This is a genomic window from Deltaproteobacteria bacterium (assembly GCA_035063765.1).
GTDB lineage: Bacteria > Myxococcota_A > UBA9160 > UBA9160 > PR03 > CAADGG01.
This window is the reverse complement of sequence record JAPSFT010000025.1, coordinates 1-53293: the sequence shown is the minus strand read 5'-3', so window position 1 is coordinate 53293 and position 53293 is coordinate 1. Positions and strand designations below refer to the sequence as shown.

48 protein-coding genes and 1 pseudogene are annotated in these 53293 nt (G+C 73.7%); 28 read left to right on the top strand and 21 right to left on the bottom strand.

What is annotated here, in order from left to right; genetic code table 11:
* Positions 1-116: 116 nt before the first annotated feature.
* The 6 genes from OZ948_16755 to nth form a co-directional block, all read right to left on the bottom strand.
* Entirely contained in the window at positions 117-1049 is a 933-nt protein-coding gene (locus OZ948_16755) for a DUF4097 family beta strand repeat-containing protein (GenBank protein MEB2346378.1), read from the bottom strand.
* Positions 1046-1876 (bottom strand): NAD-dependent deacylase, encoded by an 831-nt coding sequence (locus OZ948_16750; GenBank protein MEB2346377.1) that lies wholly within the window; start codon positions 1874-1876, stop codon positions 1046-1048. Before OZ948_16750 ends, OZ948_16755 begins: the two co-directional genes overlap by 4 nt.
* A gap of 10 nt (positions 1877-1886) precedes the next feature.
* Positions 1887-2657: a rhomboid family intramembrane serine protease gene (locus OZ948_16745; GenBank protein ID MEB2346376.1), complete on the bottom strand. Its 771-nt coding sequence runs from the start codon at positions 2655-2657 to the stop codon at positions 1887-1889.
* Between the two features lie 214 nt (positions 2658-2871).
* A complete protein-coding gene (locus tag OZ948_16740) occupies positions 2872-3801 on the bottom strand; it encodes an LLM class flavin-dependent oxidoreductase (GenBank protein ID MEB2346375.1) in 930 nt (309 codons plus the stop codon).
* Positions 3798-4316, bottom strand: a complete 519-nt coding sequence (locus OZ948_16735; GenBank protein MEB2346374.1) for an NUDIX hydrolase — start codon at positions 4314-4316, stop codon at positions 3798-3800. Before OZ948_16735 ends, OZ948_16740 begins: the two co-directional genes overlap by 4 nt.
* Positions 4313-4999: an endonuclease III gene (gene nth / locus OZ948_16730; protein ID MEB2346373.1), complete on the bottom strand. Its 687-nt coding sequence runs from the start codon at positions 4997-4999 to the stop codon at positions 4313-4315. The genes OZ948_16735 and nth overlap by 4 nt, the downstream gene beginning before the upstream one ends.
* A gap of 27 nt (positions 5000-5026) precedes the next feature.
* Here nth and OZ948_16725 point away from each other — a divergent pair, with 27 nt between their 5' ends.
* Positions 5027-5668, top strand: coding sequence for an alpha/beta fold hydrolase (locus OZ948_16725; GenBank protein MEB2346372.1), 642 nt, complete (start codon positions 5027-5029; stop codon positions 5666-5668).
* Positions 5669-5708: 40 nt separating this feature from the next.
* On the opposite strand, the gene OZ948_16720 is transcribed toward OZ948_16725, so the two are convergent.
* Positions 5709-6488 carry an ATP-binding protein gene (locus OZ948_16720; GenBank protein MEB2346371.1) on the bottom strand — a complete coding sequence of 260 codons (780 nt, stop codon included), beginning with the start codon at positions 6486-6488 and terminating at the stop codon, positions 5709-5711.
* Positions 6489-6490: 2 nt separating this feature from the next.
* A complete protein-coding gene (locus tag OZ948_16715) occupies positions 6491-9073 on the bottom strand; it encodes a PBP1A family penicillin-binding protein (GenBank protein ID MEB2346370.1) in 2583 nt (860 codons plus the stop codon).
* Positions 9074-9191: 118 nt separating this feature from the next.
* Between OZ948_16715 and gshB the strand changes: the two genes are divergently transcribed.
* From gshB to OZ948_16700, 3 genes are all read left to right on the top strand, one after another.
* Positions 9192-10184, top strand: a complete 993-nt coding sequence (gene gshB / locus OZ948_16710) for a glutathione synthase (GenBank protein MEB2346369.1) — start codon at positions 9192-9194, stop codon at positions 10182-10184.
* Between the two features lie 227 nt (positions 10185-10411).
* Positions 10412-10750 (top strand): hypothetical protein, encoded by a 339-nt coding sequence (locus OZ948_16705; protein ID MEB2346368.1) that lies wholly within the window; start codon positions 10412-10414, stop codon positions 10748-10750.
* A 150-nt stretch (positions 10751-10900) separates the two neighbouring features.
* A complete protein-coding gene (locus tag OZ948_16700) occupies positions 10901-12364 on the top strand; it encodes a sigma-54 dependent transcriptional regulator (GenBank protein ID MEB2346367.1) in 1464 nt (487 codons plus the stop codon).
* Positions 12365-12420: 56 nt separating this feature from the next.
* Here OZ948_16700 and OZ948_16695 read toward each other — a convergent pair whose 3' ends face one another.
* Positions 12421-13665 (bottom strand): D-alanyl-D-alanine carboxypeptidase, encoded by a 1245-nt coding sequence (locus tag OZ948_16695; protein MEB2346366.1) that lies wholly within the window; start codon positions 13663-13665, stop codon positions 12421-12423.
* Positions 13666-13844: 179 nt separating this feature from the next.
* Positions 13845-14831, bottom strand: coding sequence for a UDP-glucose 4-epimerase GalE (gene galE, locus OZ948_16690; GenBank protein MEB2346365.1), 987 nt, complete (start codon positions 14829-14831; stop codon positions 13845-13847).
* 41 nt (positions 14832-14872) lie between these two features.
* Here galE and OZ948_16685 point away from each other — a divergent pair, with 41 nt between their 5' ends.
* Positions 14873-15427, top strand: a complete 555-nt coding sequence (locus tag OZ948_16685) for a methylated-DNA--[protein]-cysteine S-methyltransferase (protein MEB2346364.1) — start codon at positions 14873-14875, stop codon at positions 15425-15427.
* Between the two features lie 125 nt (positions 15428-15552).
* On the opposite strand, the gene OZ948_16680 is transcribed toward OZ948_16685, so the two are convergent.
* Positions 15553-16773 (bottom strand): aminotransferase class I/II-fold pyridoxal phosphate-dependent enzyme, encoded by a 1221-nt coding sequence (locus OZ948_16680; protein MEB2346363.1) that lies wholly within the window; start codon positions 16771-16773, stop codon positions 15553-15555.
* Positions 16774-17001: 228 nt separating this feature from the next.
* Between OZ948_16680 and OZ948_16675 the strand changes: the two genes are divergently transcribed.
* Genes OZ948_16675 through OZ948_16650 form a run of 6 tightly spaced genes read left to right on the top strand, consistent with a single transcriptional unit; the run spans position 17002 to position 23265 of the window.
* The gene (locus OZ948_16675) at positions 17002-17787 is read left to right on the top strand and encodes a CerR family C-terminal domain-containing protein (protein MEB2346362.1); all 786 of its coding nucleotides are present in this window, start codon (positions 17002-17004) and stop codon (positions 17785-17787) included.
* Positions 17784-19004: an HlyD family efflux transporter periplasmic adaptor subunit gene (locus OZ948_16670; GenBank protein MEB2346361.1), complete on the top strand. Its 1221-nt coding sequence runs from the start codon at positions 17784-17786 to the stop codon at positions 19002-19004. The genes OZ948_16675 and OZ948_16670 overlap by 4 nt, the downstream gene beginning before the upstream one ends.
* A 25-nt stretch (positions 19005-19029) precedes the next feature.
* A complete protein-coding gene (locus tag OZ948_16665; GenBank protein ID MEB2346360.1) occupies positions 19030-19992 on the top strand; it encodes an ABC transporter ATP-binding protein in 963 nt (320 codons plus the stop codon).
* Positions 19989-20912 carry an ABC transporter ATP-binding protein gene (locus OZ948_16660; protein ID MEB2346359.1) on the top strand — a complete coding sequence of 308 codons (924 nt, stop codon included), beginning with the start codon at positions 19989-19991 and terminating at the stop codon, positions 20910-20912. The genes OZ948_16665 and OZ948_16660 overlap by 4 nt, the downstream gene beginning before the upstream one ends.
* Complete coding sequence (locus tag OZ948_16655) at positions 20909-22099, top strand: ABC transporter permease (GenBank protein ID MEB2346358.1); 1191 nt, start codon at positions 20909-20911, stop codon at positions 22097-22099. Before OZ948_16660 ends, OZ948_16655 begins: the two co-directional genes overlap by 4 nt.
* Positions 22096-23265 carry an ABC transporter permease gene (locus tag OZ948_16650; protein ID MEB2346357.1) on the top strand — a complete coding sequence of 390 codons (1170 nt, stop codon included), beginning with the start codon at positions 22096-22098 and terminating at the stop codon, positions 23263-23265. The genes OZ948_16655 and OZ948_16650 overlap by 4 nt, the downstream gene beginning before the upstream one ends.
* 30 nt (positions 23266-23295) lie before the next feature.
* Here OZ948_16650 and OZ948_16645 read toward each other — a convergent pair whose 3' ends face one another.
* The 4 genes from OZ948_16645 to OZ948_16630 all read right to left on the bottom strand — a co-directional run bounded on the left by OZ948_16645 (position 23296) and on the right by OZ948_16630 (position 30618).
* A complete protein-coding gene (locus tag OZ948_16645) occupies positions 23296-26427 on the bottom strand; it encodes a sulfatase-like hydrolase/transferase (GenBank protein ID MEB2346356.1) in 3132 nt (1043 codons plus the stop codon).
* Positions 26428-26629: 202 nt separating this feature from the next.
* Complete coding sequence (locus tag OZ948_16640; protein ID MEB2346355.1) at positions 26630-27493, bottom strand: hypothetical protein; 864 nt, start codon at positions 27491-27493, stop codon at positions 26630-26632.
* Positions 27490-29430: an FTR1 family protein gene (locus tag OZ948_16635; GenBank protein MEB2346354.1), complete on the bottom strand. Its 1941-nt coding sequence runs from the start codon at positions 29428-29430 to the stop codon at positions 27490-27492. The genes OZ948_16640 and OZ948_16635 overlap by 4 nt, the downstream gene beginning before the upstream one ends.
* A 162-nt stretch (positions 29431-29592) precedes the next feature.
* Positions 29593-30618 (bottom strand): NAD(P)-dependent glycerol-3-phosphate dehydrogenase, encoded by a 1026-nt coding sequence (locus OZ948_16630; protein ID MEB2346353.1) that lies wholly within the window; start codon positions 30616-30618, stop codon positions 29593-29595.
* A gap of 164 nt (positions 30619-30782) precedes the next feature.
* On the opposite strand from OZ948_16630, the gene ndhC reads away from it, so the two are divergent.
* Genes ndhC through OZ948_16575 form a run of 11 tightly spaced genes read left to right on the top strand, consistent with a single transcriptional unit; the run spans position 30783 to position 41920 of the window.
* Positions 30783-31136, top strand: coding sequence for an NADH-quinone oxidoreductase subunit A (ndhC, locus tag OZ948_16625; GenBank protein ID MEB2346352.1), 354 nt, complete (start codon positions 30783-30785; stop codon positions 31134-31136).
* Positions 31130-31597 carry an NAD(P)H-dependent oxidoreductase subunit E gene (locus tag OZ948_16620; protein ID MEB2346351.1) on the top strand — a complete coding sequence of 156 codons (468 nt, stop codon included), beginning with the start codon at positions 31130-31132 and terminating at the stop codon, positions 31595-31597. The genes ndhC and OZ948_16620 overlap by 7 nt, the downstream gene beginning before the upstream one ends.
* A 34-nt stretch (positions 31598-31631) precedes the next feature.
* Positions 31632-32897, top strand: a complete 1266-nt coding sequence (gene nuoF, locus OZ948_16615; protein ID MEB2346350.1) for an NADH-quinone oxidoreductase subunit NuoF — start codon at positions 31632-31634, stop codon at positions 32895-32897.
* Positions 32894-34483 (top strand): 2Fe-2S iron-sulfur cluster-binding protein, encoded by a 1590-nt coding sequence (locus OZ948_16610; protein MEB2346349.1) that lies wholly within the window; start codon positions 32894-32896, stop codon positions 34481-34483. Before nuoF ends, OZ948_16610 begins: the two co-directional genes overlap by 4 nt.
* Positions 34483-35652: an NADH-quinone oxidoreductase subunit H gene (locus OZ948_16605; GenBank protein MEB2346348.1), complete on the top strand. Its 1170-nt coding sequence runs from the start codon at positions 34483-34485 to the stop codon at positions 35650-35652. Before OZ948_16610 ends, OZ948_16605 begins: the two co-directional genes overlap by 1 nt.
* A complete protein-coding gene (locus tag OZ948_16600) occupies positions 35649-36152 on the top strand; it encodes an NADH-quinone oxidoreductase subunit J (GenBank protein MEB2346347.1) in 504 nt (167 codons plus the stop codon). Before OZ948_16605 ends, OZ948_16600 begins: the two co-directional genes overlap by 4 nt.
* 4 nt (positions 36153-36156) lie before the next feature.
* A complete protein-coding gene (nuoK, locus tag OZ948_16595; protein MEB2346346.1) occupies positions 36157-36459 on the top strand; it encodes an NADH-quinone oxidoreductase subunit NuoK in 303 nt (100 codons plus the stop codon).
* Positions 36453-38480: an NADH-quinone oxidoreductase subunit L gene (gene nuoL, locus OZ948_16590; GenBank protein MEB2346345.1), complete on the top strand. Its 2028-nt coding sequence runs from the start codon at positions 36453-36455 to the stop codon at positions 38478-38480. Before nuoK ends, nuoL begins: the two co-directional genes overlap by 7 nt.
* A gap of 9 nt (positions 38481-38489) precedes the next feature.
* Positions 38490-40091 (top strand): NADH-quinone oxidoreductase subunit M, encoded by a 1602-nt coding sequence (locus OZ948_16585; GenBank protein ID MEB2346344.1) that lies wholly within the window; start codon positions 38490-38492, stop codon positions 40089-40091.
* Positions 40088-41602, top strand: a complete 1515-nt coding sequence (locus OZ948_16580) for an NADH-quinone oxidoreductase subunit N (protein MEB2346343.1) — start codon at positions 40088-40090, stop codon at positions 41600-41602. Before OZ948_16585 ends, OZ948_16580 begins: the two co-directional genes overlap by 4 nt.
* 54 nt (positions 41603-41656) lie before the next feature.
* On the top strand, positions 41657-41920 hold the full coding sequence (locus tag OZ948_16575; protein MEB2346342.1) for a hypothetical protein: 264 nt from the start codon (positions 41657-41659) through the stop codon (positions 41918-41920).
* A 35-nt stretch (positions 41921-41955) separates the two neighbouring features.
* Here OZ948_16575 and OZ948_16570 read toward each other — a convergent pair whose 3' ends face one another.
* A complete protein-coding gene (locus OZ948_16570; protein ID MEB2346341.1) occupies positions 41956-42534 on the bottom strand; it encodes a TMEM175 family protein in 579 nt (192 codons plus the stop codon).
* A gap of 27 nt (positions 42535-42561) precedes the next feature.
* Positions 42562-43581, bottom strand: a complete 1020-nt coding sequence (locus tag OZ948_16565) for a PAS domain-containing protein (GenBank protein MEB2346340.1) — start codon at positions 43579-43581, stop codon at positions 42562-42564.
* A 93-nt stretch (positions 43582-43674) separates the two neighbouring features.
* Between OZ948_16565 and OZ948_16560 the strand changes: the two genes are divergently transcribed.
* Together OZ948_16560 and OZ948_16555 are read left to right on the top strand one after the other, a co-directional pair.
* A complete protein-coding gene (locus OZ948_16560; GenBank protein ID MEB2346339.1) occupies positions 43675-43797 on the top strand; it encodes a hypothetical protein in 123 nt (40 codons plus the stop codon).
* Between the two features lie 678 nt (positions 43798-44475).
* A pseudogene (locus OZ948_16555) lies at positions 44476-45429 on the top strand (alkaline phosphatase D family protein).
* Here OZ948_16555 and OZ948_16550 read toward each other — a convergent pair.
* Both OZ948_16550 and OZ948_16545 read right to left on the bottom strand, forming a co-directional pair.
* A complete protein-coding gene (locus OZ948_16550; GenBank protein MEB2346338.1) occupies positions 45360-46550 on the bottom strand; it encodes an alpha/beta hydrolase in 1191 nt (396 codons plus the stop codon). The pseudogene OZ948_16555 and the gene OZ948_16550 sit on opposite strands and share 70 nt — an antisense overlap.
* Before the next feature lie 31 nt (positions 46551-46581).
* Positions 46582-47418: a VWA domain-containing protein gene (locus tag OZ948_16545; GenBank protein ID MEB2346337.1), complete on the bottom strand. Its 837-nt coding sequence runs from the start codon at positions 47416-47418 to the stop codon at positions 46582-46584.
* Between the two features lie 148 nt (positions 47419-47566).
* Here OZ948_16545 and OZ948_16540 point away from each other — a divergent pair, with 148 nt between their 5' ends.
* The 3 genes from OZ948_16540 (at position 47567) to OZ948_16530 (ending at position 51076) form a co-directional block, all read left to right on the top strand.
* A complete protein-coding gene (locus tag OZ948_16540; GenBank protein MEB2346336.1) occupies positions 47567-48715 on the top strand; it encodes a phosphoserine transaminase in 1149 nt (382 codons plus the stop codon).
* Positions 48716-49031: 316 nt separating this feature from the next.
* Positions 49032-50063: a lytic murein transglycosylase gene (locus OZ948_16535; GenBank protein ID MEB2346335.1), complete on the top strand. Its 1032-nt coding sequence runs from the start codon at positions 49032-49034 to the stop codon at positions 50061-50063.
* A gap of 23 nt (positions 50064-50086) precedes the next feature.
* Positions 50087-51076 (top strand): aldo/keto reductase, encoded by a 990-nt coding sequence (locus tag OZ948_16530; protein ID MEB2346334.1) that lies wholly within the window; start codon positions 50087-50089, stop codon positions 51074-51076.
* Here OZ948_16530 and OZ948_16525 read toward each other — a convergent pair.
* Positions 51066-51515: a VOC family protein gene (locus tag OZ948_16525; GenBank protein ID MEB2346333.1), complete on the bottom strand. Its 450-nt coding sequence runs from the start codon at positions 51513-51515 to the stop codon at positions 51066-51068. The genes OZ948_16530 and OZ948_16525 overlap by 11 nt on opposite strands.
* Positions 51516-51534: 19 nt before the next feature.
* On the bottom strand, positions 51535-52815 hold the full coding sequence (gene serS, locus OZ948_16520; GenBank protein ID MEB2346332.1) for a serine--tRNA ligase: 1281 nt from the start codon (positions 52813-52815) through the stop codon (positions 51535-51537).
* An 87-nt stretch (positions 52816-52902) separates the two neighbouring features.
* Between serS and OZ948_16515 the strand changes: the two genes are divergently transcribed.
* A partial coding sequence (locus tag OZ948_16515; GenBank protein MEB2346331.1) for an ABC transporter substrate-binding protein occupies positions 52903-53293 on the top strand: 391 nt, incomplete at its 3' end.

The following is a 53293-nucleotide window of genomic DNA, read 5'->3' as shown; positions in this document are numbered from 1 at the left end:
GCGACGGCCATGGCTCGGTCGCGCGCCTTGCGAGCGGCCCGTAGCCGCGATCTCGGTGCACACCCAGCCGCCCGCGACGGCTCGAGACTTCGACGGCGAACTTCCGACACAGGACACTAGCGCAGCGAGATCGAGCCGTTCGAGGTGCGCAGCTTGATCGGGGTACCGCCCTTGCCGAGCTGGCCGGTGAGGCGGCCGCCGCTCGAGCGGGTGCAGCGGCACAGCGAGCGCTGGTTGCGGATCACGCCGTTGTCGACGCGCAGGTTCACGTCGGCGTCGACCTCGTCGGGCAGCTCGAGGGCGATCTTGCCGTTGCTCGTCGCGAGCACCACCGGGCCGCCGAGCTCCTCGATGGCGGCGTGGATCAGGCCGTTCGAGGAGGAGGCGTCGAGCGCGCCGCGATGGCGCTCGACCTCGATCTTGCCGTTGCTGGTCCGCGCCAGCAGGCGCCCGCACACCCCCGCGCACAGGAGCCGCGCGTTCGAGGCGTGGATCTCGACGTCGCCGCTCACGTCCTCGACGCGCACGGCGACGTTGCTCGAGCGGACCCGCAGGCCGTTGCCGAGGCCGGCGACGCAGACCTTCCCGTTCGAGGCCGAGACCTCGACGCGGGTTCCGCGCGGGACGCGCAGCTCGAGGTTCGCGTGCCCGCGCCGGTTCCAGCGCCGCGGCGCCTCCACCTCGAGCTCGGTGCCGGAGTCGGTGTCGTGGCGCACGAGGCGGATCTCCTGCGCCATCGCCTCCGCGGCCGCCGTGCTCTCGGCGCGCGCCACCTTCTGCATCTTCACCTCGACGTCGCTCCGGTCCTCGCCGAGGATGCGGGTCATGCCGTTGGCGTTGTCGAGGCGCAGCGCGCCCGAGCGCGGCGCCGGCAGGGTCCGTGTCTCGAGAACCTCGACCCGCTCGCTCCACGGGATGCCCGCGAGCAGCGAACGCAGGAACCCGCCGAGCCCGCCGCGGCCGTCGCCCTCCGCGCACGGGCCCTCGTGCTCGTGGACGTGCTCGTGGCCGTGACCGGCCCAGTCGGAGTGCGGGGAGCGCGAGCTCATGTCGCCTCCGCCGGTGCGAGCCGGGCGGCGTGCTCGAGCAGCCGCGAGAGCACCGGACCGCCCGGGCCGCGCAGCGAGATCGTCGCCGCCCCGCTGAGCTCGCTCTCGTCGGGGTTCACCTCGATCACGACGCCGCCGGCGCGCAGCACCTCGTAGGGGAACTCGGCCGCCGGGTAGACCGTCGCCGAGGTGCCGGCGACGAGCATGCAGTCGGCGCGCTCGACCGCGCGGAAGCAGGCGGCCAGCACGTCGGCCGGGATCGGCTCGCCGAAGACCACGATGTCGCCCTTCACGATCCCGGAGCAGCGCGGGCAACGCGGCGGCAGGTCGTCGGGGTCGATCGCGAGGGTGTCCGGCTCGAAGCGCGCGTTGCAGGCGAGGCAGCGCAGCAGGCGGTGGTTGCCGTGGATCTCGAGCACCTGCGCGTGCCCCGCCTGGCGGTGGAGGTCGTCGATGTTCTGCGTGATCAGCGCGGCGAGCAGGCCGCGGCGTTCGAGCTCGGCGAGGGCGAGGTGGCCGGGGTTCGGCTTGGCCTGGCGCACCGCCTCGCCGAGGGCCCGCATCCAGTCCTCGCGCGGTGCGAGCCGCTCGCGCCAGGCCCCGGCGGGGTCGCGCAGGAAGCGCTGGTAGCCGTCCATCGGGGGCTCGCCGTACCTCGTCCAGATCCCGCCCGGGCCGCGGAAGGGCGGGATCCCGCTCTCGACCGAGAGCCCGGCACCGGTCAGCGCCACCGCGTGGCGCGCGCCCACCAGGGCCTCGGCGGCGCGGCGGATCCCGGCGTCGAGGGTGGGGGTGAGCGCGAAGGTCGTGTCGGGGAGGTCCGTCATCGCGCGGGTCCTAGTGCAGCCGCGGGCCGGAGCGGTCGTCGTTCCGGGCGCGGCTGCGCCAGTCGTCGGTCTGCACGGCACGCAGCCGACGCCTCATCCGCCAGCGCCGCCAGCGGTACTTGAGCTGCGCGAGCGAGGGCACCGGCAGGCGCAGGGTCTCGCCGTGCGCACGCAGCAGGAGCCAGCCGACCAGCACGCCACCCAGGTGGCCGAGATGGCTGACGTTCGGCGGGCTGAGGATGGCCTCCATCACGAACAGGATCGGGATCAGCCAGATCGCGCGGAAGGCGACCGGCGGGAAGATGAACATGATCGTGCGATCGGGCCAGGTGAGCGAGTAGGCGAGCAGCACGCCCATCACCGCGCCCGAGGCGCCGAGCGTCGGGACCGAGAGCGTCGCCGGCGAGGCGATCCCGAGCCACACCGCGACCCACGGGTAGCTGACGATCAGGAAGCCCGCGCCGACACCGCAGAGCAGGTAGAAGCGCAGGAAGCGCTGCGCGCCCCATGCCATCGCGAGCGGCGAGCCGAACATCCACAGCCCGAACATGTTCGCGGCGATGTGGCCGAGCCCCCCGTGCAGCCACATGTAGGTGAAGGGCTGCCAGAGGTAGAAGCGCGTCCAGAAGTCGATGGGTGTGGCCGCGAACATCCCGGGCAGGATGTCGACCGCCTGCGCGAGGAAGACCGCGAGGTTGGCGATCAGGAGCTGCTTGATGACCGGCGGTGTCATCGGCGGCCCGAAGCCGACGCCGCCCGGCGGAACCCCGCGTCCGTACAAATCCGCTCCTCGTCGCGATCGCCGTGCCCATGGGGGACTCGCTCGATCGGGCTCGGGCCGGGCGTGCCGGCCGGTCGTGTCGCTCCGGTCGCTCCGGTCGCGATCGGTTTCGTTCGCTCGCCTCGCGGGTCGGGCGCGGCCCCGCGATGGCTCCGAGCGTAAGTTCCCGTGAATGCTCGGTCAACGAGCTTGACGGCCGATCACCGGCCGGGCTTCAGGCCCCGGCGAGATCGGTCATGACGCGCTCCGCCGTCGGGCGGTCGAGGCCCGCGAGGTCGAGCAGCGGCAGGTCGATGCCGAGCCGGCGGCGGATCCAGGCCAGGCGGGCGCGGCACTCCCGGACCGGGCCGGCGAGCACGGCCTCCCGCAGCTCTGCATCGGGAACCTCCGAGAACCAAGGGTTCCAGCGCCGGAACGCCGCGTGGACCCCGGGGTCGTCGGGGTCCTCGCCAGGGCGCGCGAAGACCCACATCGAGCGCGCGATCCGGGCCGGGTCGCGCCCCCGCCGCCCGCAGGCCCCGGCGAGACGCCGCGCTGCGTCATCGACCCGTGCGGCGATCGGCGGGAGGTTCACGTCCCAGCGGTCGGCGTGGGCGGCCACGACCTCGAGCATCCGGGGGCCGCGGCCGGCCACGGCGATCGGAAGCCTCCCGCCGCGCGGGAGCGGGCGCACGCGGGCGGCTTCGAGGCGGACGAAGCGGCCCCGGGCGCTCACCGTCTCGCCGGCCCACAGGCGGCGGAGCACGGGCAGGGTCTCCTCGAGCCAGGCGATGCGATCCGCCGCGGGCGGGAACGGGAGGCCGAAGCCGGCGTCGGCCGGGTGCGCGCCGATCGCGATCTGGAAGCGCAGGCGGCCCGGCGCGATCCGCTCGGCGGTCGCCACCGCCTGGGCCAGCTTCGCGGCGTTCCAGTGGTGCACGAGCCGCAGCGAGCCGATCTCGATCCGCTCGGTCGCGGCGAGCAGCGCCACGGTCGCCGTCCAGCCGTCGAGCACGTCGCCCTCGCCGCGCGAGGGCAGCATCGAGACGTCGCCGTCGACGAACGCGCAGCGGTAGCCGAGCGCCTCGGCCTGGCGCACCAGCGCGAGCAGGTCCGGCCACGCCCAGCAGTGCCAGCCGAGCGCGACGCCGAGCGCGCCGCTCAGCGCAGGCGCCCGAGCCGGCGGGCCGCGTGGACCAGCGCCAGCGCGCTCTTCGCGTCGGCGAGCTCGCCGCTCCAGACGAGCGCGAGCGCCGCGTCGAGCGCCATCGGCACCACCTCGATCACCTCGTGCTCCTCGCGCGCGGGCGGCACCTCGACGAGGTCGAAGGCGGCGAACAGGTGGATCCGCTCGTCGGTGAAGCCCGGCGTGGTCCAGATCTCGCCGAGCCGCTCGAGCCGCCCGGCGCGGCGGCCGGCCTCCTCCTCGAGCTCCTTGCGGGCGCACTGCTCGGGCGTGTCGCCGTCGAGCTTGCCGGCGGGCACCTCCCAGATCGTGCCGCCCGCGGCGTGGCGGTACTGCCGGATCAGCAGCACGCGCCCGTCGTCCTCGATCGGCACCACGCACGAGGCGCCCGGGTGGCGCACGATGTCGAGCTTCGCGACCGCTCCGTTCGGGAGCGTCACCTCCTCCTGCCACACGGTGATCGAGCGGCCCTGGTAGGCGAGGCGCCGGCTCATCGGCGCGCCTTGGGGACGGCGCGGAGCACGCCGGCATGCCGGCGCGGCCAGGGGCAGTCGGCGGCGAGCGGGCAGGCCTCGCAGTGCGGGCGGCGCGCCACGCAGCACACCCGCCCGTGGTGGATCACGCGGTGCGAGTAGAGCGTCCACTCCGGCTCGGGGATCAGCCCCATGAGATCGCGCTCGATCTTCACGGGATCCTCGTGCCGGGTGAGCTCGAGCCGCGCGTGGACCCGCTTCATGTGGGTGTCGACCGTGAGCCCCGGGACGCCGAAGGCGTTGCCGAGCACCACGTTGGCGGTCTTGCGCGCGACGCCGTGGAGCGAGAGCAGCTCCTCCATGGTGCCGGGCACGCGCCCGGCGAAGCGCTCCACGATGTCGCGGGCCGAGGACTGGATCGCGCGGGTCTTCTGGCGGTAGAAGCCGGTCGGGCGGATCATCGCCTCGACCTCGGCGGGCTTCGCATCGGCCAGCGCCGCGGGGGTCGGGTAGCGGGCGAAGAGCGCCGGGGTGACCTCGTTCACCTTCTTGTCCGTGCACTGGGCCGAGAGGATCGTGGCGACCAGCAGCTCGAAGGGACTGCGGAAGTCGAGGGCGCAGCGCGCGTCGGGGTAGGCGGCGGCGAGCCGGCGCACGATGCGCAGCGCGCGGCGTCGGCGCTCGGCGTCGGTCTCGCGAGCCATCGGCGCGCAGGGTAGCAGGAGGAAGGGGTGGCAAAGCGCGAGGAGCGGAGCACGGCGATCCCGTGGCTCGGCGAGGCGGGGGAGCGCGGCGAGGCGCTCGAAGGGCTCTACGTCGCGGGCGACGCCGGGCGGGGCGGGGCCGTGATCGCGCCTCCACATCCGCTCTACGGCGGCAGCATGGAATCGCCGGTCGTGACGGAGCTGGCGTGGGCGTGCACGAAGGCGGGGCTCGCGTCGCTGCGCTTCAACTGGCGCGGCGTCGGCGGGAGCACGGGCGCGCCGAGCGGCGCGCTCGCCGACGGCGCCGGGGACTTCGCCGCGGCGCTCCTCCAGCTCGGGCGCGGCGAGCCGGGGCCGCTGGTCGCCGCCGGCTACTCGTTCGGCGCCGCGGCCGCGCTCCTCGCCGCTGCCGATCAGCCGCGCGTCACGCACCTCGTCCTGGTCGCGCCGCCGCCGGCGCTGCTCGCTGCCGAGCGGCTCGGTGCCGGCGAGCGCCAGGTCCTGCTGCTCGCGGGCCGCCACGACGCGATCGCGCCGCCCGCGGCGCTCGAGGCGATCGCGAAGGAGCGGCCGGCTGTCCGCTTCGTCCTGCTCGAGGACGCCGACCACTTCTTCGCGGCAGGCCTGGCAGCGCTCGGCAACGAGGTCACGCGCTGGCTCGGTCGCTGAGCCCGCCCCGAGAATCGCCGGATCGCCGGGACTGTCCCCCTCAGAGGGCGGGCAGGCGGACGCGGATGCGGGCGCCGCCTCCGGCGCGGTCGCCGATCGAGATCGTGCCGCCGGCCTCGTCGACGAGGCGGCGCGCGATCGAGAGTCCGAGCCCGCCCGGGCGTCCGGCGTGGGTCGAGTACCAGGGCTCGAAGACGCGGCGGCGCAGGGCGGCCGGAATGCCCGGGCCGCGGTCCTCGACCGCCAGCTCGAGCGCGCGGCCGAGCGCGCGGCCGCCGATCCGCACGTCGCCACCGGCGGGTGTCGCCTCGAGCGCGTTGAGCGCGAGGTTCAGCAGCACCTGGCGCAGCGCGTCGGCGGCGATCGCCGGCTCCGGCAGCTCCGGGGCCAGCTCCACCGCGAGGTGCAGGCCACGTTCCGCCGCGCGCCGGGCGACGAGCTGCGCCACGGCGCTGACGGCCGCCGCCGCATCGCAGCGCCGCACCGCGTCGCCGCCCGCACTCGCCGCCCCGCGCGCCTGCTCGAGCAGCGCGTCGAGCAGCCGCTCCATGCGGGCGACCTCCTCGCCGGCCAGGGCGAGGAAGGGCCCGCGCAGCTCCGGGTCGTCGCCGCGCGCCGGGAGCAGCTGCAGGAAGGTCTTCACGGCGGTGAGCGCGTTGCGCACCTCGTGGGCGGTCTCGGCGGCGAGCAGGCCCACGCCCGCGAGCCGGTCGAGGCGCCGCAGCTCGCCGTCGGCCGGCTGCGCCTCGCTGCGGAGGGGCGCACGCCGCCCGGCCCGCGCCTGCGCGCCGGCCGGCAGCTCGCGCACATCGCGCTCCACGCCTAGAAGTCCATCCGCAGCATGCGCCGCGACTGCTCGGCCTCCTCCGCGCTACCCGCCGTCTCGGTGGGCTCGTTGCCGGAGAGGAACGCCTGGAAGTTCCCGCCGCCCTGTTCACCGGCGAGCTTGCCGGTGGAGGGGTCGATCCGTGCGTAGGACACGCCCTCGGGCACCGGGAAGTCGCGCACCGGCCGGCCCTCGTGGGCGGCCTTCATGAACTCGACCCAGATCGGGAGCGCGGCGCGCCCGCCGGTCTCCTTGGCACCGAGCACCTGGCGCACGTCGAAGCCCACCCAGACCCCGGCGACGACGTCGGGCGTGAAGCCCACGAACCACGCGTCGCCCTGGTCGTTGGTGGTGCCGGTCTTGCCGGCGGCGGGCCGGCCGAGCGCCCGCGCCTTCACCGACGTGCCGCCCGGGTGCTCGATCGGCGCGCGCAGCAGGTCCGCGACCAGGAAGGCGTGGGGTGGGTCGAGCGCGAGGCCGCTCGCAGCGGCTTCGGGCGCGGGCTCGGCGAAGGGCTGGCGCGCACCGGGATCGGAGGCTGCTGCGTGCCGCTGCTCGCGCTCGGTGCGCGGCGCGCTCGCCTGCGCGCCGGGTTCCGCGGCCGCCTCGCCCGGCTGCGGCGAGCGGAGCTGCACGTTCTCGAGCAGGACCTGGCCGTCACGGTCGAGGACGCGGCGGATGAAGACCGGCTCGACGCGCTGGCCGCCCGCGGCGAAGACACCGTAGGCGCTGGTCAGCTCGAGCAGCGTCACCGGGCTCGTGCCGAGCGCGAGGGAGGGATAGGGCGCGATCGGCGAGCGGATCCCGCAGCGGCGCACGATGTCGATCACCGGCCGGATGCCGACGTCGAGCAGGATCCGCACCGCGGCGTTGTTGAGCGAGCGGGCGAGCGCCTCGCGCATCGGGATGGGCCCGCGGAAGCGGTGGTCGTAGTTGGCGGGCTTCCAGACCTCGCCGGTGGTCGGGTCGGTGTACACGACCTGGGTGTCGTAGACGGTGGTGACCGCGGTGTAGCCGTGCTGGATCGCCGCCGCGTAGATGAAGGGCTTGAACGCCGAGCCGGGCTGGCGCTGCGCCTGCACCGCGCGGTCGAACTGGCTGCGCGCGTAGTCGTAGCCGCCGACCAGGGCGATGACCTCCTCGCCGTCCACGTCGAGTGCGACCAGCGCGCCCTCGACCTCGGGGGTCTGGGCCAGCACGAGGCGCAGCGGCTCGCCGGCGGGCGCCGCGGGCCGGGCCGCCGCGGCTTCACCGCCCTCGGCGCCACCGGCGGGCGGGTCGGGAGGCTTCGGGGCGAAGCGCGCGACGTCGCCCTTCGTGAAGACCTGCGAGATCTTCGTGCGTGGCACCGACACGCGCTCGAAGTCGCGCCGGCGCGCCCACGCGACGTCCTCGAGCGCGACCTGGCCGGTCACCCCGGACGCGAGCGCGACCCGCGCGCGGCCGGCGCCGTCGTCGACGTCGGTGACGACGCCGAGCAGCGTCCGGCCGGGCGCGAGGGGGGCGGCGCCCGCCGGATCGAGCCGGTTCTCGCGGCCGAGCCGCGCGGCCTCGCCCGCGAGGTCCGTCGTGTGGCGCAGCGGGCCCTTCCAGCCCTGGCGCCGGTCGAGCGCCACCAGACCCTCGCGCAGCGCCTGCTCGGCGACGCGCTGGAGCGGCAGGTCGAGGCTCGTCTCGATGCGCAGCCCGCCGTGCAGGACGCTGTCGCCGCCGAGCCGCTCGAAGAGCGTGCGGCGCACCTCCTCGGTGAACCAGGCGGCGGTCGCGGCGTCCGCGCGGCCCGGCGGGCCGGTGACGGCGGGCGGATGCTCGACGGCGTCGCGCCAGGCGGCCTCGTCGATGTGGCCGAGCTCGCGCATGCGGCCGAGCACGTAGCGGCGCCGCTCCTCGGCGCGCTCGGGGTTCACGTTCGGCGAGAAACGGGAGGGTGCCTTCGGCAGGCCTGCGAGCAGGGCGCCCTCCCCGATCGTGAGCGCGCCCACCGGCTTGCCGAAGTAGGTGCGCGCGGCCTCCCCGATCCCGTAGGCGCCCGAGCCGAAGTAGATCTGGTTCAGGTAGAGCGAGAGGATCTCGTCCTTGTCGAAGCGCTGCTCGAGGCGCCGGGCGAGGAACATCTCCTTGAGCTTGCGGTCGTAGCTGCGCTCGGGCGTCAGCAGCATGCTCTTCACGAGCTGCTGGGTGATGGTGCTGGCGCCCTGCTCGATCTCGCCGGCGGTGAAGTTCACCCAGGCGGCGCGCGCGATCGAGCGGATGTCGACCCCGCTGTGCTGGAAGAAGGAGTCGTCCTCGCCGGCGACGAAGGCGAGGATCACGTGGCGCGGGATCTCGTCGAGCCGCACGAGCCGGCGCCGCTCCTCGAAGAACTCGCCGATCGGCGTGCCGTCGCGCGCGTACACCTCGCTCGCGAGCGGCGGGTGGTACTCGTCGAGGCTCTCGAAGTCGGGAAGGTCGCGGACGATCACCTGGTAGAGCAGGAAGGCCGCTCCGGCCGCGGCCGCGAGCCCGAGGCCAGCCAGCGCGACGAGCCCGACCACGATCCGCATCAGGAGGCGGAGCAGGCCCCGCAGCAAAGATCGCATTCCCATCTCCCGAGGAGCGTCCGGCAGGCTAGCAGCCGCCCACCCGGGCGACGACGCGCGCCGTGGCCTCCGGCCCCCGGTCTGCGCTACCGCTTGGCGGCGTCCCGGAGGCCCCAGCGTGTCGCCCGGCCCGCTCTCGATGCTGTTCGTGATGGATCCGATCGGGTCCATCGACAGCACGAAGGACACCACCTTCGTGCTGATGCTCGCGGCCCAGGAGCGCGGCCACCGCGTGCTCTACTGCGAGCTCGGCGACCTGTCGGTGGACGCCGGCCGGCCGCTGGCGCGCGTGCGCCCGGTCGAGCTGCGCCGCGAGCCGGGCCGGCACTACAGCCTGGGGGAGCCGCGCAGCGTCGCCCTCGACGACGGCGCCGACGTGGTCTGGCAGCGCAAGGACCCGCCGGTGGACACCGACTACGTGGCCGCCACGCAGATCCTCGCGCTCTGCCGCCGCGCGCTGGTGCTGAACCGCCCCGACACCGTCATCTGGGCCAACGAGAAGCTCTACGCGCTGCAGTTCTCCGAGCTGATGCCCGAGACGCGCGTCACGCGCTGGATCCCGGAGCTGGTCGACTTCCTGGCCAAGATGGGCGGCCAGATGATCGTGAAGCCGCTCGGGGGCAAGGGCGGCGAGGGTGTCTTCCACCTGCGTCACGACGACCGCAACCTCTTCTCGATCCTGGAGACCGCGACCGGCTTCGGGACGCGCTGGGCGATGGCGCAGCAGTACCTGCCGGCCGTACGCGAGGGGGACAAGCGCATCCTGCTGCTCGAGGGCGAGGTGCTCGGGGCGCTCCTGCGGGTCCCTGCCGCGGGCGAGACCCGCGCCAACCTGCACGTCGGCGGAAGGCCCGCGCGGGCCCCGCTCGACGACCAGGACCGCCGCATCGTGGAGCGCATCCGCCCGGCCCTCCTGCGCGACGGCCTGTTCTTCGTCGGCATCGACGTGATCGGCGGCCGGCTCACCGAGGTGAACGTCACGAGCCCGACCGGGATCCAGGAGATCGACGCGCTCGAGCAGACCCGGCTCGAGCTGCGCGTGATCGAGGCCGCCGAAGGCCGGGCGCACCGGCATCGGAGCGCCCTGGAGGACGCCTCACCCGTTGCCTGAGCAGCCGGGTGCCCCTGGGGGCAACGAGCCTGGCGGCTCCCGTCGCACTCCCTCGCAGGTCCAGGTCCTAACCCCCCGGAAAATCGTTGACACCCACGGGGGAGCCGGGCACACTGCGAGGCGTCACCGCGGCTGCCACACCCCAGCCCGCGGCGTCTCCTCCCCTGCCGACTCGACGGCAACCGGCCCGGCATCCCCGGACCGCCCACACAGGAGAGAGACGGCCCATGGCCACCAAGATCGCGAGAACCGGCATCACCCGCGAGCGCGGGTGGCTCTACTTCCTCGACAAGAAGGGCGACGTGAGCCGCGCCCGGATGGCCCGCGGCGGCGGCAAGGCGCCGAAGGGCAAGCCGCAGGTCGTCGCCAAGGTCGGCGTGAAGCGCGAGGACGGCTTCCTCTACTTCATCGACAAGGAAGGCGACGTGTCGAAGGCGAAGATGGCGAAGCCGGGCGCGCGCCGGAGCACGGCACGCCGCGGCGCGAAGCGCGCCGCTCCGCGCCGCACCGCGAGGCGCACGCGCAAGCCGGCCGCTCGCCGCAGCACCGGGCGCGCCCGGCGCTGACGCGGCGCTGAAGCACGGAGGCGCAGCGGGAGCAACTGCTTCCGCGGCTCCCGGACGGCAGGCCGGCCCGCCCGGCCTGCCGTCCGGAGCGCCCCGGACCCGATCCCGGGTATGCTCCCGCGCGTGCCCGCCGAGCCTCGCCAACCCCCGATGGATCCTGCGCGGGGCGGCGAGCCCTACGCGATCCTGATCGTCGACGACGAGGAAGGCATCCTCGAGAGCCTCGAGCTCACGCTCGCCGACGACTACCGGGTCTTCACCGCGCGCAACGCCCAGGAGGGCCTCGAGATCCTCGAGCGCGAGCCGATCGCGCTCGTGATCGCGGACCAGGTCCTGCCCGGCATGACCGGCGTCGAGTTCCTCGAGAAGGTGATCGAGCGCAATCCGACGGCGATCCGCATGATGCTGACCGGCTACGCCGACCTCGCCTCGATCGTGCGCGCGGTCAACGAAGGCCGCATCTACCGCTACGTCGCGAAGCCCTGGGACCCCGACGAGCTGCGCCTCAACGTCCGGCGCGCGCTCGAGTCCTACGGCCTCGCCACCGAGAACGTCGCGCTCGCCGCCGCGCTGCGCGACGCCAACGAGCGGCTGCGCGCCGAGAACCTCTACCTGCGCCGCGAGGTGGAGCGCCGCTACGCCTTCGACAGCCTGATCGGCTCGAGCCCGGCGATGCAGCGCGTCTTCGAGGTGATGGAGAAGGTGGCGGGCACCGACGCGACGGTGCTGATCAGCGGCGAGACCGGCACCGGCAAGGACCTGGTGGCGCGCGCGATCCACTACGCCGGCGCGCGCAAGGCCGGCCGCTTCGTCGCCCAGAACTGCGGCGCGCTGCCCGACACGCTGCTCGAGAGCGAGCTCTTCGGCCACAAGCGCGGCGCCTTCACCGGCGCCCACGAGGACAAGAAGGGGCTCTTCGAGCACGCCCACGGCGGTACGATCTTCCTCGACGAGATCGGCGAGACCAACATGAGCATGCAGGTGCGCCTGCTGCGCGTGCTCCAGGACGGCGAGATCCGGCCGCTCGGCGCCTCCGACGTGCGCAAGGTGGACGTGCGCGTGATCGCCGCCACCAACAAGGACCTGCGCCGGATGGTGTCGGAGGGGAAGTTCCGCGAGGACCTCTACTACCGGCTGCGCGTGGTCGAGATCGCGATTCCCCCGCTGCGCGAGCGGCGCGAGGACATCCCGGTGCTGGCCCACCACTTCCTCGAGCACGCGACCGCCCGCATGTCGCGCCGCATCAAGGGCTTCACGAACGCCGCGATGGACCGGCTGGTGGCCTGCCCGTGGAGCGGCAACGTGCGCGAGCTCGAGAACGAGATCGAGCGCGTGGTGGCGCTGGCGGGCGACGCCGACACGATCACCGTCGATATGCTCTCGGAGCACGTGCGCGGGCGCCCGGCCGGCGACGAGTCCGCCGCCGCGGTCGAGCTGCCCGGCTTCGACTGGGACCTGAACCGCTCCGTCGACGAGCTCAAGCGCCGCATGATCCAGCGCGCGCTCGAGGAGACCGGCAGCAAGAGCAAGGCCAGCGAGAAGCTCGGCATCCCGCGCCAGTCGCTCCAGAAGATGATGAAGCGCCTCGCCATGGGCGACAGCACCAGCGACTGAGGCGGGGACAGTCCCGGCGATCCGGCGATTCGCTCGCTGCCCGCGCTTCGCTCGGACTACCGTCGAATCGCCGGATCGCCGGGACTGTCCCCGAACACCTCAGCTCGGGCGAAGGCGGGGGTGTCGTCGCGCTGGTAGCCCCAGGGCAGGGCGCCGAGCTCGGTGAGGAGGGCTCGCACGAAGGCGTCCTGGCGGCGGCGGGCGGGCTCGACCGGGACCCCGCGGTTGAGCACCGCGAAGTACACGATCCCCCGCCGCTCGGTGCGCAGCGCGCCGGCCAGCGCGCAGGCGCCGTAGGAGCCGTAGGTCCCCGTCTTGGCGACCACGACGCCGCGCTCGCCGGGGCCGTCGAGGCGGTGGCGCAGGGTTCCGTCGTCGACGCCGGCCACCGGCAGCGCGTCGGCGAGCGTGCGGCCGTGGCGTGCGAGCTCGGCCTCGAGCGCGCGCAGGATCGCCACCGTGGCGCGCGGGCTCATCCGGTTCCTGCGGTGCGCTCCGGCGCCGTCACCGAGGATCAGCTCCTCGCGCCAGGCCTCGGGCAGGATCCCGCGGACGTCCGCCTGCACGGCCGCGATGCCGCCGGCCGCCTGCGCGAGCGCGGCGAAGATGTTGTTCGAATAGCCGTTCAGCGCCTTCAGGAGCGGGATCAGGGGCTCCGAGCGGTGCGTGACGAGCGTGACCGGACTCGCCTTCGCGGGCACGGTCCCGCCGGTGAAGTGCAGCGCGGGCGGGGCGCCGTCGCCGCCCCCCTGCGCCCGCACCGCCTGCCAGGCCGCCGCCGGAGCGCCGCCTGCGAGCGCGCGCCGCAGGCGCGGGCCCGCCGCCTCCGACTCCCAGTCGAAGAGCAGCGGTCCCTGCACCACGAGCCCCCCGGCGACCTCGCGCACGCCCGCCTCGCGTAGGGCCTGCGCCACCAGGAGCGCGTTCTCGTCGACGAAGAACGGATCGCCGGCGGCGGCGACCACGAGCGGCCCGTCGATGCGCCCGTCGCGCAGCGGGCCGCCCGCCGCGAAGCGCGTCTCGAAGCGGTGCGCGGGCCCGAGCGCGCGCAGGAGCGCGAGCGTGGTCGGGACCTTCGACACCGAGGCCGGGTGCACCGGGCGCGCCGCTTGCTGGGCCACCAGCACGGTGCCGTCCTCGGCCTCGACGTAGACGCCCTGATCGGCGCCGACCAGCGTGCGCGCGCGCTCGGCGAGATCGGCGGCGCGCGCGGGCGGCGCGGCGAGGAGCAGCGCCAGCACCAGGGACGCACACGGCACGAACGCGGGCCGGGCGGACCCGGACGGACGGTGGACGATCACGAGCAACCCCCCCTTCGCTCCCGAACCGCGCGGGAAGATGACGCGGCTGGCAGTGCGCACCAGCCCGGCTGGACCGCGGCGGAGCCCATCGGGCGCCGCGAGCGCACCGCGAGGCCCCTGGCCCGCGCGGCGCACAGCGTGCGCCGGGAGGTCGCGCGCGGCGCCAGCTCCGATCCGGCTCAGAGCCCCCGCCACGCGCGCAGCCACGCCCAGGCGGTGGCGACGATCGTGTCGAGGTCGGAGCACGCGGGCGTCCAGCCGAAGCGGCCGCGGAAGCGCGTGGCGTCGGCGACCAGGACCGCCGGGTCACCCGGCCGGCGCGCCGCCGCCGCGACGGGCACGCGGCGCCCCGTCACGCGCTCGACGGCTGCCAGCACCTCGCGGATCGATCGGCCGGTGCCGGTGCCGAGGTTGAAGCAGCCGCTCGCGCCGCCCCCGAGCAGCGTCTCGATCCCGAGCCGGTGGGCGTCGGCGAGGTCGGCGACGTGTACGTAGTCGCGCACGCAGGTGCCGTCGGGCGTGGGCCAGTCCGCGCCGTGGAGCGACAGCGAGGGCCGCAGGCCGGCCGCGGCCTCGAGCGCGAGCGGGATCAGGTGCGTCTCCGGGTCGTGGCGCTCCCCGATGCCGCCCGCCGGGTCGGCGCCGCTCGCGTTGAAGTAGCGCAGCGCGAGCCAGCGCAGGCCGTGGGCGCGGCCTGCGTCGGCGAGCATGCGCTCGACCATCGCCTTCGAGGCGCCGTAGGGGCTCTCGGGCGCGAGGGGGGTGTCCTCGTCGATCGGCTGGCGCGCGGGGCTCCCGTAGACGGCGGCGGTCGAGGAGAACACGAAGGCGCGCACGCCGTGGGCCAGGGCGGCCGCGAGCAGCGCCGCGCTCGCAGCCGTGTTGTTGCGGTAGTAGAGGAGCGGATCGGCGACCGACTCGGGCACCGAGATCGAGCCCGCGAAGTGCAGGACGCCGGTGAAGGGCCCGTGCTCGGCGAGGACGCGCGCGACGAGCTCCCGGTCGCCAGCGTCGCCGCGCACGAGCGGGACGCCGGAGGCGACGGCACGGGCCGCGCCGGCGCGCAGGTCGTCGAGCACGACGACCTCGTGGCCGGCGGCGGCGAGCGCCCGGAGCGCGTGGCTCCCGACGTATCCAGCGCCCCCCGTCACCAGCAGTCGCGCCATCGTCCCTCCGCCCGGCGGGCGCGTGGTATGGTGACGGCCTGATGGCGACCGTCGAGCCCGCCCCCGAGCCGATCGAGCGCGTCTTCACCGCGAGCGTCGAGACGCCGATCGGCGCGCTGCGCCTCGCCTCGACGGCGCGCGGGCTCGCGTACCTGGCGCTGCCGCGCGCCGGGGGCCACGGCCTGGCCGGCTGGCTCTCGCGGATGGCGCCCGGCGCCCGGCGCGAGGAGGCCTTCGCGCCCAACCGCGACGCCGCCCGCCAGCTCGTCGAGTACCTGGCCGGCAAGCGCAGCGCCTTCGAGCTCGCGCTCGACCTGCGCGGGACGCCCTTCCAGCGCACGGTCTGGGCCTGGCTCGAGACGATCCCCTACGGCGAGACGCGCTCCTACGCCGACGGCGCGCGCGCGATCGGGAACCCGACGGCGGTACGCGCGGTCGGCTCCGCCAACGGCGCGAACCCGGTCTCGATCATCGTTCCGTGTCACCGCGTGATCCAGAGCGGCGGCCGCCTCGGCGGCTACGGCGGCGGCCTCGACCTGAAGCGCCGCCTGCTCGCGATGGAGCAGTCCGTCCGGCACCAGGGCGCGCTGCTGTAGCCGGAGCCCCCGCCCGCTGGTGGACGGTCAGGAGATCCGCTCGGCTGCTGGCGATCGGGCCCGTCCGCTGCGGTCGATCGCTCTCGAGCGGGTGTGGGGCGCCCGCTGCCCGGCAGCACCGCGCCCTACACCTGCTCCAGCGCCTGGGCGAGGTCGGCCACCAGGTCGTCGCCGTCCTCGACGCCGAGCGAGAGCCGGACCAGCGAGTCGGTGATGCCGAGCGCGTAGCGCTCCTCGCGGGTCTGGTCCCAGTAGGACATCGTGGCCGGCATCTCGATCAGGGACTCGACGCCGCCGAGGCTCGGGCCGATGTAGGGGAGGCGGACGGCGTCGACGAAGCGCTGGGTGCCTTCGAGGTCGCTCTCGAGCTCGAAGGTGACGACGCCGCCGAAGCCGCGCATCGTGCGCGCCGCCACCGCGTGGTCGGGATGGCTCGCGAGGCCCGGGTACCAGACGCGCCGGACCTTCGGGTGCGCCTCGAGCCAGGCCGCCACGCGGGCGCCGTTCTCGTTGTGGCGCGCCATGCGCAGCGCGAGCGTCTTGAGCCCGCGCAGCAGGAGCCAGGCGGCGTGCGGGTCGAGGATGCCGCCGAGCACGCCCACGGCGTCGCGCAGGCCCGCGATCAGCGCCGCCGGGCCCACCGCGCAGCCGGCGATCAGGTCGTTGTGCCCGCCCAGGTACTTGGTGGCGCTGTGCAGCACGAGGTCGGCGCCCTGCTCGAGGGCCCGCTGGTTCACCGGCGCAGCGAAGGTCGAGTCGATCACCACCTTGACGCCGCGGGCGTGGCACACGCGTGCGGCCTCGGCGACGTCGATGACCCGCAGGTACGGGTTGGTCGGGCTCTCGCTGAAGAAGAGCTTCGTCTCGGGGCGCAGCGCCTCGGCGAGCTTCTGCGGATCCGCCGGCTCGATGACGGTGGTCTCGACGCCGAGCCGGGTCAGGTACTGGGCGATGAACTGGCGGGTGCGGCGGTAGCAGTCGCTCGTCACCACGAGGTGCGCGCCCCGCGGCAGCATGGCCAGGAAGGTCGTTGTGGCGGCGCACATCCCGGACGCGAAGAGCACCGCGTCCTCGCCGCCCTCGAGCGCCGCCAGCTTGCGCTCGACCGCGCGCCAGGTGGGGTTGCCGTAGCGGCCGTACTCGTCGCGCACCAGCCGGCCTTCCTGGTAGGCGCGCACCTGTGCCGAATCCGGGAAGGTGTAGGTCGAGGTCTGGTAGAGCGGCGTGGTCAGGGCATCGCTCTCGCGATGCTCCCGCTCGCCGCCGTGGACCGAGCGCGTGGAATCGCCCGCCCCGGCAGGTCCGGAGCGGTGCGCGGAGCCGGGCTCCGTGCGGCGTTCGCTCATGGTGCTCTTCTTCTGGGGGGCGCTTAGCAATCTTCCGGAGGTCCGCGGTGGACCCGGGGGCCTGCAAGCGCCGGAAATCGCCCTGGAACGACGAACGGCAGAGTACGGGCGGCCCCCGGGCGCGTCAACCGACGCCGGCCGGCTCGCGGGGGGCAGCCCCGCGCGGACCCGGCCGCACGGATCCGGGTGGGGTTGCCGATTCGAACGGATGATTGAAACATCTGTTCGATGCGCTCCTCGGGCCGTTCGTCCTCCCGCCCGGGTCCGCCTGGCGGCGTCGCCGCCGGGGCGGCCCGTGGCGGCTCCGCCGCGAGCCTCGGTCGTGGCGGCTCCGCCGCGAGCCTTGGTCGTGGCGGCTCCGCCGCCACTCGCCGCCGCCTGCTCGCCGCTGCGGGCGAGCGTTTCGCGGCACGCGGGTTCCGGGGCGCGACGCTGCGCGAGATCGCCGAGCGCGCCGGCACGAACCTGGCCGCCGCCAACTACCACTTCGGCTCGAAGAGGGGTCTCTACCTCGAGGTGGCGCGCGAGCACTTCGAGGCGCTCGAGCACCGGCTGGCCGCGCAGGGCGCCGCCGTGGGTGGCGAGGAGGACCTGGCCGGCTGCTCGCGCGGCGAGGTGGAGGCGCTGCTGCGGGCCCGCCTCCGGACCATCCTGCGCTCCTTCCTCGAGGACGATCGGATCCACGCCTCCCTGATGCAGCGCGAGCTGCTCGACCCGAGCGACGCCCTGCAGATGATCGTGCGACGCTGGGTGCTTCCGCTGCGGGGGGCGATCGAGCGCATCCTGGTCAGGCTCGCGCCCGAGCTGGCTCCCGCCGAGCGCACGCGCGCGAGCTTCAGCACGGTCGGGCAGCTCGCCTTCTACCTGACCCACCGGCCGGCGCTGCTCCTGATGATGGAGCGGCGCGCCTGGCCGCGCGGCTTCGTCGACGAGGTGGCCGAGCACGTCACCGAGTTCACCCTGGGCGGCATCGAGCGGCTGCGCAGCCGCCGCCGCGCGCGGAGGCGCCGGTGAACCGCCGCCGGCTGCTGGCAGCAGCGGGGCTCCTCGCCGTGGCGGCCGCCCTGATCGTGTGGCTGCGCCGCGACGAAGGTGCGCGTCACTACACGGGCTTCGTCGAAGGCGAGCAGCGCGTGCTGCGCGCGGAGGTGAACGGGCGCGTGCTCGAGGTCGCCTTCGGCGAGGGCGACGCGGTGCCAGCCGGCGCCGTGGTGGCACGCATCGACCCGAGCGAGATCGACGCGAAGATCGCCTCGAAGCGCGAGGAGCTGGGCGTGCTCGAGGCCCGGATCCGCCAGCAGGAGGAGCAGGTGGCGCTGGTCGAGGCCACCTGGACCCAGGACGTGGCGGCGCAGGAGGCGGCGCTGCGCCAGGCGCAGGCCGACGCCGTCCTGGCGGCGCGCACCTTCGCGCGCACCGAGAAGCTCAGGGCCGACGGCGTCGTCTCGGTGCAGCGGCTCGACGAGGCACGCGCCGGGCACGACGCCACGCGCAGCGCCGTCGAGCGTGCTCGCGAGCTCCTGGCGCGCAGCCGCGCCCAGGAGGGCGAGATCGCGCTCGCGCGGCGCGCGCTCGAGGTCCTTCGCGGGCAGCTCGAGCTGGCCCGCGCGCAGCTCGGCGAGCTCGAGGTGCAGCGCGCGAAGCACGACGTACGTGCGCCGGCGGCCGCCAGCGTGGTGCAGGCACAGCTCCTGTGGCCGGGCGAGCTCGCGCAGCCCGGCACGCCGGTGCTCTCGGTACTCGACCCGCTCGACAAGTACGTGCAGATCTACGTTCCGGTGAGCGACGTGGACCGGGTGCGGGTGGGCGCCCGCGTCGAGATCGAGCTCGACAGCACGCCGGACCGGCGCGTGCCGGGCGAGGTCTCCTTCGTCGCCAGCGAGGCCAACTTCACGCCCGAGAAGATCGAGACCCGCAGCGACCGGATCGGGCAGGTCTACCGGGCCAAGGTGCGGATCCTCGAGGACGTCGAGCGCTTCCAGCCGGGTACCGAGGGCAACGTCTACCTGGTCGAGGAGGCCCCGCCGGCAGGGAGCGCTCCCCGCCGGGTTGCGAACGAGGTCCCGAGGGCGGCGCCGGCCCAAGAGGCGCCGCAGGCGGCGCCGGCCCAAGGAGCGCCGCAGGCGGCGCCGGCCCAGGGAGCGCCGCAGGCGGCGCCGGCCCAGGGAGCGCCGCAGGCAGAGCCGGCCCAGCGAGCGCCGCGGGCGGCGCCGGCGAGAGGCATGCCGTGAGGGCGGCCCCGGCCCGCGAGCGGCCGTGAGCGCGGCGCCCGCGGCGGCGGTCCCGGCCGTCCCGAGCGTGCGGCTCGAGGGCCTCGCGAAGCGCTTCGGCCGGAGGGCCGCGCTGCGGGGCGTGGATCTCGCGATCGAGGGCGCGCAGATGGTCGGCGTGGTCGGCCCCGACGGCGCCGGCAAGACCACCCTGCTGCGGGCGATCGCGGGCCTGCTCGAGGTGGAGGCCCGGCAAGCGTGGGTCCTCGGGACCGACCTGCGCGGCGACGTGCGCGGGCTCAAGCGCCGCCTCGGCTACGTGCCGCAGGTCTTCGCGCTGCACCGCGACCTCTCGGTGCTCGAGAACCTGCGCTTCACGGCGCGCCTGCACCGGATCCCGGCCGGCGTCTTCGCCGAGCGCAGCGAGGAGCTGCTCGTGCGCACCACCCTCGCGTCCTTCCGGGACCGGCCCGTCGGCGCCCTCTCCGGCGGGATGAAGCAGAAGCTCGCCGTCGCCAACGCGCTCCTGCCCGAGCCCGAGCTGCTGGTGCTCGACGAGCCGACGGCGGGGGTCGACGTCCTGGCGCGCGGCGAGATCTGGGAGATGCTCGCCGCCCGCAGCGACCGCACGCTGGTGCTGCTCTCGACCAGCTACCTCGACGAAGCCGCGCGCTGCCATCATCTCGTGTACCTCGACGAGGGGCGCGTCGTGGCGAGCGGGACGCCGGAGGCCCTGCGCGGCTCGATCCGGGCCGCGCTCTATCGCGTCTGGGGGGACGATCCGCGCGCGCTCGCCCGCGCCGCACGCGCGCTGCCCTGGGTGGGTGCGGTCCGCGGCAGCGGGCGCTTCGCACGGGTCGAGGTGCCGGCGGAGCGCTCGCCGGGCGCGGCCGCGGAGCGGGCCCTGCTGGCCGAGCTCCCGGGCGCACGGCTCGTCGAGAGGGTCCCCGTCGACATGGAGGCGACGCTCCTCGTGCTCGCGCGGGCCGGCGCCGGAGCCGCCCCGTGAGCGCGCCGATCATCGCGGCGCGCGGCCTCACCCGGCGGTTCGGCGCCTTCACCGCCGTCGACGGCGTGGACCTCTCGGTCGCACCTGGCGAGATCTTCGCCTTCCTCGGCGCCAACGGCTCGGGCAAGAGCACGACGATCCGGATGCTGATCGGGCTGCTCGAGCCGACCGCCGGCGCGATCCGCGTCGACGGCGTCGACGTGCGCGCGCAGCCGCGCGAGGTGCGGGACCGGATCGGCTACATGGGCCAGAAGGTGAGCCTCTACCAGGGCATCACGCTGCGCGAGAACGTGGAGTTCTACGCCGGCCTCTACGGGATCGAGGGCGGCGCGCTGGCGCGCCGCTGGGGCGCCGTGCGCGAGCGCTTCGCGCTGGCCGGCGCCGAGGACGAGCGGCCCGAGAACCTGTCGGCCGGCGTGCGGCAGCGCGCCGGCCTGGCGCTCGCGACCCTGCACGAGCCGCGCGTCCTCTTCCTCGACGAGCCCACCGCCGGCGTCGACGTCGCGAGCCGCGAGCTGTTCTGGGAGCGCATCCAGGAGGAGGCCGACGCGGGCCGCACGGTCTTCGTCACCACCCACTTCCTGGAGGAGGTGGACTACTGCGACCGGCTCGCCTTCATCGCCGACGGGCGCCTGGTCGTTCCCGATGCCACGCCCGAGTCGCTGCGCGCGGAATGGTCGGACGGCTACCGCATCGAGATCGCGGGTGGGCTCCCGGCCGCCGCGGGCGAGCGGCTGCGCGCGGCGGGCTTCGCGAGCGCACCGGGCGGCCTGCTCCGCATCCCCGCACTCGACACGGAGGCGCTCGACGCGCTCTCGACCGTGCTCGGCCCCGGAGCGGAGCTCCGCATCGAGCAGCCCACGCTCAACGAAGCGTTCCGCCGCGTGATCGAAGGCACGCAGCCCGGAGCCCCCCGGTGAGCGCGCCGCGCTCCGCGCGCCTGCGCGCCTCGCTGCGCCGGCTGCACACGCTCGTCGTGCGCGAGGCGCGCGCGACGCTGCGGGACCGCTTCACGATGATCACGCTCGTCGCGGTGCCGCTGGTCGCCCAGCTCGCGTTCGGCTTCGTGCTCTCGACGGAGGTGCGCGGGATGCGGATCGGGATCGTGGACGCGAGCGGGAGCCCGGAGAGCCGGCGGCTCGTGGCGGATCTCGCGGCGGGCGGGCAGTTCGCGCCGATCCCCTTCGCGAGCCGCGCCGAGGCGGAGCACGCCCTGGTGGCGGGCGAGCTGGGCGCCGTACTGGTGCTGCCGGCCGAGCTCGCGCGCTCGCTGCGCGGCGCCGATCGCAGCGTCGACCCCCCCGTCGCCCAGGTGCTCTACGACGGCGCCGAGACGATCCTCGCCGGCAACGCCGAGGCCTTCCTGCGCGGGCTCGTGGCCCAGAGCGGCGCCCGGCTCGACTCGCGCGTGCTCGACGGGACCGGCGGGCGCCGGGCACGCGCGGGCCCGGGCCCGGCCGGGCCCGGCTCGGTCGCCGTCACGGCCCATGCGCTCTTCAACCCGCGCTTCGACGGCGTGCCCTTCATGGTCGCCGGCACCTTCGGCTTCGTGCTCTCCTTCCTCACCGTCCTGATCACCGCCGTCGCGATCGTGAACGAGCGCCTCTCGGGCACCTTCGACCAGCTCCAGCTGACACCCGCATCGAACCTCGAGATCCTGCTCGGCAAGCTGATCCCGCTCGGCGCCGTCTTCACCCTCGACGTCGCCCTGATGGTGCTGGTCGCGGGCTTCGTGCTCGGCGTCTGGCCGGCCGGCAGCCTCGTGCTCTTCTTCGCGGTCTCGACCTTCTACGTCACCACCACGCTCTCGCTCGGGCTGATCTTCTCGGCGACCTCCGCAACGGCGGCCGAGGCGGTGCAGAAGACCGTGCTCTTCAGCGTGCCGCTCGTGCAGCTCTCCGGCTTCGCCTTCCCGATCCGCAACATGCCGACGCCCGTGCAGTGGCTCGCGGAGCTCTTTCCGGCCACCCACTTCATCCGCTTCTCGCGCGGCGTCTACCTGCGCGGCGAGGGCGTGGTCGCGCTGTGGCCGGAGCTGCTGGTGCTGGGCGTCTTCGGCGCGCTGCTGGTCGTCGTCGCACTCCGGACCCTGGAGCGACGCACGTGAGGGCGCGGCTCGTGGAGTTCGTGACCAACGTCCTGGCGGTGGCCTGGCGCGAGGCCACCGCCATGCGCCACGACAAGCCCTTCCTCGGCACCGTCACCGTGCAGCCGCTCGTGATGCTGCTGCTCTACGGCGCGGCGCTCTCGAACGAGCCCGCCAACGTGCCCTGGGCGGTGCTCGACCACAGCCGCGGTGCGGAGTCGCGCCGGCTCGTGCAGGAGATCGGAGCGACCGGCTACTTCCTGCCGCCGCGCACGGTGGCCGGCTACGACGAGGGCCGGGCGCTGCTCGCCCGCGGCGACGCGATCGCGCTGGTCGTGATCCCGCGCGACTTCGCGCGCCAGTCCCTGCGCGGCGCGCCCGAGCTGCAGGTGCTGCTCGACGGCGCCGATCCGCTCACCTCCGCGCGCGTGGGCGGCTACATCACGGCCGTGGCGCACAGCTTCGATCCCTCGGGCCGCGCGCTCGACGCGCGCACCGGGCGGGGCGGTGCCCACGCGGCGCTGGCGGCGCGCGAGCGCGCGGGCCCCTTCGAGCTGCGGGGCCGCTTCTGGTTCAACCCGACGCTCGCCGACGACGCCTTCTTCCTGGCCGCGCTGGCGGGCATGCTGCTCACCAACATCTGCCTCTCGGCGTCGAGCCTGGGGCTCGTCGGCGAGCGCGAGAGCGGCACCTTCGAGGCCACCCTGTCGCTACCCACCTCGCCGCTCGAGATCGTGCTCGGCAAGCTCCTGCCCTACCTCGGCATCAGCTACGTCGTGCTGGCGATGGCGACGCTCGGGGCCGGGCTCGGCTTCGGCGTCTGGCCGCGTGGCAGCCTGCCCGGCCTGCTCGTGCTGACGCTGCCCTTCGTGCTGGCGTCGCTCTCGGTGGGCGTGCTGGTCTCGGCCCTGGTGCGCACCACCGCCCAGGCCGTCTTCCTCACCGTGTTCGTGATCATGCCCTCGTTCGTGCTCTCGGGCGTGATGTTCCCCTACCAGCTCATGCCCGACGGCGTCCGCCAGGTGGGATCGGTCATGCCGCTGCGCTGGTACCAGATCGGCCTGCGCCGGCTCGTCCTGCGCGGCGCCGAGCTCGGCGACGTCTGGCTCCCGCTGCTCGCGCTGACCCTGCTCTTCGCGGTCCTGCTCGCGTTGATCCGCTGGCGCATGAGCCCGCGGCTCGCCTGAGCAGCGCGGAGACCGCGGAGCGGAAGGCGGCTACTTGCACTCCTCGACGTAGCCGAGCACCCGCAGCCGCTCGCACTCCGCGCGGTCGATGGCCGCGGCGCCGCCGTCCTCGACCGCGCGGCTCGCGGCGAGCTGGCGCTGCGCCTCGCCGTGCCGGCGCAGCTCGTCGGCGACCGCGGCGTGGCTCCCGATCACGTTGCGCTGCTCCTGCGGGTCGCCGGCGATCGCGAAGAGCTCCACCGGCGGCAGCCCGCGCGGGTTGCCCTCGTTCGCCTCGATCAGCTTCCAGTCGCGGGTACGCACCGCCTCGAGCACGTTGCCCTCGTGGTCCTCCTCCGCGAAGTGGGTGCGCTCCGCCTCGCTGCGCGCCGCGAGCGGGCGCGCGAGCAGGTCGACGCCCTGCAGCGAGGCGGGGGCAGGCGCGCCGGCGCGTGCCAGGATCGTCGGCACGAGATCGAGGTGGCGGACGATCTCGCCGTCCACCTCCGCCGGGCCCGCGACCCCCTTCGGCCACTTGACCAGGACGGGCACGTGGATCTGGTGCTCGTAGAGGGTCTTGCCGTGCCACCAGCCGCCGTGCTCGTGGAACTCCTCGCCGTGGTCGGCGGTGAGCACGATCATCGTCTGGTCCCACAGGCCGAGGGCGCGCAGGCGCGCGAAGAGCCGCCCCACGTGCTCGTCGGTCCAGCGCACCTCGCCCTCGTAGAGCGCGCGCATGCGCGGTGCCTGCGAGGGGTCGGGATCCTCGGCCTCCACGCGCGCGATCGCGGTCCCGTCGTAGGGGTGCGCGAAGTAGGGATCGTGCGGGTCCATGTAGTGGAGGAGCAGGAACCAGCGCGCGCCCGCGTGCCGCTCGAGCCAGGGCAGGGCCACGGCGTTCACGGTCTCCGCATCCTGGTAGTAGTCGGCGACCCGGTGGCCGCCCGCGAGGCGCAGCCCCACCCGCCGCCCGACCTGGTAGAGGACGGTCTTCGAGGACGACTCCGCCGCGCCGAAGAGGTAGTCGGGCGCCAGGTAGCGGTACTCGTCGTAGCCCTGGTCGAAGCCGAAGCTCGGCGCCAGGTTGACGTTCGAGACGATGCCGCCGGTCGCGTAGCCGTGCGCCTGGAGCGCCTCCGACACGAGCTCGACGTCGCCAGAAAGCGCCGCCGTCTTCGACATCGCGCCGTGGCTCGAAGGCAGCGTCGAGCTGAGCAGCGAGGCGAATGACGGCTTGGTCCAGGACGCGTGCGCGAAGCCCGCGAAGCGCGTGCCCCCGCCCTCGCCGAGGCTGCACATGGCGGGCGTCTCGACCGGCCCGCCGTAGCACGAGAGCACGTCGGCGCGCAGCGTGTCGACGACGATCAGGAGCACGTTCGGCGCCTGCGCGAGCGCGGCGGGCACGGGCGGCGGGGCGGCCGGCGGCGCGGGCGGGGGAGCGATCGCGCGGGCGGCGAAGGCGCCGCCGAGCCCGACCAGGGCGGCGAGGCCCGCCGCGGGCAGCGGCGCGACGAGCCGCCCCGCGCGCCCGCCGAGCAGGCGCGGCCCGAGCAGGAAGAGCCCGAGCGCGAGGAGCGCGGCGATCCCGGCCAGCGCGACGAGCCAGGGCAGCGGCGGCATCTGCTCGTGGAACACGTCGCGCCGGATCCGGAAGAGCGCGATCACGAGCGCCGGCACGACGCCGAGCGCGATCCAGGCGAGGCTCGCCGTCCAGCCGCGGATCTCGCGCCGCTCCATCGGCAGCACGGCGAGCGCGGCGCCGCCCGCGAGGCCGCCGAGCCCGAGCACCGCCGCGTAGGCGAGCGGCGCGTACCAGAGCACCTGCGCCTCGCCGCCGAAGCCGCCGCGGGCGATCACGAGCGCTTCGCCGAGGCCGATCGCGAGCCCCGCCAGCACGCCGGCCCCGAGCCCCGCGCCGGCCGCGAGCGCGAGCCGCGTCGCGAAGGCCGGCACGTCGGCCGCCGGCCGCGCGGCGCGCTGCGCGCGCTCCTCCTCCGTCTCCAGCGACACCGCCGCACGGGCGGCCTCCTCCCAGTCCACCTGGCGGCCGTCGACGCGCGCGTAGGCCGGCTTGTAGTCGGCCGGGCGCAGCCACCAGAACAGGCCGCCCGCGAGCGTCAGCGCCTCGGCCGCCCAGAAGCCCAGCGCCGCCGACACGATCGACTCGGCCGCGCCGATCTCGCGGTGCAGCAGCACGTACTGCGCGGCCTCGCGGATGCCCTCGCCGGCGATCGTGAAGGGGCTCACCACGGTCGCGAAGATCTGGATCGTCGAGCCGAAGGCGATCGGCCAGAACTCGGCGGCGGTGGCGCCGATCGCGAGCGCCGTGAAGTAGTACATGGCCGCGGTCGTGAAGTGCACGACGAAGGAGAGCCCGAGGGCCAGCAGCACGAGCCCCTTCTGGTCGCGGTAGGCGGCGGCCGCGCGCGAGATGCGCAGCACCACGCCGCCGAGCCGCGCCCGACCCGGGATCGGCAGGTGCTCGAGCGCCCACTGCACGAGGCCCGGCCACCAGAGCACGACCAGGAGCGCGCCGATCAGGCCGAGCGAGAGCGGCACCGTCACCGCAGCCACGAGCGGCCCGCGCTCGCCGAAGATCCGGATCCCGAAGGGCAGCGCCACCAGGAAGGACAAGAAGATCCCGAAGACGCCGATCACCTTCTCGATCGCCGTGGTCGCCGTCACCTCGACGGTGCGCCCGCTGAAGCGCGCCGCGTCGTAGAGCTTGTAGCCGTCGAGACCGGCGGTGCTGGGCAGGAAGGTGCCGATGAAGCGGCCGATCAGGAACGACCCGAAGATGTGCCGGAACGGCAGGTCGATGCGCTGCCCGCGCAGCAGGATCTGCCAGCGCCGCATCGAGGCCAGGATGCCGACGAACTTCACGCCCGCGGCGGCGGCGAGGAAGGCCCAGAACGTGCGCGCGTCGAGGAACTCGAGCTGGGCCAGGATCAGCCGGCCGGCCGAGACGTGGGTGGCGCCGGCCGGCACGTGCCCGGCCAGGTGCAGGCGCTCGATCTGGGCCGGGTCCATCGGGACCTGATGGGCCAGGAGCAGCCAGAAGGCGCGCACCGTCACCCACGCCTTCAGCAGGTTCAGCAGCCGCCCGCGCCAGGGCTGCGGCGCGAGCCGCGCCACGGCGATCGCGAGCCCCGCGACCAGCAGGATCTCGAACAGGATCCTCATCGACGCTCCCGGGCCTCCAGCAACGGCGCGCCCGGCGAAGCGAGGAAGGGCGCGGGAGGCGTTCCGGCCCCCGGGGTGGGTGCCCGGAGGAACGCGGCAGGGTACGCGAGCGGCGCCTGCGCGCCAGCAGGTGGCCCGCAGCTCCCCTCCCGCCCGGCGGCAAGCCCTGGGCGGCTGCGCTGCGTGCTCGGCGAGCCGGGCGCTACGGCGCCGCCGGCAGCTCCCCCGACAGGATCTGCCGCCGCCGCTCCTGGTAGTCGGTCTCGCTGAGCTTGCCGCCCCGGCGCTCCTCCTCGAGGTCGGCGAGCGCGCGCAGCGCCTCGGGCGAGAGGCCCTCGGGCGGCGGCGCGGGGCCCGGCTGGGCGGCGGCGTCGTCGGGCGCCTCCTCCATCAGGATCGTGCGGCGGACGACCTCGCCGCCCGGGCGGATGCGGATCGCGCTCGTGTCGGCAAAGGCGTTCGAGCGCCAGTCGACGGCGACGAGGCGCGGGCCCGCGGTCGTGAAGCCGTCGCTCGCGAGCACGCGCTTCTTCGACTCGACGACGTCGAGCTCCGGCTCGCGCGGCTTGTCGTGGGGGTTGGTCGACATCGGCTCGCCGAGCTGGCCGAGGTGCACGTAGAGGCGGTCGTCCTTCACCCACACGATCAGCGAGGTGAGGAAGTCCTGCGTGAAGACCTTGAGGCTCTTGCGTCGCTCGACCGCCATCACGACGACGGCCTGCGAGGGATCGGCCTTGGCGAGCGCCTGCGAGATGCCCTCGCCGACCCCGTAGAGCACACCGGTCGAGATCGCCGGCTGGCGCAGGTTCTCGACCTCGACCTCGGCCTTGTCGTCCGCCTCCTTCCGCACCTCGATGCGGGAGAGGATGTTGGTGATCCGGATCGGCGCGATCGTGACCGGGTGCGAGAAGCCCTGGTCGACGCCCTTGCCGCCCTTCACGTCCTGGCGCAGGAAGACGCGGATGTCGTTCTCGTCGTAGACCGGCGTGCGCACCTGGGTGGTCATGCAGCCGCCGAGGGCGGCCGCCAGACACAGCAAGGCGACGGAGGCCAGGGTGCGGTTCATCGGCCCTCCCCGGGCGCGGCGGCAGGCGGGGGCCGCCGCAGGTCGCCGGAGAGCTTGACGAACGCCGCGAGCGCCGCCAACAGCAGCGCGCCCTGGAGGGCCAGGCCCTCGAGCGTGGGATGGAGCCCGAGCCACTCGATCGTGGGGCCGGGCACGAGCGTGGCCGGCAGCCACGCGGCTTCCTGGAGCGCGGCGACGCCATGGCCCGCCAGGACCACCGCGAGCGCGTAGAGCAGGACGGAGCTCGCGGCGAAGAAGCGGCGCATCGGCATGCGGCGCCCGAAGCGGAAGAGGGTGAGGGCGATCGCGGCCAGCAGCAGGAGCCCGGCGCCGATCCCGAGCGCGATCGGCCGCCCGCCCGCGGCGCCCGCCTGGGCCGCCAGCGCCTGGTAGAAGAGCACGGTCTCGAAGGCCTCGCGGTAGACGGCGAGGAACGAGACCCCGGCCAGCGCGAGCAGGCGCCCGCCCGACGCCGCCTCGCGGATCCGCCCGCCCAGGAAGGCCTGCCAGCGCGTCGCCTCGAGCTTCGAGAGGAGCCAGTAGCTGACGTAGAACAGGATCGCGGCCGCGAGCAGCGCCGAGACGCCCTCGACCACCTCGCGGCGCGCGCCGCTCACCTCGACGAGCCGGTCGGCCGCCCACCAGGTCGCCGCGCCGGCGGCGAGCGCGGCGATCCAGCCCGCGTGCACCCAGGGCAGCGCGTCGCGGCGGCCGGCGCGCACGAGGACCCCGACGATCGCGACCACCACCAGGAGCGCCTCGAGGCCCTCCCGGGTCAGGATCGTGAGCGAGGCCACGAAGGTCGCCCCGGTGCCGAGGCCGCCCGCCGCGAGGAGGCGCTCGGCGCGCGCGAGATCCGTGACCAGCTCCGCGTGCAGGGCGTCCACCTCGGCCTCCGGGCGGCCGGCGCGCAGGGCCTCGCGATAGCGGAGGAAGCGGGTCTCGATGCCGGTCCGCAGGCGGTCGTCGACGCTGGCGAGGGCGGGCTCGACGTGCTCGAAGCCGTCGAGGTAGGCGGAGACGGCGAGATCCATCGCGCGGGCGCGGTCGCCGGCCTGGTGCGCGGCAAAGGACTCGTCGAGGCGCGCGAGCGCGATCGCGATCGGGAGCGCGCGGTCCTCGAGCGCGGCGGGATTCGAGAGCAGGTAGGCGACGAGCGCGCCGCCCTCCGGGTCGCCCGCGGCGAGCTCGGCGGGCGCCGTCTCGACGAGCGCCTGGAGGCTCGGTACGCGTGCGGCGAGGCGCGCCGGCTCCGCGGCCGCGAGCGCGGCGCCCCGCGCGCGCTCCGCGGCGCTCGCGTGGAGCGACGCCGCGAAGAAGGCGAGGTCCCAGCGCGCGGCGTCGTCGAAGCTCGCGGCGTAGGGTGCCATCGCAGTGCCGGCGATCCCGTAGGTGATCGTGCTGTAGAGCGCGAAGGGCGAGAGCGCGCCGAGGCGCTCCGGGTCGGTCAGGTTCGAGGCGGGCGGGTCGAGGCCGGCGGCGGCGGGGCCGTCGCCGCGCCCCGCGGCGCCGTGGCAGGACGCACAGGCCTCGGCGTAGAGGGCGGCGCCGCGCGCGGGATCGGGCGGAGCCTTCGGGAGGGCGCGGATCCCGAAGCGCGCGCGCAGGTCGGCGGCAAGGGCGCGCGCGCGGGCCGAGACCTGGGGGCCGGGCTCGCGCTCGCGGATCGCGCGCTCGAGCTCGGCGGCGGCCGCGGCGAGCGGCTCGCCCGCCCCGACGCCGAGCGCCGCGAGCCGCTCGCGCACCTGCCCGGCGAACTCGATCTGCTCGGCGTACTCGAGCTCGTTCACGACGGCGCCGCCAGCGACCGTTCCGGGGTAGTCCACCGCCAGGTAGTCGAGGAGGTGCACCGCGCGGCGGGCGGCTTCGGTGGAAGGAGCCGGCGCCGAGGCTGCCGGCAGGGCCGATGCCAGCAGCAGGGCGAGGAGCGCTGACAAGAAGATGGGCGCGGCTGCGCGGCGCACCGGGGCTCCGTCCAAGTTGAAATTGGATTTCAAAACGAGCGCAGCGTACCGCAGGAACGTGTCCCGGCGTCATGGGCAACCGGTCATGGATGACCGGGGCGGGACTCCAGATATCTGGGAACGTGTTCTCTCGATTCACCGGCGCCGGTAGTTCCAGTCCTTCTCGCCCCGGAGCTGGCGGGTGAGGAGCTGGGCGGCGCCCTGGCGGGGATCGACCTTGCCTTCCAGGAGCGCCCGCACCCCCTCGGCGATCGGCAGCTCGACGCCGATGCGCTCGGCGAGCTGGCAGGCCGCGTAGGTGGTGCGGACGCCCTCGGCCACCTCCCCGAGCTCCTCGAGGATGCTCGCGAGGGTGCGCCCGGCGCCGAGCGCAAGGCCGACCCGGCGGTTGCGCGAGAGGTCGCCGGTGCAGGTCAGGACCAGGTCGCCCATCCCGGCGAGGCCCAGGAAGGTCAGGGGGTTGGCGCCGAGCGCCACGCCGAGGCGCGTGATCTCGGCGAGCCCGCGGGTCATCGTCGCGGCGCGGGCGTTGGCCCCCATGCCGAGCCCGTCCGACACCCCGACCGCGATCGCGATCACGTTCTTGAGCGCGCCCCCGATCTCGACCCCGATCACGTCCGTGTCCGAGTAGCAGCGGAACCAGGGGCACGAGAGGTGGCTCTGGACCGCGATCGCGTAGGACTCGTGCTTGCCCGCCACGGTGACGACCGTGGGCTTGTGGCGGGCCACCTCGTGCGCGAAGGAGGGCCCCGAGAGGTAGGTGAGGCGCGGGTGGTGGCCGGCGGGCAGCACCTCCTCGAGCACGGCGTCCATCGTGCGCCCGGTGTCGAGCTCGATCCCCTTCACCGTGGAGACGAGCAGCGCCTCCGCCGGGAGCCAGCGCGCAGCCTCGGCCATCACGGGGCGCACCGCGTGGCTCGGCACCGAGACGATCACCATCTCGGCGCCCGCCAGCGCCGCGCCGAGGTCGGCCGTCGGACGGATCGAGGCCGGGAACTCGATCTCCTTGAGATACCGGGGGTTGCGACGCTCGCGGGCGATCGCGTCGGCGAAGGCCGGGTCGCGCGCCCAGAGCGTCACGTCGTGGCCGCGGTCGGCGCACAGGATCGCGAGGCAGCTTCCGAAGCTCCCTGCACCGAGGACGGCGACCCGCACGGCCATCCCGGCACGATATCACGGCGCGCCCGCGCGATCGTGGCTGCGAGCCTTGAAGCGCCCACCCCCCACGGCTAGCTTCCGCGCGCCTTTCCGCAGGAATTCCCGGCGCTTCTGACGCATCGTCGGCTCGTTGTCGGAGCTCGCAGCTTCGCGTCGCAGGGGGTGAAATGCTCGCCGAGTACACCGGCGCCGTCGTGATCCTGCTCGTCTCGACGGTCCTGGCCAGCGCCCTGCTCGGCATCCACCTGCTGCTCGGCCCGCGCCGCCAGTTCGCCGAGAAGAGCGAGCCCTTCGAGTGCGGCGAGCGGCCGATCGTCTCCCCGAAACAGCGCTTCTCCGTGAAGTTCTACATCGTCGCGATGCTCTTCATCCTCTTCGACGTGGAGGCGGTGTTCTTCTACCCCTGGGGTGCCCTCTTCCAGCAGCTCGGCTGGTTCGGCTTCGTCGAGATGCTGAGCTTCACCGCGGTGCTGGTGGCCGGCCTCGCCTACGTGTGGATGAAGGGCGCACTCGAATGGTGATCTCCGCCGAGACGCGGGCGTTCATCGACGCCCAGATCGCGCGCTACCCGCACAAGCGCGGCGCGCTGCTCGCAGCCCTGCACGCGGTGCAGAAGGAGCGGGGCTGGATCGACCCCGAGGCGATGGGCGCGCTCGCCGAGATCTTCGAGATCCGCCCGGTCGAGGTGATGGAGGTCGTCTCCTTCTACAACATGTTCTCCGCCGAGAAGCAGGGGCGGCACCAGGTGCGCGTCTGTACGAACCTGCCCTGCTCGCTGCGCGGCGCCCGCGAGCTGGTCCACGCGCTCGAGCGGCACCTCGGCATCGCGGCGGGCGAGACGACGCCCGACGGGCGCATCACGCTCGGCCACGAGGAGTGCCTGGGCGCCTGTGCGTGGGCGCCGATGATGCGCGTGGACGAGACCTACCACGAGGATCTGGACGCCGAGCAGGCCTGCCAGATCGTCGACGCGCTGAAGTAGCGCCGTGCAGAAGGCCCCCTTCGTCACCAGCTACCTGAGCGAGCACACGGGCGACGACGCCTTCGCGACGCTCGCCGGCTACCGCGCGCGCGGTGGCTGGGAGGCGGCCCGCAAGGCGCTCACGACGATGTCGCCCGAGCAGGTCGTGGAGCTGGTCAAGAACGCGGGCCTGCAGGGCCGCGGCGGCGCCGGCTTCGCGACCGGGCTCAAGTGGTCGTTCATGCCGAAGGGGAACGAGAAGCCCAAGTACCTGGTCTGCAACGCCGACGAGTCCGAGCCCGGCTCCTTCAAGGACCGGCTGCTGCTCTCGCGCGCGCCGCACCAGATGCTCGAGGGCATCCTGATCGGCGCCTGGGCGACCGGCGCCGAGAAGACCTTCGTCTACGTGCGCGGCGAGTACGCGCACCCCGCCGACGTGCTCCAGCGCGCGATCGACGAGTGCTACGAGGCGGGGCTGCTCGGAGCGAGCTGCCTCGGCACCGGCTTCCGGCACGACGTCGTCGTGTCGCGCGGGGCGGGTGCCTACATCTGCGGCGAGGAGACGGGGCTGCTCGAGTCGCTCGAGGGCAAGAAGGGCCAGCCCCGCAAGAAGCCGCCGTTCCCGGCGCAGTACGGCGCGTTCGGCATGCCGACCACGGTCAACAACGTCGAGACCTTCTCGCACGTGCCCCACATCGTGTCGCGCGGCGCCGAGTGGTTCCGCGGCTTCGGCACCGAGAAGAGCCCGGGCACCACGATCTTCGGCGTGTCGGGCCACGTCCGGCGCCCCGGCCTCTACGAGCTTCCGCTCGGCACGCGCCTCGACGAGATCGTCTTCGAGCACGCCCAGGGCCCGCTCGGGGGCCGCAAGGTGAAGGGCGTGATCCCCGGCGGCGCCTCGATGCCGATCCTGCCCGCCTCGCAGCTCGACGTGCCGATGGCGAACGAGTTCCTGCGCGAGCGCAAGACGATGCTCGGCACCGGCGGCGTGATGGTGATGGACGACACCACCTGCATGGTGCGGGTCGCCTGCGTGATCACCTACTTCTTCCGCGACGAGTCCTGCGGCCAGTGCACCCAGTGCCGCGAGGGCACCGGCTGGATCCACAAGATCATGGAGCGCATCGAGCGCGGCGCCGGCCAGCGCTCGGACCTCGACCTCCTGCTCGACATCGCCTCCAAGATGGAGGGCCAGACGATCTGCGCCTTCGCGGACGCCGCCGCCTGGCCGGTGCAGGGCCTGCTGCGCCACTTCCGCGCGGACTTCGAGGCGCACGTGGAGCACGGCAAGTGCCCCTTCCCCGAGAGCTTCGAGCTGTGAAGATCACCGTCGACGGCGTGGCCTACGAGGTGGCCGAGGGGCGCACGATCCTGCAGGCGCTCGACGACCTCGGCCTGCTCATGAACGGCGTGGACGTCCCGCACTACTGCTGGCACCCGAAGCTCAGCATCGACGGGAGCTGCCGGCTGTGCCAGGTCGAGATCGAGGGCGTCCCGAAGCTCCAGATCGCCTGCAACACGGTGGTGGCGGAGGGGATGGCGATCCACACGCGGAACGAGCGGGTCCGCAAGGCCCGCGAGGGCGTGATGGAGCTGCTGCTCGTCAACCACCCGCTCGACTGCCCGATCTGCGACAAGGCCGGCGAGTGCAAGCTCCAGGACTACGCCTTCGACTACGGCGTGCCGCACGCGCGCACCCGCGAGCCGCGGCGCGCCGCCAAGAAGCGGGTGGACCTGGGCCCCACGATCGTCTTCGACCAGGAGCGCTGCATCTTCTGCCGGCGTTGCGTGCGCTTCTGCCGCGAGGTGCCCGGCACCGGCGAGCTCGGGATCTTCGTGCGCGGCGACCGCTCGGTGCTCGAGACCTTCCCGGGCACGCCGCTCGACAACGACTACTCGATGAACGTCGCCGACATCTGCCCGGTCGGCGCGCTCACCACCAAGGACTTCCGCTTCAAGATCCGGGTCTGGTTCCTGGAGGACGTGCCGGGCGTCTGCACCGGCTGCGCGAACGGCTGCAACGTCCATCTCGGGGTCGCCAACAACCGCGTGTACCGCTACCTGCCGCGCCGCAACGACGCGGTGAACGGGACCTGGATCTGCGACGAGGGACGGCTCTCCTACCACCGCATCGGCGCCGCGGACCGCATCGACGGCCACGCGCTGCACGGCGCCGACGGGCGCCGGGAGCAGGCCTCGCTCGACGCGGCGGTGGCGGCGGCCGCCGCGGCCCTGCGCGCGGTGATCGAGCGCCAGGGGCCCGGTGCGATCGGCGCGCTCGCCTCGCCGCACGCCACCAACGAGGACCTGTTCGTGCTGCGCCGCTTCCTGGAGGCGCTGGGCTCGACCCAGGCGGGCTTCGCGGTCCCGACCTGGCGCGCCGACGCGCTGCTCCGCAAGCCCGAGGCGGCCGCCAACGCCGCCGGCTGCCGCGCGCTCGGCTTCGGCGACGCGGCGCCCCTGCTCGAGCGGGTGCGCGGCGGCGCGGTGGCGGGGCTGCTCGTCCTCGGCCACGACGTGCTCGCGACGGCAGGCACCGCTGCGCTCGACGCGCTGCGCGGGCTCGACGCGCTGGTGCTGGCCGACAGCCACCGCTCCGCCCTCGAAGGACTCGCACAGGTGGTCTTCGCTACCCGCGTGCCGGCCGAGAAGCTCGGCACGATCACCAACCACGCCGGCCGCGTGCAGCGCGTCGTCCCGGCCGTCGAGCCGCCCTTCGAGGCGCACGCCGAGGGCGAGATCGTGTGGCGGATCGCGCAGGCGCTCGATCTGCCCGGATTCGCCGGCGCCTACGACGTGCGCGCGATCTCGAAGGAGCTGGCCCAGGCCGAGGACGCCTTCGCCGGCCGCGACCTCGACGCGCTCCCGCCCGAGGGCGCGCCGCTGCACGGCGCGGGGGTGGGCTGATGGAGACCGCGATCCTGCTCGGCGCCGTCGCCAAGACGCTCTTCATCCTCCTGATCGCGGTCGGCGCCTTCGCGCCGGTCATCACCTGGGTGGAGCGCAAGCAGAGCGCGGTCATGCAGGACCGGATCGGCGCGAACCGCGCCGACATCGCGGGCGTGAAGGTGCTGGGGCTCCTGCACCCGCTCGCCGACGTGCTCAAGCTCCTCACCAAGGAGGACGTGGTCCCGGCCGGCGCGAGCCGCTTCCTGCACATGGCCGCGCCGCTGATCGCGGCGATCCCGGTGATCGCCTCGTTCGGCGTGATCCCCTTCGGCGGCGTCTACCCGTTCGGCGACCGCACCTGGAACCTGGTGGTCGCGGACCTCGACTGGGGGATCCTCTACATCTTCGCGATCGCCTCGCTGGCGACCTACGGCACGGTGATCGCCGGCTGGGCCAGCAACAACAACTGGTCGCTGCTCGGCAGCCTGCGCGCGTCGGCGCAGATGATCTCCTACGAGGTCACGATGGGGCTCTCCATCGTGGGCCTGTTCATGGTGTTCCAGACCCTGCGCCTCACCGACATGGGCCTCGCGCAGGACGACACCTTCCGGCTGCTCGGCTTCCTCGAGCGCTTCGGCGTGGTCGAGACCCTGCCCGCCTGGCTGTCCTGGCTCCAGCTCCCGAAGTGGGGGCTCTTCCTCCAGCCGCTCGGCTTCGTGATGTTCCTGACCTGCGTGATGGCGGAGAACAAGCGCCCGCCCTTCGACCTCCCCGAGGCCGAGTCCGAGCTGGTGGCCGGCTACTTCACCGAGTACTCGGGCATGCGCTTCGGCCTGTTCTACATGTCGGAGTTCATCGAGGTGGTGGTGATCGCGGCGCTCACGACGTCGCTCTTCCTGGGCGGCTGGGCGGTCCCGTTCCTGCCACAGTCCACCATCATCGGCGCGATCACGCCGGTCTTCGGCGCCGGCGTCGCGACCGCCCTGTGCATGGTGCTCCACGTCCTCACCTTCTTCCTGAAGGTGATCGTGATGATCTGGCTCCAGATGCAGATCCGCTGGACCCTGCCGCGGCCGCGCTACGACCAGGTGATGGACCTGTGCTGGAAGGTCATGCTGCCGCTCTCGCTCGCGAACGTCTTCCTGACCGGGCTCGTGATCCTGCTGGTGCGGGGGGCTGCCGCGTGAGCGCCTCGGAGCTCTTCTTCTACGGGGCGGGCGCCCTGGCCGTGGTGTCGGCGCTCGGCATGGTGGCGAACGTCCGCAACACGGTGGCGGCCGCGATGTGCCTGGTCGTCACGATGATCTCGCTCGCGGTGGTCTTCGTGGTGCTCGAGGCGCACCTGGTGGCCGCGCTCCAGATCATGGTCTACGCGGGCGCGATCGTGGTGGTGTTCCTGTTCGTGGTGATGCTGCTGAACCTGCGCCGGGACACCTTCGAGCCGCCACGCCAGCGCCTGCTGAAGGCGGCCGGGACGGTCCTGACGCTCGGCCTCGCGGTGGTCTTCCTGTCGCTGATCCCGACCTCGTTGCCGACGGTGCGCGAGATCCCGGAGGGCTTCGGCGGCTACCGGGCCGTCGGCGCGGAGCTCTTCACGCGCTTCGTGCTGCCCTTCGAGGTGACCTCGCTCCTGATCCTGGCCGCGGTGGTGGGCGCCGTGGTGCTCGCCAAGCGGAGGCTCGACTGAGGCGATGATCCCGCTCGAGCACGTCATCGGCCTGTCCGCGATCCTGTTCCTGATCGGGACGATCGGGGCGCTCACGCGCCGCAACCTGATCGTGATCCTGATGTCGATCGAGCTGATGCTGAACGCCGCCAACCTGGCCTTCGTCGGCTTCGCGCGGGCCTGGGGCGAGCAGGACGGCCAGCTCTTCGTCCTGATGGTGATCGTGGTGGCCGCCTGCGAGGTGGCGGTGGGGCTCGGCATCCTGATCGCGCTCTTCCGCAACCGCGAGACCGTCAACGTCGAGGACATGAGCCTGCTCAAATGGTAGAGACGGTCGCGCCCACCGATCTGCTGCGCTGGATCCCGCTGCTGCCGCTCTTCGGGGCGCTGGTGCACGGCGTGCTGCTCGCCCTGGTGCGGCGCGCCCTGCCGCGCGGGCTCGTGATCGCGCTCTCGGTGGGGGCGCCGGCGCTCGCCTTCGTCGTGACCCTGCTCGGCTTCTTCCAGCTCCGCGCGCTGCCCGGCAGCTCCGTCGGCCTGGTGGACGAGGTCTACACCTGGATCGGCGCCGGCCGCGTGGTCGCCGAGATGTCCTTCCTGCTCGATCCGCTCTCGGTGGTGATGTGCCTGGTCGTGCTCGGCGTGGGCACGCTGATCCACGTCTACTCGATCGGCTACATGGACGACGACCACCGCGAGGACGGCGGCTTCCAGCGCTTCTTCTGCTACCTGAACCTGTTCCTGTGCGCCATGCTGATGCTGGTGCTCGGGGACAACCTGCTGGTGCTGTTCCTGGGCTGGGAGGGGGTGGGCCTGTGCTCCTACCTCCTGATCGGCTTCTGGTACGGCGACCGCTGGAACGCCTACTGCGGCCTCAAGGCCTTCGTCGTCAACCGGATCGGCGACTTCGGCTTCCTGATCGGGATCTTCCTGCTGCTGTGGGCGCTGGCCGACGTCGGCGCCACCCTGAACTTCCGCGAGCTGGAGGCGGCGCTGCCCCGGATCGTCGAGCGCAGCGTCGCGGTGCCCGGGTGGCTGGGCGGCTCCTGGCGGCTCACCACCCTGATCGGGGTGTGCCTCTTCGTCGGCGCGATGGGCAAGTCGGCGCAGATCCCGCTCTACGTCTGGCTGCCGGACGCGATGGCCGGCCCGACGCCGGTCTCCGCGCTGATCCATGCCGCCACCATGGTGACGGCCGGCGTCTACATGGTGTGCCGGATGTCGTTCCTCTACGAGGCGGCGCCGGGCGCGTCGGCGCTGATCGCCTGGACCGGGGCGATCACGGCACTCTTCGCGGCGACCATCGCGATCACCCAGACCGACATCAAGAAGGTGCTCGCCTACTCCACGGTGAGCCAGCTCGGCTACATGTTCCTGGCGGCCGGCTGCGGCGCCTACTCGGCGGCGATCTTCCACGTCGGCACCCACGCCTTCTTCAAGGCGCTGCTCTTCCTCGGCGCCGGGGCGGTGATCCTGGCGCTCCACCACGAGCAGGACACCGACAGGATGGGCGGTCTGCGCCGGCGCCTGCGCCGGACCCACGCCGTGTTCCTGGTGGGCGTGCTCGCGATCGCCGGCCTCCCGCCCTTCTCGGGCTTCTTCTCGAAGGACGAGGTGCTGCTCTCGGCGTGGCTCGCGCACGACGTGCCCGGCCACCAGTGGCTGTGGGCGATCGGCGTCGTCACCGCCGCCATCACCGCGTTCTACATGTTCCGCCTGCACTTCCGGACCTTCGCCGGCGCGAGCCGCGTCGAGCCGCAGGTCGAGCACCACGGCATCCACGAGCCGGCCGCGACCGTCCTCTGGCCGCTCTACGTGCTCGCCTTCTTCGCGATCGTGGGCGGCTTCGCGGGCCTGCCGCAGGCCTACGGCGACCTGCTCGGGGTACCCGACTCGAACAGCCTCTCGAACTTCCTGCGCCGCGTGGTCCGCACGCAGGAGCACCACGTCGCGCACTCGACCGAGTTCGCGCTCGCCGGCGTGGCGACGCTGGCAGCGGCGCTCGGCGCCGCGGGGGCCTGGCTGCTCTACGTGGCGCGGCCCGAGCTGCCGGCGCGGATCCGCTCGGGTGCGGGCGCGCTCCATCGCCTGCTCGCCAACAAGTACTACGTCGACGAGCTCTACGACGCGCTCTTCGTGCGCCCGCTGATCGCGCTCTCGGATCACGTGCTCTTCCGCGGCATCGACGCCGGCCTGATCGACGGCGTCGCCGTGAACGGCAGTGCGCGCTTCGTGCGCTCGCTCGCCGACGACGCGCTCAAGTACCTCCAGGGCGGGCTCACCCAGGGCTACCTGATCACCATGGTCGCGGGCACCTTCGCGGTGCTCGCCTGGCTGCTGGCGGCGTAGGGGGCGCGGATGGACCTCCTCACCCTCGTCACCTTCCTGCCGCTGGCCGTGGGCCTGGTCCTGCTGGCGGTCGGCTCCCGGCTGCCCGACCAGGCCTGGCGCTGGGCGGGGCTCGCCGCCACCACCGCCACCTTCCTGGTGTCGCTGCTGCTCTGGACCGGATTCGACCCCGCGCAGGGCGGCTACCAGTTCATGCGCCACGTGCCGTGGCTCCCCGCCTACGGGATCCACTGGTTCGTCGGCATCGACGGCATGAGCCTGCTGCTCGTCCTGCTCACCACCTTCCTGATGCCGCTCGTGCTGCTCGGCTCGTGGACCGGCATCTCGCGCTCGGTCAAGAGCTTCGTGTTCTTCAACCTGGCGCTCGAGACCGGCATGCTCGGCGCCTTCGTGTCGCTGAACCTGTTCCAGTTCTACGTGTTCTGGGAGGTCATGCTGATCCCGATGTACTTCATCATCGGGGCCTGGGGCGGCCCGCGCCGGGTCTACGCGGCGGTGAAGTTCTTCCTGTTCACGATGGCCGGCTCGCTGCTGATGCTGATCGCGATCCTCGTGCTCTACTTCCTGCACGCCGAGCAGTTCCAGGGCGCGCTCACCTTCGACCTGGTCTCCGCGCCCGGCAGCACGGCCCCCGGCCTGCTCGCGACCCTGGTGCCGGTGGCCGCCGGCGGGACCGTGCCTTGGTGGCAGAGCCAGCCCTGGCTGTTCGCGGCCTTCGCGCTGGCGTTCGCGGTCAAGGTGCCCATGGTGCCGCTCCACACCTGGCTGCCGGACGCGCACGTGGAGGCGCCGACGGGGGGCTCGGTGGTGCTGGCCGGGGTGCTGCTCAAGATGGGCACCTACGGCTTCGTGCGCTTCGCCTTGCCGCTCTTCCCGGTGGCCGCCGAGCAGTTCGCGCCGGTGATCTTCACGCTCGCCGTGATCGGGATCCTCTACGGCGCGCTGGTGGCGATGGTGCAGACCGACATCAAGAAGCTCGTGGCCTACTCGTCGGTGGCGCACCTGGGCTTCGTGATGCTCGGCGCCTTCGCCCTCAACGAGGAGGGGCTCCAGGGGTCGATCCTCCAGATGGTGAACCACGGGCTCTCGACCGGTGCCCTCTTCCTCCTGGTCGGCATGATCTACGAGCGCCGCCACACCCGCGAGATCGCCCAGTTCGGCGGGATCGCGAAGCCGATGCCCGTCTTCGCGGCCTTGTTCGGCATCGTCACCATGTCGAGCATCGGGCTGCCGGCGCTGAACGGCTTCGTGGGCGAGTTCCTGATCCTGGTGGGCGCGTTCCTGGCCAGCCCCGGGTTCGCCGTGGCGGCCGCCTTCGGCGTCGTGCTCTCGGCGGTCTACCTGCTCTGGATGGTCGCGCGCGTCTTCTTCGGGCCCTGCGACAATCCCGAGAACATGGGGCTGCTCGACCTCGGACTGCGCGAGAAGCTGGTGATTGCGGCGCTGCTCGTCCCGATCGTCTGGATCGGCGTCTACCCGAACCCCTTCCTGACCCGGCTCGAGGCCTCGGTGGGCGACCTGCTCCACCACATGGAGCAGCGCCGCGAGGCGCAGCTCCACGGCGCGCCCGACGAGCAGCTGGCGTACCGCCCCGGCGAGGAGGCGCCGTGATCCCCGCCCCCGAGGTCGACCTCTCGGCGGTCGCCCCGATCGCCTCGGTCGGGATCGGGGCCATCGTGGTGCTGCTGGCCGAGGTGGTGCTGACCCGCCGCCAGCGGCTGCTCGGGCGCGCGATGACGCCGAGCTACGTCGGCGCCACGCTCGTGCTGCTCGCGAGTGCGGCGCTCGTGATCGCCGCCTACACCGCGATCGCCGGCTTCCAGAGCGGCGCCGCGATCGGCTTCCTGCCCGAGACGCCAGGCGTGCGGCTCGACCGCTTCTCGGCCTACGCGATCGCGCTGCTGGCGGTGGGAGCCCTGCTCTCGTGCTGGCTCTCGCTCCAGTACCTGGCCGAGGTCGAGATCAACCACGGCGAGTTCTATGCGCTGCTCCTGCTCGCGACGAGCGGAATGATGCTGCTCGTCGCGGCGACGGACCTGCTCGCGCTCTTCCTCGGCCTCGAGCTCATGAGCATCCCGATCTACGTGCTGGCCGGCTTCGACCGGCGCAAGCTGCGCAGCAACGAGTCGGCGCTCAAGTACTTCCTGGTGGGCTCCTTCGCGAGCGGGCTGCTGCTCTACGGGGCCGCGCTCGTCTACGGCATGACCGGCGCCCTCGACTTCGCCGAGATCCGCGCCGCCTTCCCGGCCGCCAACCCGCTGGCCCTGATCGGGCTCGGGCTGCTCGTGGTGGGCTTCGCCTTCAAGATCTCCTCGGTGCCCTTCCACCAGTGGACCCCGGACGTCTACGAGGGCGCCCCGCTCGCCGTCACCGCCTACATGGCGATCGCGGTCAAGGTGGCGGCCTTCGCGGCGCTCCTGCGCCTGCTGGTCGAGGCCTTCGGCGACGCCGTCCCGCGGCTCCAGGACCTCTTCTGGGCGCTCTCGCTGGTGACGATCCTCGTCGGCAACGTGATGGCGACGATCCAGCCGAACCTGAAGCGGCTGCTCGCCTACTCGAGCGTGGCGCACGCGGGCTACCTGTTGATCGGCTTCGCCGCCGGCACCCTCGAAGCCTACACGGCCGTGCTCTTCTACCTGCTCGGCTACCTGTTCATGAACCTGGGTGCCTTCGCCGTGCTGGTGGCGCTCACCACCGGCGGCAAGGACTGCGAGGAGATCGACGACCTGGCCGGGCTCGCGCGCACGCGACCCGTGCTGGCGGCGCTGCTCACCCTCTTCCTGGTGTCGCTGGCGGGAATCCCCGGGACCGTCGGCTTCGCGGCCAAGTTCTTCCTCTTCCAGGCCGCGATCGACGCCGGCCTGATCGGGCTCACGATCGTGGCCGTGATCGGAAGCCTGATCTCGGTCTACTACTACCTGCGGATCGTGGTGGTCATGTACATGCACGAGCCGGGTACGGCGAAGCTGCGCGCGCGCACGGCCACGCTTGAGCTGGTGGTGCTCGCGATCTGCGCGGCCGCGGTGCTGGCCTTCGGCCTCTTCCCGAGCGACGCCCCGTGGTGGCTGCTCGACGCCCGCGCCCTCGACTGGGCGCGCGCCAGCGCGGCGCTGCTCTTCTAGCCCGCCGGGCCCGCTGGCTCCCGCCGCCGGAGGCCGATCTCCGAGGTGGCGCGCATGCAAGGCGTAGTGACCGTGGCGCTGGGGGTCGCCGGCATCGTCCACCTGCTGCCGCTCCCGGGCGTCAGCGGAGCGCGGCGACTCGAGGCGCTGGATGGCATTCCCGTCGCGGAGCCCGATCTCGGGATCCTTCTGCGCCATCGGGCCGTCCTGTTCGGCCTGCTCGGTGGCTTCCTGCTCGCGGCTGCCTTCCGCCCCGAGCTGCAGGCGGCTGCCCTGCTCCCGGGCTTCACCAGCGCGTCGTCACACGAGACGGTGTAGGGGCCACGCGGTGGCGGCGCCCGAGCCTCGCTCGCTCACCGCAGGAGCTTCGCTTCGATGCGGCGGTCGGGCAGGAACCACAGGGCTGCCACGGCGGCGTAGAGCAGGCACGCCAGCCACGCCGCGAGGCCCGCGGCAAGGATGCCGAGGACATACAGGGCAAGGGCCAGCACGAGCTTCCGGTCACGCCCGAGGGCCCGGGCAAGGAGCGAGTCGGCGCCGCCGTTCGCGGCCACCAGGCTGCGCTGGAAGGGCAGCCAGGCAATCGAGCACATCAGCAGCACGAGTCCATACACCGCAACGGGAAGCGACGCGAAGCGGCTCGCTCCCATCCAGCCGGTCGTGATCGGCAGCAGGGACAGCCAGAAGAGCAGGTGCAGGTTCGCCCACAGGACCTTGCCGTCGATCCGCTCCGCCGCGTGCAGGAAGTGGTGGTGGTTGTTCCAGTAGATCCCGACGTAGACGAAGCTGAGCACGTAGCTCAGCAGCGCCGGCCATTGCGAGGCCAGCGCGCCGAGATCGCTGCCGTGCGGGATCTTCAGCTCCAGGACCATGATGGTGATGATGATCGCGAGCACGCCATCGCTGAACGCTTCCAGGCGGCTCTTGCCCATCGTGGTCGTGTCCTCGCACGGGCGGGTTCAGCGCGCCTTGGCCGCCGGCAGCTCGGCGTGCAGCCGGCCCGCGCAGTCCCGGCACAGGCCGTGGCTGAACTGCGCCTCCGAGCGCGCCTCGAGGTACTCCTCGAGCTCGCGCCACTCGCCACGGTCGTCGCGGATCTGCTTGCACTGGAAGCAGATCGGCAGCAGGCCCGAGAGCGTGCGCACGTCGGCCAGTGCCTTCTGGAGCTGGCCGATCAGGGCCTCGCGCTCGGCGTCGGTGCGCCGGCGCTCGGAGACGTCGCGCTGGACGCCGGTGACGCGCAGCGGGCGCCCCTCTTCGTCGCGCGCGACGATCCGGCAGCGCGTCAGCACCCAACGCCAGCCCCCGTCCGGGAGCCGGGTGCGGTACTCGAACGAGATGGCCTCGGTCTCGCCGCGGGAGTGGGCGTCCATCGCGGCGTCGACGGCGGGGAGGTCGTCGGGGTGGATGCGCGCGCGCCAGGCCTCGAGGTCCGGCGGAGCCTCGCTGCGCCCGAAGCCGAGCAGCTCGCGGGCGCGCTCGTCGCAGACGACCGCGCCGGTCGTGAGGTTCCAGTCCCAGGCGCCGTAGGCGCCGGCGTCGAGCGCGAGCGTGAGGCGCTCCTCGCTCGCGCGCAGCGCCTGCTGCGCCTGCTCGAGGGGGGTGACGTCGGAGGAGATCACGATCACGCGCGCGACGACGCCGTCGACGGCGACCGGGACGAAGCGGGCCAGCCACCAGGCCGGCGTGCCGTCGCGCCGGTCCACGCGGCCCCGGCGCGCGAGCGGCCGGCCCGAGGCGATGCACTCGGCGAGCGCCGCCCGGAAGGCGGGGCGCGCAGGCTCCGGCACCAGCTCCGCGAAGGACCGGCCCAGCACGGTCGCGGCGTCGAGGCCCGACGGGACCCGGTTCGTCGCGAGGATCCGCCCTTCGGGATCCACCTCGGTCACGTTGTCGGGAAGCTGGGCCACCACCGCGCGCCAGCGGGCCCCATCTCCGACCATCTGGGCGCCCGCGGGCGGCCTCTCGTCCTCGGGCATCGGGGGGTCTCCGGGCGGCAGGATGCCACCCGACATCCCGATCGACCACCTGGTAGGTAGCACTCGTTCCCCGAGGACGGAGGAGGTTGCGAGATGCGGAGGTGGGTCGGGCTTGTGCTGGGAGCGATGTGGCTTGCGGTGGCTGGGCCCGCCGTGGCGGTGCCGGTGACCTTGCAGGACGCGAGCGCGGTGGTGGACGTCGACCCCGACTGGTAGGACGGCGTCAACGCCTGGGCGGTGAACGGCGTCGCGCACCTGCGCACGCAGTGGTTCTAGCTGCGTGTCGGCGGTGCCGGGCCGGAGACCTCGATCGACAGCCTGGCCGAGACCGCGCGGGTCGCGAGCGACACCGACGGCGACGGCCAGGCCGACACGCCCTTCCTGGCACTCGCCGACCCCGCCGAGCGCTTCGCGCTCGAGCTGCGCTGGTCGCTCACGGGCTCCCCCTTCGCGCCGCCGTCGGCCGGCGGCTCGTGGCTCCTGAGCCAGGATCAGGAGGTGTGGGTGGCGCCGGTCCCCGAGCCGTCCGTGCTGGGGCTGCTGGCGCTCGGGACCTTCCTCGGGCTGCGGGCGGCGCAACGAGCCGGGGAGCCGGGAGACGTCGGCCGGCACGCGACGAGAGGAGCGCTCCCTGCGGAGGCTTCCCGATGACCCCCCGCAACCTGCGCGCCCCGCTCTCGCGGCGCGAGTTCCTGCACCTCGCGATGACGACCGCCGCGGTGGCCTCCAGCGGCGCCACCTGCGACCTCGGCGGCATGCCCGACGCGCCCGTCCCGGTACTCTGGGAGGTCGCACACGACTGGGCCTGCTACACGATCGTGAGTAGCGGCGCCACGATCGCTCACCCGAGCCTCGCGCACTCGGTCCACGTCGACGTGAACGGCCTCGTGCCGGAACTGGGCGCAGGGCTACTACACCGCGCACGCGGGGATCGCCGCCGAGGACCCCGACTTCGTGACCTTCCTCGGCGACTGCATCTACGAGTCCGGCTCCACCGGCCCGGTGCGCTCGCACCAGAGCGGCCGGATCGAGAGCCTCGCCGGCCATCGCCACCGCTACGGGCTCTACGAGGGCGATGCGAACCTCCAGTCCGCCCACCTGGGTTGTCCCTGGCTCGTGACCTGGGACGATCACGAGGTCGCCAACGACTACGCGGGTCCGGACTTCGACGAACACGGGACGCCTCCGCAGCTCCCCTTCCTCGAGCTGCGCGCCGCCGCGTACCAGGCCTGGTACGAGCACCAGCCCGTGCGCCAGCTCCAGCCGAAGGGCCCCGACTACCGCATCTACCGCAGCTTCGACTTCGGCGACCTCGCGCGGATCCCGATCCTCGACCCGCGCCCGCACCGCAGCGACCAGCCCTGCGGCGGCCTGCTCGGACCGCCGTGTGCGGGCTTCCCGGACCCGGGCGGTCAGGCACTCGGCCCCGCGCAGGAGGCGTGGCTCTTCGACACGCTCGCGGCGTCGGGTGCCGACGCTGCCGACCTGACCGGCCCGATCGCCTCCGAGTTCGTCGCGACCGGGATCTCGTCGGCCGGCTTCCCGGAGGCCCTCGTGGACCTTGTGCGCGATCTCCTCCAAGCGCTCCCGCACGCTCCCTACTTCGAGCCCGTCCCGCGCGGCTCCCTGCGCCATGTGGTGACGCGCGACGAGTGGCGCGCCGACTTCCGCTACACCTCGACCGTGACGGAGCCAACCGCAACGGTGTCGACCGGGAAGAGCTTCGTCGTCGAGGACGGCAATCCCGTGCCGCAAGAGGCTCGAGTCGCCCGCTGCGGCTACGGGAAGCGCGCGCGCAGCCACTCGACGGTGAGCTCGAGGGCCGGCCGGCGGTGCCCCTCGAGGTAGTGCGGAGCGCCCCTCATCTCGTGGTAGGTCACGTCGTCGGAGCCCGCGGCATCACGGATCTCGCGCGCCTGGCGCAGGCGGATCTCGGTGTCGGCGGTCGGGTGCACGATCAGGGTCGGCACCTTCACGTTCGGGAGCGTCTCGGCGAGCTTTGCGTGCGAGGAGAGCCCGCTCCAGGTCGAGAGCCAGCCGCGAGGGCTCATCGTGCGCGCGAGCCCGAAGCGTGCGTAGTTGGCGTCGAAGGGATCGGGGAACGCGAAGAGCGAGCCCATCGGCCGCTCGTCGGGGTCGATCGTGAGGTCGAGGTAGGCCGGGTCCGCGAGCGTGCGGTGGATCACGAGGGTCGGCTGCGAGACCGCGCGCTTGCGCTGCCAGGCCCAGTCGGCGGGCGCGGCGGCCCGGTCGATCGCGCGCGCCGCCTCGCCGGCACGGCGCGCGCTCTCGATCGCTTCGCGCGCCCGCTCGTCGATGCGCGCGATCCGCGCGCGCTGCGCCTCGCGGTAGCGGGCGAGCCACGCGCGGTCGTAGCGGCAGGGCTCGGGCCAGGGGCGCCAGCCGTTGCGCGGGTCGTACATGTCGAGCTCGGGAACCACCGAGAGCGGGTCGCCCTCGTCGGCCAGCGACGGGTCGATCACCTGGAGCATGAAGACGCCCTCGCCCGGGTGCGCCGCCATGCCGATCCAGCCGTCGCCGCAACCGGTCTCCTGTTGCGCGAGCGCCATCAGCGAGCCGCCGCCCGAGTTGCCGAGGAGCACCACCGCCTCGGCTCCGCGGCGACGCACTTCGGAGACGGCTGCAGCCACGTCGACGACCAGCGCCTCGTGCAGGCAGTCGGTGTCGTTGTTCAGGTAGCGGGTCGCGAAGCCGAAGGCGGCGTAGCCCGCCGCCGCCAGCAGCGGGCACGCGTAGTGCACCGAGAAGTCACCGCGCGGGTGGGCGAGCACGACGGCCGTCTTCCAGGGCGTGCCGGCCGGCGGCGTCCACAGGATCCCACGCACCAGCATCCGGTCCCCGGTGACGACCCGGACGTCCTCACGCCGCACCGCGACCTTGGGGTCGTCCTCGGCGAGCGGCCAGAAGCCGAAGCCGAAGGGGCGCTGGGAGCCGAGAGCGTGGGGCATGGCGATTCCTCTCCGGGAGCGGGACGCGCCTTCAGGGCGCCGCCGTCAGCGCACCCTCGAGCGCCTCCCTCAGCGCGCCGGTGGCGCGAATCGGCCGGTACACCCCGCCCGTGATGCGCGACACCTCCTTCGACGCGAAGGGATCGCCGGTGGCGCCGAGGCCGATCGCGAAGACGTCGATGCGGACGCCGCAGTCGCGCGCGTCGTGGGCGGCGGTGATGGCGGCGGAGACGTCGCTCGGGTCGGTGCGGGTCGCGAAGCCGAAGGGGAGCGAGGGGACGCCGTCGGTGAGGAGCAGGGCGTGGCGGGTGGCGCCGGCGCGGGCGGGGGCGTCGCACAGGGCCTTGCGAGCGGCGCCGATCGCAGCGGAGAAGTCGGTGCCGCCGGAGGGGCCGCGGCGGGCGATGTCGTCGAGGGCGGCGCGGGCGGCAGGGAGGCCGCCGAGGGGCGCGACGATGCGCGCGTTCTGGTCGGGTGGGCCCGACTGGGTGCCCTTCTCGGGGTCCATGTGGCCCGAGAAGGCGACGACCGCGACCCGGACGCCGCCGGCGCCATCGAGCTGGCCGAGCAGGGCCCGCACGGCGGCCAGCTCGGCGGCGAGGACGGAGTCGTCGGGGTCGGTCGAGACGACGTCCTTCGGGTACCGGCCCGTGAGGCGGGAGTCGAGCTGGGGGTTGATCCCGACCGTCCCGTCGCCGTCGACGTCGACGCCGGAGGCGGCGCGGGCGGAGCCCGAGACGTCGATGACGATCGCGAGATCGACGGGGCCGGGCGGGGCCGGCCTCGCCGCAGAGCTCGCACCCCGGGCCGGAACCGCCGCCACCGCGACCAGCCAGACCGCCAGCCCGACCCCTGCCGTCCGCCCCATGTCCCTCCCTCGCGCGGAATGCTAGCGGTGGTAGCGGCGGGGACAGTCCCGGCGATCCGGCGATTGTCGACCTCGAGCCGACCGGACATCGAGGAATCGCCGGATCGCCGGGACTGTCCCCGCCGCTCGCCCCCCCGGAGGAGAACCTTTGGCCACCAAGCCTGTGCGCCGCCCGCAACGTCCCCAGTTCTCGTCGGGGCCCTGTGCGAAGCGGCCGGGGTGGTCGCTCGAGGCGTTGAAGGGGGCGCTGGTCGGGCGCTCGCACCGGGCGAAGGAGCCGAAGGCGCGCATCCAGGCGGTGATCGAGCGCAGCAAGGCGATCCTCGGCATGCCGGCGGGCTGGCGGCTGGCGGTCGTGCCGGCCTCGGACACGGGCGCGGTCGAGATGGCGATGTGGTCGCTGCTCGGCGAGCGGCCGGTCGACGTGCTGGCCTGGGAGAGCTTCGGCCAGGAGTGGGTCACGGACGCGACGAAGCAGCTCCGGCTCGACGCGCGGGTCCTCGCGGCGCCCTACGGCGCGCTCCCCGACCTCCGCCAGGTCGACTTCGCCCGCGACGTGATCTTCCCCTGGAACGGCACGACCTCGGGTGTGCGGGTCCCGGGCGGCGACTGGATCCCGGCCGGGCGCACGGGCCTGGTCCTGTGCGACGCCACCTCGGCCGTCTTCGCGATGGAGCTGCCCTGGGAGAAGCTCGACGTCGTCACCTGGTCCTGGCAGAAGGTGCTCGGCGGGGAGGCGGCGCACGGGATGCTGGCGCTCTCGCCGCGGGCGGTGGCGCGGGTCGAATCCCACACCCCTCCCTGGCCGCTGCCGAAGATCTTCCGGCTCGCGAAGAAGGGCCGGCTCGACGAGGCGCTCTTCGAGGGCTCGACCATCAACACGCCCTCGATGCTCTGCGTCGAGGACGCGCTCGACGGGCTCGCCTGGGCGGAGTCGGCCGGCGGCCTGGCGGGGCTCGTCGCGCGCGCCGAGGCCAACCTCGAAGCCGTCGCCGCGTGGGTCGCGCGCACGCCCTGGGTGGAGTTCCTGGCGAGCGATCCGGCGACGCGCTCCTGCACCTCGATCTGCCTGCGGGTTGCCGATCCCTGGTTCGCCGGGCTCGACGAGCAGGCGCAGGGCGAGGTGATCAAGCGGCTGTGCGGCCTCCTCGAGAAGGAGGGCGTCGCCTACGACGTCGCGAGCTACCGCGACGCGCCGCCCGGCCTGCGCGTCTGGGGCGGCGCGACCGTCGAGCGCGACGACCTCGAGGCGCTGCTGCCCTGGCTCGACTGGGCGTGGGCCGAGACGCGGGGCTAGCCGCACCGCAGGGCACGCAGCCACGTCCCCGTTCCCGCGTTGCGTGCGAGTTGCCGTTGACGGCGCGCGCGATCCGGGCGAGGATGCTTCGTCCCCGGTCAACCCCCAGGACCGTCGCGACGAAAGACCCGGGCGAACCCCCCTCGAGGTTTGCCAATTGCGCTGCACCGGCCTGCTGCGAATCCTCCGCTCCGTCCCGCTCGGTCTCGTCCTCGGCGCGATCGTCGCGGGCTGCGCGTCGGCGCCGAGCAAGCCGCCCACAGCGGCGGCGCGCCGGTCCCCACCGCTCGTCGTCGTCGAACGTGAGACGCCCGGCGTGAGCGCGCTCGGCGAGGCCGAGCGCGAGGCGCGCGACCGCGCCTACCGCGACACGCTGGCCCGCCTGCGCGCCGAGCGCGTCGCCGCCGCCGACCGCGACGCGCCGCCCACGCCCGCCGTGCTCGAGGCGCGCGCGAAGGGCTGGGGCTGGATGGTCGACCACCTGGCGGCCGACGGCATCGCGCGCGAGCGCGCGGCGCGCGCCTTCGCCGATGCGCGCGTGCCGGCCTTCAGCGGGCTCGGCTTCGGCCTCGAGCCGCGCGAGCCCTATTCGATGTACCGCCACTTCCTGCGCGCCGACAGCGTGGCGCGCGCGCAGCGTTGCGCCGCGGCCCACGCGCAGGGCCTCGCGGACGCGGAGCGCGTGCACGGCGTCGACGCGAGCGTGGTGGCGGCGATCCTGCACGTCGAGAGCGCCTGCGGCCGCAACACCGGGCGCAGCATCGTGCTCTACCGGCTGGCCCGCCTCGCGATGGCGAACGAGCCGCGCAACGTCGCGCGCCAGCTCGTGCGCTACACGCCGCGCGGCGGCACGCTCGACCCCGCCGTCGCCGACAAGGTGCGCGCGCGCGCCCGCTATCTCGAGGGCATCTTCTACCCGCAGGTGGTCGCGACCTTCGAGATCGCCGCGCAGGCGGGCATCGACCCGCTCTCGCTGCGCGGCTCGGGCGCGGGCGCCTTCGGCTACACCCAGTTCCTGCCGCTCAACTACATCGCCTTCGGCGTCGACGGCGACGGCGACGGCCGCGTCAGCCTCTACGACGCCGCCGACGCCGCCGCCTCGACCGCGCGCTTCCTCAAGAGCTACGGCTGGCAGCGCCACCTGACGCGCGCCCAGAAGCGCGAGGTGGTCTGGCACTACAACCGCTCCGACGCCTACATCGACGCCGTGCTCGGCCTCGCCGACCGGATCCGCACGGCGGGCACGATCGAGGACGCGGTGGCGGCGGCCGGCGCACCCGCGACGACCTCCCTCGCGGAGGGGACCTTCCTTCCGGCCAGTGCGACGGGGGCGACGGGACGGCCCTGAGCCGCGTGCGTTAGGCTCGCCGGATGGAACAGCGCCCGCTCGGAGTGCACGGCCTCGTCGTCTCGGCCCAGGGCCTCGGCTGCATGGGCATGTCCGAGTTCTACGGGCCGCGCGACGACGCCGAGTCGATCGCCACCATCCACCGCGCGCTCGAGCTCGGCGTCAGCTTTCTCGACACCGCCGACGTCTACGGCCCGCACCGCAACGAGGAGCTCGTGGGGCGTGCGGTACGCGGGATGCGCGAGCGCTTCACGATCGCGACCAAGTTCGGGATCGTGCGCGACCCGGAGAAGCCCGGGCTGCGCGGCATCTGCGGCCGCCCGGACTACGTGCGCCAGTGCTGCGACGCGAGCCTGCGCCGGCTCGGCGTCGACGTGATCGACCTCTACTACCAGCACCGGGTCGACCCCGAGACGCCGATCGAGGACACGGTCGGCGCGATGGCGGAGCTCGTCCGGGCCGGGAAGGTGCGCTTCCTCGGGCTCTCGGAGGCGAGCGTCGCAACCCTGCGGCGCGCCTGCGCGGTGCACCCGATCAGCGCGCTCCAGAGCGAGTACTCGCTCTGGACGCGTGACCCCGAGGACGGCGCCCTCGCGGCCTGCCGCGAGCTCGGGGTCGGCTTCGTCGCCTACAGCCCGCTCGGGCGCGGCTTCCTGACCGGGCGCCTCGAGCGCCCCGAGGACTTCGCGCCCGACGACTACCGGCGTTTCTCGCCGCGCTTCCAGGGCGAGAACTTCGAACGCAACCTCCAGCTCGTCGCGAAGGTGAAGGAGCTGGCGCGCGAGAAGGGCGTGAGCGCCGGCCAGCTCGCCCTGGCCTGGGTCCACGCGCAGGGCGCCGACGTCGTGCCGATCCCCGGCACCAAGCGCCGCCGCTGGCTCGAGGAGAACGTGGCGGCCTTCTCGATCCCGCTGACCGTGGCCGACCGCGCCCACCTGCTCGCGGCAGCGCCGCGCGGCGCCGCCGCCGGCGAGCGCTACGCGCCTGCCTTCATGGGCTCGCTCAACCGCTGACGCCGCCCGCCTTCATGCCCGGCTCGGCCAGCAGGCCCTTGCCCGGCACGAAGTTCAGCTCGAGGCGCACGCCGTCGGGGTCCTCGAAGAGGAGCGAGTAGTAGCCGGGCGCGAAGGCGTCCTCCTGCGGGCCGTGGACGATCGCGGAGCCGCGCGCGACGAGGAACGCATGGAGGGCGTCGACGTCCTCGCGGCTGCGCGCGCGGAAGCAGCAGTGGTGGAGGCCGGTGCGGCCCTGGTCGAAGCGCGCGCCGCGGTGCGCGGGCGCGCCCTCGCGCACGCCGAAGGCGGTGCGCCCGCCCACGCAGTAGTACCAGTCGGGGCTGTCGATCACGCAGCGCAGGCCGAGGAAGGGCAGGAGCTCCCCGTAGAAGGCGCGCGCACGGGGGAAATCGCCGGTCGTCAGGATCACGTGGGCCATGCCGTTGATCTCGATCATCGGGTCTCCGGAGGGCGCGTCAGGAACGGGGCGCGATCTGGTCGATGCCGGCCCAGCGCCGGAGCGCCTTCGGGACCGCCACCGAGCCGTCGGCGCGCTGGTGGTTCTCGAGCAGCGCGATGAGGGCGCGCGAGTCCGCGACCGCGGTGCCGTTCAGGAGGTGCAGGTGCTCGGCCTTCTTCGCGCCCCGGCGCTTGAAGCGGGCATCGAGCCGGCGCGCCTGGTAGTCGGTGCAGTTCGAGGTGCTGGTCACCTCGCCCCAGCCTCCGCCCTCGCCGCGGCCCGGCATCCAGGCCTCGAGGTCGAACTTGCGGATCGCCGGCGCGCCGAGGTCGCCGGCCGCGATGTCGAGCACGCGGTAGGGCAGCTCGAGCGCCTGGAAGAAGCGCTCCTCGAGCGCCAGCAGCTCCTCGTGCATCGCCTCGGAGTCCTCGGGGCGCGTCGCGACGAACATCTCGACCTTCGTGAACTGGTGCACCCGGTACAGGCCCTTGCTCTCGCGGCCGTAGGAGCCGGCCTCGGTGCGGAAGCAGTGCGAGAGGCCGGCGAGGCGCACCGGCAGCGCCTCCTCGTCGAGGGTCTGGCCGGCGAAGAGCGCGCCGAGCGTGATCTCGGCGGTGCCGATCAGACAGAGATCGCTGTCGGCCACCGAGTAGACCTGGGTCTCGGGCCCGCGCGGCGCGAAGCCGAGCGCGGCGACCATCTCGGCGCGCGCCAGGTCCGGCGTCGCGAGCAGCGTGAAGCCCTCGCTGCGCAGCATCTCGAGCGCGAGCTGCTGGAGCGCCAGGGTGAGCAGCACCGCCTCGTTGCGCAGGTAGTAGAACTTGGGGCCGGCCGCCCGGGTGCCGGCCTCGAAGTCGACGAGGTCGAGGCGGCGGGCCAGCTCGACGTGGTCGAGCGGGGGGAAGTCGAAGCGCCGCGGCGTGCCCCAGCGGCGCAGCTCGCGGGCGTCGTCCTCGCCGCCGTCCGGGACCGCGGGGTGGATCAGGTTGGGAAGCGCCGCGAGCGCCTCCGCGAGGCGCGCTTCGGCGGCGGCCAGCGCGGCCTCGAGCCGGCCGACCTCGTCCTTGAGCCGCCGGCCCTCGGCGCTGAAGCCCTCGCGCTCCGCCGCGTCCATCTTCCGGTTGCCGGCCTTGCCGTGCTCGTTCCGCACCCGGTTCGCCTCGCCGACCGCGGTGCGCAGCCGTACCGCCTCCTCGTGGGCGGCGACGGCCGCGTCGACGTCGGCGCGCACGCCGCGGCGGCGAACGCTCGCGGCCACTTCGTCGCGTCGCTCGGCGAGGGTCCGGGGGTCCAGCATGGCCGGAGGGAAGCACACGGTCTCGGCGACGCAACCGAGCGCCCCGCCTATACTTCGCCGGCTTTTCCGTCCTCCGTGGGGGTGCCGATGATCCGTCTCCTCGCAGCCGCCCTGCTGGCGGCCTTCCTCTGCGTGCCCGCCCTTGCCGCGGAGCCGCCGAAGCAGCACGGCCTCGCCATGCACGGCGACCTCGCCTACCCGCCCGGCTTCCCCCACTTCGCCTACGTGAACCCCGACGCGCCGAAGGGCGGGCGGCTCCGGCTCGGCGTCCCCGAGACCACCTTCGACAGCTTCAATCCCTTCCTGGTGAAGGGAAACCCCGCGGCGGGCGTCGGCGCGATCTACGAGACGCTGATGGTGGCCTCCGCCGACGAGCCCTTCAGCCAGTACGGCCTGCTCGCCGAGAGCGTGCAGACGCCGGCCGACCGCTCGTGGGTGCTCTTCACGCTGCGCCCCGAGGCGCGCTGGCACGACGGCC

What these genes read in the sequence shown, in the direction of transcription:
- OZ948_16630 (MEB2346353.1), bottom strand. Translation starts at nt 30,618, where the DNA reads ATGGCCGTGCGGGTCGCCGTCCTCGGTGCAGGGAGCTTCGGAAGCTGC.
- nuoL (MEB2346345.1), top strand. Translation starts at nt 36,453, where the DNA reads ATGGTAGAGACGGTCGCGCCCACCGATCTGCTGCGCTGGATCCCGCTG.
- serS (MEB2346332.1), bottom strand. Translation starts at nt 52,815, where the DNA reads ATGCTGGACCCCCGGACCCTCGCCGAGCGACGCGACGAAGTGGCCGCG.
- OZ948_16585 (MEB2346344.1), top strand. Translation starts at nt 38,490, where the DNA reads ATGGACCTCCTCACCCTCGTCACCTTCCTGCCGCTGGCCGTGGGCCTG.
- OZ948_16715 (MEB2346370.1), bottom strand. Translation starts at nt 9,073, where the DNA reads ATGCGATCTTTGCTGCGGGGCCTGCTCCGCCTCCTGATGCGGATCGTG.
- OZ948_16525 (MEB2346333.1), bottom strand. Translation starts at nt 51,515, where the DNA reads ATGATCGAGATCAACGGCATGGCCCACGTGATCCTGACGACCGGCGAT.
- OZ948_16750 (MEB2346377.1), bottom strand. Translation starts at nt 1,876, where the DNA reads ATGACGGACCTCCCCGACACGACCTTCGCGCTCACCCCCACCCTCGAC.
- OZ948_16560 (MEB2346339.1), top strand. Translation starts at nt 43,675, where the DNA reads ATGCGGAGGTGGGTCGGGCTTGTGCTGGGAGCGATGTGGCTTGCGGTG.
- OZ948_16675 (MEB2346362.1), top strand. Translation starts at nt 17,002, where the DNA reads ATGCGCTCCTCGGGCCGTTCGTCCTCCCGCCCGGGTCCGCCTGGCGGC.
- OZ948_16755 (MEB2346378.1), bottom strand. Translation starts at nt 1,049, where the DNA reads ATGAGCTCGCGCTCCCCGCACTCCGACTGGGCCGGTCACGGCCACGAG.
- OZ948_16705 (MEB2346368.1), top strand. Translation starts at nt 10,412, where the DNA reads ATGGCCACCAAGATCGCGAGAACCGGCATCACCCGCGAGCGCGGGTGG.
- OZ948_16575 (MEB2346342.1), top strand. Translation starts at nt 41,657, where the DNA reads ATGCAAGGCGTAGTGACCGTGGCGCTGGGGGTCGCCGGCATCGTCCAC.
- ndhC (MEB2346352.1), top strand. Translation starts at nt 30,783, where the DNA reads ATGCTCGCCGAGTACACCGGCGCCGTCGTGATCCTGCTCGTCTCGACG.
- OZ948_16620 (MEB2346351.1), top strand. Translation starts at nt 31,130, where the DNA reads ATGGTGATCTCCGCCGAGACGCGGGCGTTCATCGACGCCCAGATCGCG.
- OZ948_16685 (MEB2346364.1), top strand. Translation starts at nt 14,873, where the DNA reads ATGGCGACCGTCGAGCCCGCCCCCGAGCCGATCGAGCGCGTCTTCACC.
- galE (MEB2346365.1), bottom strand. Translation starts at nt 14,831, where the DNA reads ATGGCGCGACTGCTGGTGACGGGGGGCGCTGGATACGTCGGGAGCCAC.
- nuoK (MEB2346346.1), top strand. Translation starts at nt 36,157, where the DNA reads ATGATCCCGCTCGAGCACGTCATCGGCCTGTCCGCGATCCTGTTCCTG.
- OZ948_16605 (MEB2346348.1), top strand. Translation starts at nt 34,483, where the DNA reads ATGGAGACCGCGATCCTGCTCGGCGCCGTCGCCAAGACGCTCTTCATC.
- OZ948_16680 (MEB2346363.1), bottom strand. Translation starts at nt 16,773, where the DNA reads ATGAGCGAACGCCGCACGGAGCCCGGCTCCGCGCACCGCTCCGGACCT.
- OZ948_16570 (MEB2346341.1), bottom strand. Translation starts at nt 42,534, where the DNA reads ATGGGCAAGAGCCGCCTGGAAGCGTTCAGCGATGGCGTGCTCGCGATC.
- OZ948_16735 (MEB2346374.1), bottom strand. Translation starts at nt 4,316, where the DNA reads ATGAGCCGGCGCCTCGCCTACCAGGGCCGCTCGATCACCGTGTGGCAG.
- OZ948_16700 (MEB2346367.1), top strand. Translation starts at nt 10,901, where the DNA reads ATGGATCCTGCGCGGGGCGGCGAGCCCTACGCGATCCTGATCGTCGAC.
- OZ948_16640 (MEB2346355.1), bottom strand. Translation starts at nt 27,493, where the DNA reads ATGAACCGCACCCTGGCCTCCGTCGCCTTGCTGTGTCTGGCGGCCGCC.
- OZ948_16545 (MEB2346337.1), bottom strand. Translation starts at nt 47,418, where the DNA reads ATGGGGCGGACGGCAGGGGTCGGGCTGGCGGTCTGGCTGGTCGCGGTG.
- OZ948_16565 (MEB2346340.1), bottom strand. Translation starts at nt 43,581, where the DNA reads ATGCCCGAGGACGAGAGGCCGCCCGCGGGCGCCCAGATGGTCGGAGAT.
- OZ948_16530 (MEB2346334.1), top strand. Translation starts at nt 50,087, where the DNA reads ATGGAACAGCGCCCGCTCGGAGTGCACGGCCTCGTCGTCTCGGCCCAG.
- nth (MEB2346373.1), bottom strand. Translation starts at nt 4,999, where the DNA reads ATGGCTCGCGAGACCGACGCCGAGCGCCGACGCCGCGCGCTGCGCATC.
- OZ948_16550 (MEB2346338.1), bottom strand. Translation starts at nt 46,550, where the DNA reads ATGCCCCACGCTCTCGGCTCCCAGCGCCCCTTCGGCTTCGGCTTCTGG.
- OZ948_16645 (MEB2346356.1), bottom strand. Translation starts at nt 26,427, where the DNA reads ATGAGGATCCTGTTCGAGATCCTGCTGGTCGCGGGGCTCGCGATCGCC.